Raw genomic sequence first — 55937 nt, forward strand, 5'->3', positions numbered from 1 at the left:
GGACGTCGAAGTCCTTGACCGTGTAGAGCGCGATGACGAGGAGCGCGACCCCGGCGATGCCGGAGGCGAGCAGCCGCCAGAGCTGGGCGCCTGCCGCGCCCCGGCGGACGAAGAAGGCGATGACGGCGAAGGAGGCGGCGGCCATCAGCACGATCACACCGAGCGCGCCCACGTTGCCCATCCAGGTGAACAGGTGCAGCACGGCGGCGGTCGGGTCGCCGGTGGGCCTGTCGTCGGCGACCGCGAAGGCGACGACGACCACCAGCGAGATCACGCTCTGGAGGAGGGAGCCGGAGCCGGGGGCTCCGCTGGTGTGGTTGGTCCGGCCGAACGCGGCGGGCAGCAGCCCCTCGCGGCCCATGGCGAAGACGTACCGGCCGACGACGTTGTGGAAGCTGAGCAGGGCGGCGAACATGCCGGTGACGAAGAGGACGTGCAGGACGTCGGTGAAGGTGGTGCCGAGCCGGTCCTCGGTGAGCCCGAACAGCAGCCCGGGCCCGTCCTCGCGGGCCGCGTCGACGATGCCGTCGGGGCCGGTGGCGACGGTGAGCGCCCAGGAGCTGAGCGCGAAGAACACGGCGGTGAAGCCGACGGCCAGGAACATCACGCGCGAGACGACCAGGTGCGGGCGGCTGGTCTCCTCCGCGTACACCGGCGCCTGCTCGAAGCCGGTGAAGGCGGCGATGCAGAAGCACAGGGCGGTGCCGATGCCCGCGCCGGAGAGGGTGGAGGGATTGAACGCGTGCAGCGACAGGCCCTCCTTGGCGGGGTCGGTCACGGCCGCGAAGTCGAAGACGACGACCAGCGCGACCTCGATGACGAGCAGCACGCCGAGCACCTTGGCGTTGAGGTCGATCTTCAGCCAGGCGAGCACACCGACCAGCACGACGGCCGCCAGCGCCGGGATCCACCAGGCGAGTTCGGTGTCGAGGTAGGTGGCGAAGAGGCTGGAGACCTCGAAGCCGAACATGCCGTAGATACCGACCTGGAGCGTGCTGTAGGCGACCAGCGCCACGAAGGCGGCGCCCGCCCCGGCGGTGGGGCCCAGGCCCCTGGCTATGTACGCGTAGAAGGCGCCGGCGTTGTGGACGTGGCGGCTCATCTCCGCGTACCCGAAGCTGAACAGGACCAGGACGGCGCCGAGGATGAGGAAGAGCAGGGGCTGGCCGACGATGCCCATCACGCCGTACGTGGTGGGCATGACACCGGCGACCACCATCAGCGGGGCACTGGCGGCGAGCACCGAAAGGAGCAGGCCCGGGGTGCCGAGCCGGTCGGCGCGCAGGGCTCTCTCCTGCCCCTTGTACGTACGGATCTCATCGGTGTCGGTCGACATGGCGGGGGGTGCCCTTTCGGTGGGACGCGGGGGGGGGTGCCGAGCGGGTGGTGCCGTGGAGCCGTGGTGCCGTGGAGCCGTGGTGCCGTGGAGCCGTGGTGCCGTGGAGCCGTGGTGCCGTGAGAGGTGCGGTGGAGCCGGGCCGTGCTAGGCCGTGCCGAGTGCGGCGCTGCGGGCGGCCTGGAAGGCGCGGTAGGGGTCCCGGTCCGGGTAGGACCAGGGGGCGGGGGTGAAGTGCCGGCCGATGCGGTGGAAGAGGGCGGCGGCCTCGGCGGGGCGGCCCTCGCAGTGCTTGGCGTGGGCGAGGAAGTTCAGGTCGACCCCGGCCCGGGGGTGGTCCTCGCGCTCCCACTCCAGCCACCAGTCGAAGGCGGACTTGATCACCTGGCGGGCGCGGCGGCCGGTCCAGTGCTCGGAGGCGACCGGGTCGGACGGAGCGGCGCCCTGGGCGGCCAGCACCCGGTACCGCTCGGCGTGGGCCACCAGCGGGAGCAGGGCGAGCGGGGAGTCGGCGGGGGCGCGGGCCGCGCCGGCGGCGGCGAAGGCGTACACCTCGTGCATCGGGTCGGGGCCGTCGCCCGGGCGGTGCTCGGCGAGCCGGGCGGCCATCAGGTGGTGGGCGTGGTGGTGGTCGGGGTGGCGGGAGCACACCTCGGCGAAGATCTGCTCGGTCTCGTTGTCCGAGCCGTGGCGGCGGGAGAGGGCGAGCAGGGCGAGCCACGGGGTGGGGTCGGCGGGGGCGAGCCGGGCCGCCTCCAGACAGGCGTCGCGGGCGCGGTCCCTGTCGCGGTCCTTGTCGCCCTTGCCGTTCAGGCAGCGCGAGACGAGGGCGCAGGCGTAGAGCGCGGCGGCGTCCGCGCTGTCCGGCTCCGCGAGCAGCCACTCCCGGGCCCAGGCGGCTGTGGTGGCGGGCTCGCCGAGGACGGTGAGGCGGTGGCCGCGGCGGTCCCAGTCGTCGCCGGTCGCACCCAGCAGCGAGCGGACCCTGGTCCACCGCCCCTGTGCCAACTGGGCGCGTACGTCGACGAGTTCGGCGTCGTCGAGCGCCGGGTCGAAGGCTCGTCCGCCGCGTTTGCGGGGGCGGCCGAGCGGGGGCGGGGGCGGCATCCGCGTACATCCCGGAGGTGGTTGGTGTGGTGCGGGTGTGAGGGGTGGGGCTGGTGTGGTCGGTGACAGGGTGATCGCGGACAGCAAAGCGGTACCCAAGGCTCCACGTCAAGGTCGGGTGGGGCTGCTTCGGGGTTCAACTTGCCGGGGGTCTTGGGGGGTTGCCAGGGCTCACGGGGGGTTGCCGGGGGGGGGCCGCCCCGCCCCGCCCCTCCCTCGACCCTCCGGGGTGGGTGAGGGTGCTTTCCCGGGCACAGCTGGGGTTGGCCGCGCCCCCGGACCCCGGAGCGGGGGCTCGCGCCCCCCGCGCCCCGCTTGCGGGGCCTGCGGCCCCCGCACCCCGCTTCGTGCTCGTCCGCGGGCCGGTGGGGGCTGGTCGCGCAGTTCCCCGCGCCCCTGAAGGCTGGGGCTGGGCCGGGTTCTGTGTCTGCGGCGGAATTTCCCGGGGGCACCCTGCCGGGCGCCTGGGCGCTCCGGTCGCGGGCGGAGCGCCCAGCAGTTCCCCGCACCCCTGAAACCTGTGGCTGAGCCGGGTTCCGCCTCTGCGGCGGAGTACCTCAGGGGCGCGGGGAACTGCGCGACCAGCCCCCACCGGATCGCAGACGACTCCGAAAACGGGTCCGGGGCGGCGCACCCGGGGGGTGCTCGGGAGGCGTACAGGGCCCCGGAGCGCTATCGTCGAGCAAGTTCACCCACCCCGGCCGCACTTGAAGGTGTCCCTCGTGTCGGTTCTCGTCCTCGCTCTCGCCGTGGGCGCGGCCTGCTGTCTGGGCTTCGGGTTCGTGCTCCAGCAGGACGCCGCCCAGCACGCCCCGCTGAGCGACTTCCTCTCGCCGCGACTGCTGCTGGACCTCGTCCGGGTGCCCCGCTGGCTCGCCGGGATGGGGCTGATGATCGCCGGGATGGTGCTGGGGGCGCTCGCGCTGGGCCAGGGCGAGGTCTCCCAGGTGGAGCCGCTCCTGGCCACCAACCTCTTCTTCGCCATGGCCCTGTCCCGCTGGCAGACCCGACAGAGCCTGGGCCGCCAGGGCTGGGCGGGTCTCACCCTGCTCGCGGGCGGGGTGACCGCCTTCATGGTGGCGGGCCAGCCGGTCGGCGGCGACGACGTGGCCGGACCCCTGCGGCACTGGCTGATCGTCGGGATCGTCGTGGGGCTCGCGCTCCTGCTCACCGTCTTCGCCCAGCGCTCCCGCCTCAGCGCCGGCCCCACCCTGCTGGCCGTCGCCGCCGGGTCGCTCTACGGCCTCCAGGACGCCCTCACCCGGGTCAGCGGTGAACGCTTCCGGGCCGACGGCTTCGCCCAGATGATGACGGGCTGGCACCCGTACGGGGTGCTGGTGCTCGGCGTGAGCGGCCTGATCCTCGTGCAGAGCGCCTTCGAGACCGCCCCGCTGCGGATGTCGCTGCCCGCCCTCACCGCAGCCCAGCCGCTCGCCGGAATCGCCTGCGGCGTCGGCTTCCTCGGCGACGAGCTGCGCACCGACGCGGCGGCCCTCGCCTGGGAGGTGTGCGGGCTCGCCGCCATCGTCGCCGGGATCATCCTGCTCGGTCTGCACCCGGCGATGCCGTCGGGCACCGGGGCCAAGGAGCCCGCCCGCGACCTCCAGCCGCGCTGAGCCCCGGCCCGGTGGTTGGATACGCCCTATGAGCGTCCCTCCCGCCTCCCCCTCCCCCGCTCCCTCTCCCTCCGATTCCCCGGATCCCTCCGACGAGATCATCGATGTCGTCGACGAGCACGACCGCGTCGTCGGCCGGGTCACGCGCGGCGAGGCGTACGCCCGGGGGCTGCGCCACCGCTGCGTCTTCGTCCTGGCCCGGGACGCCGAGGACCGGATCTTCGTACACCGGCGCACCGCGACCAAGCTGGTCTTCCCCTCCCTGTACGACGTGTTCGTGGGCGGGGTCGTCGGCGCGGGCGAGAGCTACGACGACGCCGCGCTGCGCGAGGCGGAGGAGGAGCTCGGGGTGTCCGGGCTGCCCCGGCCCGTACCGCTGTTCCGGTTTCTCTACGAGGGCGGGGCCGACGGGCGGCAGACATGGTGGTCGGCCGTCTACGAGGTGCGCTGCACCCTGCCGGTGCGGCCACAGGCGGAGGAGGTCGCCTGGCACGCCTTCCTGCCCGAGGCCGAGGTGGAGCGGCGCCTGGAGGAGTGGGAGTGGGTGCCGGACGGGCTCGACGCGTACCGCAGACTGCGCGCGCACCGGGCCGGATGATCCACCGCGGGTAGTGTGCCGATGTGATCAGCATCGCGCAGACCCTGCGGCTGTGGTTCGCACCCGAGCGGATCGGCGAGGAGGGCGAGACCCCGGACTACCGGTTCTCGCTCGCCAACGAGCGCACGTTCCTGGCCTGGATCCGGACGTCGCTCGCCCTGGTCGGCGGTGGTTTCGCGGTCGACCAGTTCCTTCCGGACCTGCGCCGGGGCGTACGGGCCGGGCTCGCCCTCGCCCTGCTGGCGGCCGGGGTGCTGTGCGCGCTGCGGGCCGTGAACCACTGGGTGCGGTGCGAGCGGGCGATGCGGCGCGGCGAGGACCTGCCCGTCTCCCGCTTCCCCACCCTGCTGAGCGTGGCGGTGGCGGCGGTCGCCCTGGTCATGGTGGTGGTCGTCGTCTTCGGCTGGGCCGGGTGACGGGCGCCGTCGGCCGGGACCCGGGCCTCCAGCCCGAGCGGACCCGGCTCGCCTGGCGCCGCACCACGCTGTCCTGCACGGTGGCGGCGGTCCTGGCGGCCAAGCAGGCCCTGCACGCCGGCGGGACGGCTCTCGGACCGGTCGCCGTGGCCCTGAGCGGCCTGGTGTGGCTCGGCTTCCTGGTGGTGGCCCACCGGCGCATCCAGTCCCTGACCCGCTCCAGCCGTCCTGGGGTGCTGCGGCGCCGCGAGGCGGTCGCGGCGGTGGCGTGCGTGGCGGCGCTGGCGGTGTTCGCGGTGGCCGTACTGCTCTGAGCGTGCCGCCCCGAACGGGCCACGGCCAAGGCGCCGTCACCGTCCGCGTCGCGCAGGCGCGGCCGGGTCCCACGCACTAGCGTGGATGGCAAGCGATCTCCAGAGGTGAACGTCATGACCGTCCGCCACGAGGAACACCCCGCCCTCCACCAGCACGCGCACGGCCCCGCCTGCGGGCACCGGGCCGTGCCGCACGGGGACCACACCGACTACGCACACGACGGCCACCTGCACCGCGAGCACTCGGGGCACTGGGACGAGTGCGAGCCCGCCGGGCACGTCGCCCACGACGGGCACGCGCATGAACACGGCGTCGGCTGCGGCCATCACTCGGTGGTGCACGGCGACCATCTGGACTATGTGCACGACGGCCACCGGCACGCCGAGCACGAGGGCCACTGGGACGACCACTGAGCGGTGACCCCCTCGGTAGGGGTACCGATCCGGCTTCGGCGTCTGGACGACATACCGACTGGTCGGTAGCGTGTCTGTGACACGATCGCCGTTCCCGGAGGTATCCCGCCATGAGCACCGTCCCGCCAGGCCTCGACCCGGAACGGCTGCGCGCCCATCTCGACAGCGCGCGGCCGGGGCTCGTGAACGGGCCGCTGAGCGCCCGCCTCGTCGAGGGCGGCCGGTCGAACCTGACGTACGTCGTGACCGACGGCACCGGTCGGTGGGTGGTCCGCAGGCCCCCGCTGGGCCATGTGCTGGCCACCGCGCACGACATGAAGCGCGAGCACCGGGTGATCAGCGCGCTGCACCCGACCTCCGTCCCGGTGCCGGAGCCGTTGCTGCTGTGCGAGGACGACTCGGTGCTCGGGGCGCCGTTCTACGTCATGGAGTACGTGGCCGGGACCCCGTACCGCACGGCGGAGCAGTTGGCTCCGCTGGGCCCGGAGCGCACCAGGGCCGCGCTCCTCGGTCTGGTCGACACACTGGTGGAGCTGCACGCGGTGGACCCCGAGGCGGTCGGCCTCGGGGACTTCGGGCGCCCCGAGGGCTTCCTCGACCGCCAGCTGCGCCGCTGGGGCAAGCAGCTCGACGCCTCCCGCAACCGGGAGCTGGCCGGGATCGACGAGCTGCACGCGGCGCTCGGCCGCAGCCTCCCCGTCTCCCCCGCGCCGACCGTCATCCACGGCGACTACCGGCTCGACAACGTCCTGGTCGGGGACGACGACGAGATCAAGGCGGTCCTCGACTGGGAGATGTCGACGCTCGGGGACCCGCTGACCGATCTCGGGCTGCTGGTGATGTACAGCGCCGAGATCAAGGTGAAGGACTCCCCCGTCTCCACCACCGCCGGGGCCGCCGGACACCCCGCCCCCGCCGAGCTGATCGAGCGGTACGCCGCCCGCTCGGGCCGGGACACCTCGGCCATCTCCTGGTACACGGCGTTCGCCTGGTTCAAGCTCGCCGTGATCCTGGAGGGCATCCACTACCGCTACACCCTGGGCCAGACCGTCGGCGCGGGCTTCGACCGCATCGGGGACCTGGTCCCGGTCTTCATCGACCACGGCCTCACCACCCTCCAGTCACCGCAGGAAGGCTGAACTCCCGCCATGGACTTCGCATTCGACGCACCCACGCAGGAGCTGCGCGCCAAGCTCCTCACCTTCATGGAGCAGTACGTCTACCCCGCCGAGACCACCGCGCACGAGCAGCGTCTGCTCCTGAAGTCGCCGTGGGAGACGCCCGCCGTGGTGGAGGAGCTGAAGGCCGAGGCCCGCAGCCGGGGGCTGTGGAACCTGTTCCTGCCCGACGCCGAGCACGGCGCGGGGCTCACCAACCTCCAGTACGCGCCGCTCGCCGAGATCACCGGCCGCTCCCCGCACCTGGCGCCGACCGCCCTGAACTGCGCGGCGCCGGACACCGGGAACATGGAGGTGCTCGCCCAGTTCGGCACGGACGAGCAGAAGAAGCGGTGGCTGGAGCCGCTGCTCGCCGGGGAGATCCGCTCCGCGTTCGCGATGACCGAGCCGGAGGTGGCCTCCTCGGACGCCACCAACATCGAGACCCGGATCGCGCGCGAGGGCGGCCACTACGTCGTCACGGGCCGCAAGTGGTACATCTCCGGGGCGATGAACCCCGACTGCAAGATCTTCATCGTCATGGGCAAGACCGACCCGGACAACGAGGACGTCCGCCGCCAGCAGTCGATGGTGCTGGTGCCGCGCGACACCCCGGGTGTCGAGGTCCGCCGCGCGATGCAGGTGTACGGCTACGAGGACCACTCCCACGGCGGCCACGCCGAGGTCGTCTTCCACGGCGCGCGGGTGCCGGTGGAGAACCTGGTGGGCGAGGAGGGCGGCGGCTTCGCCATCGCCCAGGCGCGGCTCGGCCCCGGCCGGATCCACCACTGCATGCGGCTGATCGGGATGGCCGAGCGGGCCATCGAGTTGATGTGCCGGCGCGCGGCGGCCCGTACCGCGTTCGGCCGGCCGATCGCCCAGCAGGGCGTGGTGCAGGAGTGGATCGCGGACGCGCGCGTGGCGGTGGAGCAGTTGCGGCTGCTGGTCCTGAAGACCGCCTGGCTGATGGACACCGTGGGCAACAAGGGCGCCCACACCGAGATCCAGGCCATCAAGATCGCCACGCCCCGGACGGTCCTCGACATCATCGACAAGGCCGTCCAGGTGCACGGCGCGGGCGGCGTCGGCCAGGACTTCCCGCTGGCCGAGCTGTGGGCCTCCGCGCGCACCCTGCGCATCGCGGACGGCCCCGACGAGGTCCACCAGCGCTCGCTGGCCCGCCGGGAGCTGAAGAAGTACCTGTGAGACCCGCCCCGGTCAGGGGCGCAGGGCTCGCAGCAGCAGGTCGGCGAGGTGGTCGGCGACCTGCTGCGGGGTGAGCGGGCCGTCCGGCCGGTACCAGGTGGACAGGTGGTGGACCGACCCGAAGTGGTAGTCCACCACCAGGTCGGCCGGGGTGGCCGTGGAGAAGACCCCGGCCGCCTGGCCCTCCTCGATCAGCGCCCGGAACCGCTCGTGGTAGCGGCGCCGCTCGACCCGTACCTGCTTGTTCTTCTCGGGGCTGAGGTGGTGCATCGAGCGGAAGAAGATGGAGGCGTCGTCGAGGTTGTCGATGGTGGTGACCACCACGTCGGCGGCCGCGTCGCGCAGCCTCCGCTCGACGGGCGCGTCCGCGTCCGCGAAGGCGTCGAGCCGCTCCTGCTGGAGGCGCAGCACGCGCGCGTACACCTCCTGGAGCAGGTCCTCCTTGGAGCCGAAGTAGTGGTAAAGCGCCCCCTTGGTGACGCCCGCCGCCTCGACGATCTCCTGGACCGAGGTCCTGTCGTACCCGTTCTCGGCGAAGAGGCGGGTGGCGGCGGCGAGCAGCCTCTGGGGGACGGGGGTGCCGCTTCCGTCCGTCGTCCTGGCCATGCCGTCGCCGCCTCTCACGTGGTTCAACCGTCCTACCGGCGCTTTCGCGCCGTTCTAGTGGCGGGAACGCAGTTCCCGCCTCAGGATCTTCCCACTCGCCGTCTTGGGAAGCTCCGCGAGGACCTCGACCTGCCGTGGATATTTGTACGCCGCCAGCCGCTCCTCGCAGTACGCGGAGAGCTCGGCGGGCGTCGCCCCGGCGCCGGGGCGCAGGCTCACGTACGCCTTGACGTTCTCGCCCCGGTAGGGGTCGGGGACCCCGACGACGGCCGCCTCGCGGACCGCTGGGTGGCCGTAGAGCACGTCCTCGACCTCGCGCGGCCACACCTTGAAGCCGGACGCGTTGATCATGTCCTTCTTGCGGTCGACGACGTAGAGCCAGCCGTCGCGGTCCATGAACCCGATGTCGCCGGTGCGCAGTTCGCCGTCGGGGAAGGTCTCGGCGGTGGCCTCGGGGCGGCGCCAGTAGCCGGGCACCACCTGCGGGCCGCGCACCACGATCTCGCCCTGCTCGCCGAGCTCCACCTCCTCGCCGTCCTCACCGACGATCCGTACGACCGTGTCCGGGCCGGGCAGTCCTACCGAGAGCGTGCCCGAGACCGGGTCCACCGGCGCCTCCCGCTCGGGCGGCACCGAGGCGCAGGGCGCGGTGCACTCGGTCAGCCCGTAGCCGTTGCGCAGATACGGGCCGAAGGCGTCCCGGAACTTCTCCACCAGCGCGGGCGGCACCGGCGCGCCGCCGGAGGAGATCACCCGGAAGGAGTCGAAGTGCTCGCGGGTGACGCCGGGGGCCGCCGCGAGCGCCATGAAGGCGGTGGAGGGGCCGACCGTGTAGGCGGGCCGGTGCTCGGCGAAGGCGTCGAGGACCACGCCGGGGTGGAAGCGGTAGGCCAGGACCAGCGTGCCCGCGTTGGCGACGCACGCGGCGAGCTGGCAGACCATGCCGGTGATGTGGAAGAGCGGGGCCAGCGCGAAGTAGGCGGCGCCCTCGGGTATCGGATGGCCGGTGCGCTGGCGCTCGGCGTTGTAGGTGATGCCCCGGTGGGTGTTCATGGCGCCCTTGGGGGTGCCGCTGGTCCCGGAGGTGTAGCTGATCAGCGCCGTGGCGTCGGGGGCGGGTCCGCGGCCGTCCGGGGCGGGCAGCCCCTGCCGCGCGACGGCCAGCAGGTCGTCGGTGTCGGCGGGGCAGGGCAGCCGCTCGAAGGCGAGCACGCGCTCGTCGTCGCGGCTCTGGAGGTCCAGCTCGCAGGCGGTCAGCGCGATCCGGACGGAGGAGGCCGCCGCGGTGTCCCGCAGATACGCCTCCCACGCCCGGTCCGAGCAGATCAGCGCGGTGGCCTCGGAGTCGTCCAGGACGTGCCCGACCTCGGCCGACTTGTACATCGGGTTGAGCGGGACCACGGTCGCGCCCGCCTTCCACGCCCCGAGCAGCGCGATCACGAAGTGCGGGGTGTTCTGGAGCATGATCGCGACCCGGTCGCCGCTCCCCAGGCCCCGGGCGGCGAGGTGGCCGGCCACGGAGTCGGAGAGGGCGTCGGTCTCGCGGTAGGTGAGCCGCCCGTCGAAGTAGGCGAGGGCGGTGCGGTCGGGGGCGCGCAGGGCGGCGGCCCGGAAGGCGTGCACCACGCTCGCGGGCGGGCTCACCGGTGCCCGCTGGGCCTCGGTGAGCTGCCCGAGCCAGGGCCTGGCCGCGTACGGAGAGCTCATGCGCCGTTCGCCTCCCACTTCTGCTGGAGATGGTTCATGGAGGTGAGCCAGCGATCCGGGTCGCCCGCCCGGGCGCCGTAGAAGCCGGCCACCTCCGGGTGCGGCAGTACCAGGAACCGCTCCTCGGCCATCGCCGTGAAGAGCGCGTCGGCCACGGCCGCGGGCTCGATGGCGGTCGGCGCGAGGACCAGGTCCCCGGCCGAGCCGGTGGCGGCCAGCATGTCGGTGCGTACGCCCTGCGGGCAGATCGCGTGGACCTTGACCCCCCGGTGGCGGTAGGTGAGCGAGAGCCACTCGGCGAAGGCGAGGGCGCCGTGCTTGGTGACGCTGTACGGGGCCGCGCCGATCATGGTGAGCAGCCCGGCGGCCGACACCGTGGAGACGAACCGGCCACCGCCGCGCTCCAGCCACTCGGGCAGCAGCTCGCGGGCGGCGCGCACGTGCGCCATCACGTTCACGTCCCAGGCGGCCGCCCAGACGTCCTCGGGGGCGGCCTCGGAACCGCCGGAGCCCAGGCCCGCGTTGGCGCAGTAGACGTCGATCCGCCCGCCCAGCGCCTCGCGGGCGAGCGGGACGACGTCCGAGGCGTCGCCGGGGACGGCGATCGCGCCGATCTCCTCGGCCGTCCCGCGGGCCTTCTCCCCGTCGAGGTCGTTGACGACGACGCGGGCGCCCTCCGCCGCGAATCTGCGCGCGAGCGCGGCGCCTATGCCGCCGCCCGCCCCGGTGACCACTACTGCCGCGCCCTGGACGTCGCTCTCCGAACCCATCGGGAATCCGCCTCTCCACCTGTCGACCGATGAGCAGACTAACCAGTCGGTATGTACGGACGGAAGGGGCTGTCGCCAACCGTTGCGTGCGGCTCGTTCCCCGCCGCCCGCCCGCGCGCTACCGTGCCTGGCCATGACACCGCGCGCGACCGGGGCCGGGGAGGCACGCCAATGAGCCTGTCGAGACGGGGAGTGCTGGCGGGGACGGGAGCCGCGGCGGCGGGCGCGGCGGTCCTGGGCGCGGCCCCCGCCCGCCACGACCACCCCGCCCCCGTGCGGACCGGCTTCGACCGGCTGGCCGCCGACGGGTACCGGGCGCTGGAGGGCCGCGGGGTCGGCGTGGTCACCAACCCGACCGGTGTGACGGCCGGCGTCCGGCACATCGTGGACGTGATGCACGCGGACCCGCGCGTCCGCCTGACCGCGGTCTTCGGACCCGAGCACGGCTTCCGGGGCACGGCCCAGGCGGGCGGCTCCGAGGGGCGTCACGACGACCCGGCGACGGGGCTGCCGGTGTACGACACGTACGGCGTCAGCGGCCAGGCGCTCGCCGCCGTCTTCACGGCCTCCGGCGTGGACACGGTCGTCTTCGACATCCAGGACGTGGGGGCGCGCTTCTACACGTACATCTGGACGCTCTACGACTGCATGGCGGCCGCCGCCCTCGCCGGGAAGCGGTTCGTGGTCCTGGACCGGCCGAACCCGGTGACCGGGCGGGCGGCGAGCGGGCCCGTGCTGGACAAGGCGTTCGCGACGTTCGTCGGGCGCGAACCAATCGCGCAGGCGCACGGGATGACGGTGGGCGAGCTGGCGCGGCTCTTCGACGCCGAGTTCCTGGGCGGGCGCGTGGGGGTGCGGACGGTGACCATGACGGGCTGGCGGCGGGAGGACTTCTACGACTCCACCGGGCTGCCGTGGGTACCGCCGAGCCCCAACATGCCGACCCCCGACACGGCCCTCGTCTACGCGGGCACCTGCCTGTTCGAGGGCACCAACCTCTCCGAGGGGCGCGGCACCACCCGCCCGTTCGAACTGCTCGGCGCCGAGGGGATCGACGCCCGCTGGGCCGCCGCCGCGAACGCGGCGGACCTTCCCGGGGTCCGCTTCCGCGAGGCGTACTTCACGCCCGCCTTCTCCAAGTTCCAGGGGAAGACGGTCGGCGGCGTCCAGCTCCACGTCCACGACCGCCGCTCGTTCGACCCGGTGCGCACCGGGGTGGCGCTCCTGGTGACGGCGAAGAGGGCGTGGAGCGGCTTCGCCTGGCGGCCGGACCACTGGATCGACAAGCTCACCGGATCGGCGACGGTACGCACCCTCATCGATGCCGGCGCGGACACCGACGACGTGGTGGAGGCGTGGCAGAGCGGGCTCGCGGCCTTCCGCGCGACCCGGGCGCGGTATCTGCTCTACCGGTGAGGTCCCGGGGGAAAACCCCCGGCGGGAGACGGTGGCTGGCCAGATGGGCCCGCCCCCGCCCGGCCGGAAGGCTGGGACCATGCATCTGTTCCACGACACCCACCACCGGCCCCGCCAGGCCTTACTCCTGCTGCTCGGCCTGACGCTCGGATTCCTCACCGCCGCCGTCCCCACGGCCCGGGCCGCCCAGTCCCCCACCCCCGAACGGCAGTTGGCGCGGTCGGCGAAGCCGCTGGACGACCTGCGGCCGCTCGGCCGTATGGTCGGCCCGGCGGACATCGTGGGCCTGGGCGAGGCGACGCACAACTCGCACGAGTTCTTCGCGGCCAAGCGGCGCGTGTTCCAGTACCTCGTCGAGGAGAAGGGCTTCACCACCTTCGCGCTGGAGACCGCCTGGTCCTCGGGGATGCGGATCAACGCCTATGTGCTGCGCGGCGAGGGCGACCCCGAGCGGATCGCCCGCGAGGAGTTCCAGGGCTCGTACGCGATGTGGGAGACCCGCGAGTACCTGGACCTGATGCGCTGGATGCGCGGCTACAACCTGCGCCACGCCCGCAAGGTCCAGTTCATGGGCGACGACATGGGGTACGCGGGCCCGGAGCTCTTCGACCGGGTGAGCGCCTACACCGCGCGGCACTTTCCCGACCTGCTGCCCGAGCTCACCGCCCTCTACAAGGACTCCCGGCCCACCGAGGGCGTCGGCGCCACCATGGACGCCATGATCGAGCGCCCGCTCGCCGACCGCAGGCGGCAGGCCGACGAGGTGCGCCGGGCCTACGACCTGCTGAGCCGGCGCCCGGGGACGGACCGGGCCGAACACGCCTGGGTCCTCCAGTACGCGCGCACCATCGCCCAGACCGGCGCCCTGTGGTCCTTCGACTTCTTCGACCCGGACCAGCTCAAGGAGTCCCGGCTCTTCCGCGACCGGGTGATGGCCGAGAACACCGTGTGGTGGCAGCGCCGGACCGGCCACAAGATGCTGCTGTCGGCGCACAACGGGCATGTGGCGTACGCCCCGACGCTCTCGGGCGAGTACCCGAAGGCCCAGGGGGCCTACATCCGGGAGCTGGCCGGGGCCGCGTACATGAACATCGGCTTCACCTTCGGCCAGGGGTCGTTCAACGCGCTCGACCTGAACGACCCCGCCGAGCCGATCCGCGAGTTCACCGTCGGGCCGCCCGCGCCGGGCAGCAACGAGGAGGTCCTGGAGCGGGTCTCGCCGCGCGACTACTACCTCGATCTGCGCCGGGTCGCGGACCCCGCGAAGGCGTGGCTGGCCGCCTTCCGGCCGACGCGCTCCATCGGCAACTCCTGGCCCCAGGACGCGGAACAGATCCGGCTCGGCCCCTCCTTCGACGTCCTGGTGCACCTGCACCGGGTGACGGCGGCGCACCGGCTCTGACCTCCCCGGTCACCCCCCGCTCGCTCCCGCGTTCGCGTCCCTTCTGCGATGTCCTGCGTATGGTCAGCCCTCCGGTCCCGGCGGGACGATGTGAGGCCCACCCCCGCCCCATCGTCAGCGAACGGACCGGAGGGCCACGCCATGGCGGACATCGGAGTCGAGCCGTACAGAGAGATCACCTTCGACGCGGACGGCGACGCCGCCCCGGCCGGGCGGACCGCCCTCGCGGAGCTGGACGTCACCGATCTGGTGGTGTTCTCGCACGGCTGGAACAACACCCCGTCCGTCGCGACCGACCTGTACCGCCGCTTCTTCGCCCCCTTCCCCGCCCTGCTGGCCGGGGCGGGCGGGGCGGCCGCCGGGGTGCGCCTGGGATACGCGGGCGTGGTCTGGCCCTCCATCCGCTTCGCCGACGAGGACATCCCCGACTTCCCCCACACCGCGCTCGCCGCCGAGCCGTGCGCCGGTCTGGACCCGGCGACCACGGACGCCCTCAAACGGGCCTTCCCCGGGCACGACGCCACGGTGGACGCGCTGGCCGGACTGCTCGACGAACGCCCCGACGACGAGGAGGCGCTACGCCGCTTCGGGACGCTGACCCGCCGCCTGGTGGCCCAGGAGGCGCAGTCGCCCGGCTTCGCGGCCGACACCGTGGACCATCCCGGCGGCGGCGCGGTGCTCCTCACCGACGACCCGCTCGGGCTGTACCGGCAGTTCACGCTCGCCCTGCGCACCACCGGTATGCGGGTCGAACCGGGCCCGGCCGGACCCTCGTTCTCGCTGGGCCGCTCCCTCAAGCACCTGTGGGACGGCGCCAAGGAGGTGCTGCGCCAGACCACGTACTACGAGATGAAGCGCCGCTCGGGAAAGGTGGGGCAGCTCGGGCTCGGGCCGCTGCTCGGGGAGCTCGCCCGGGCCAGACCGGCGGTGCGGGTGCACCTGGTCGGGCACAGCCAGGGCGGGCGGCTGGTGGCGTTCGCGCTGAAGGGGCTGCCGGAGGGGGTGCGCAACGTCAGGTCGGTGACCCTGCTCGAAGGGGCCTTCTCGCACTACGCGTTCGCGGAGCGGCTGCCCTCCGGGCTGCGCGGGGCGGGCGCGCTCGCGGCCCTCCAGCGGCGGGTCGACGGCCCGGTGGTCTCCTGCTACTCGCGTTTCGACACCGCCCTCGCGGTGATCTACCCGCTGGCGTCCAGGCTGGCCGACGACTACCAGGGCGTGCTGGAGCTCGACCGCCGCTGGTGGGCGATCGGCCACGACGGCATCCAGTCGGTGGCCCCGTGCACCGAACTCACCCTGGCGGAGGTCCTGCGCGACGGGGTGCCCGCCTCGGGCTGCGTGAGCGTGAACGTGGAGTCGGTGGTCCGGGCGGGCGGCCCTCCGGCGGGCGCCCACTCGGACATCTGCCACCCGGAACTGGCGCGGGTGGTGCTGGCGGCGGGAAGAATCGGCTGCTCGTAGGCGCATGGGATCGCGTCCAGGGCCCCGCGCCCCTTCACCGCTCGGGGGCGCGGGGCTGTGTCGTTGTCGTGCGGCTCCGCCGCGTGGCCGCGTCCAGGTGTCCACGGCCCGCGGCCGGACGGCGGCTCACCGATGCGAGGCGAACTCCACCACCTGCTGATAGGTGGGCCGGTTCTGCCAGTTGACCGACTGATGGCTGATCCCGCCCAGCGGCCGCTGAACGATGGAGTCGGCACACCACTGATCCCCGGCAGAACACCCCGCGTCCCCGGGATACACCTGCGCGGGCGTCTTGGCGGCGGCCTGCTTCAGCGTGGCGAGCAGCGTGTCACGGCAGTCGGAGAGCTTCCCGTCGCCGCAGTACGTACGGGCCAGCGGCCCCCGCACGGACTCCCCCAGCACCGTACGCAGGTCCTTGTCCGCATAGCTCCACCAGCCGCTCTGGAACGCGGATCCCGCGTGCGCTCCGGTCGGACCGTGCCCGGCCGAGGGCGCCTCGTCCACGGACAGGACCGAGGTGAGCGCCGCGTACAGCCCGTCCCCGAGCCCCGGCCGGAACACTCCCTCGATCATCAGCGGCCACCAGGCGTCCATCAGCCGCACCGCGTCGGGGTGGGTGTAGGTGCGCGAGCCCTGGGAGGTCTCCCTGCGCTGGGACCCGTCCGCCCTCCACGACTCCAGCTGCTGTACGGCGGTTGTCAGTTGGGGATCGGTGACGGGGGCACTGCGGAGCACCTTCAGGAGCTCGGGCAGCACGTCCTCGCCCCGCAGATCGGTGACGGCGGCCTGCGCCATGGCCCGGGTGAGCGCGGCACGGGTCACCCCGCCCTGGGCGACCAGCGCCCCGACCCGGTCGTCGAGGAGGTCGCCCCGGTGCACCGAGCCGTGGCCGAACCCGGCGGAGGTGTACCCCTGGGCCTGCTTGTTGTTCCAGGAGATGTAGTAGTCCTGCCCCACCGACTGCGGGTGCTGGGCGGGCGGGGTGTAGTCGGCGGTGTTGTACGTCGGGTCGTAGCCCTGCCACTCGTAGGCGCGGTCGGCGGCTATCGGCAGCGAGGGGTCGACGGCCGGATTGCGCACCGGGTTCTTGCCGCTGTTGTAGTAGGCGGCCGTGCGGGAGTCCGCGTAGAACCAGTTGAAGGCGTAGTCGACGTGCTGGGCGGCCTGCTGGAAGGTGGCCGCGTCCTTGACGAAGCCCGGGTCGTTGAACATCTGGAAGCCGATGATCGAGTCGGCGTCGTGGCGGTAGGTCGAGCGCAGCGAGGTGTACGCGACCTGTTTGCCGCCGACCTTGGCGCGGGCGGTGACGATGCCGTAGTTGGTGCGCCACACCCGCATCCGGTAGGAGCCGGCGGCCGTGTTGTCGGCGGTGGTGGGCTTCCAGGCGTTGGCCTTCTCCAGCTTCTCCATCGGGGTGCACACGCCCCGCCAGAGGTAGTGGGCGTCGTCCTGGCAGAGTTCGACGGTGTAGGTGTCGGTGATGTCCTGTCCGGCGGAGGTGGCCGACCAGGCGTAGTCCTGGCCCCGGCCGAGCTGGACGTACATCCCGACGCCCGCGAAGGAGGCGCCCCGGGCGCTGATGCCGGGCCCCTGGATCTCCTGGAGCATCAGCAGCTGGGGCGCGAAGTAGCCGGTCTGCGGGCCGAAGACGGCGACCGGGTTGCCGCTCGCGGTGCGGCTGCCGGAGACGAGCAGCGCGTTGGACATCCCGCGCGGCCCGCCGATGTCGAAGCCGGGCACGGCGCCGTTGTCGAAGATCCCCTTGAGCGGCTTCAGCCGCTCCGGGACGCGCACTTCGGCCCTGGCCCCGGTGACGGCCGAGCCGGTGCGGTCGTAGACGAGCTGTTCGGGGACGACCGTGCCGGGGTCGGGCATCGCGGTGCCCTGCGGGTTCGCGGGCTTCGTCGCGTACGGGAAGCTCGTGCCGTCGTGGACGGTGAGGACGGCCTCGGGGTCGTTGCGCTCGCGGAAGGACTCCCACACCTTGGTGCCCTCGACGACGCCGTACCTGGCCTGGGCTGCCTGGAGGGAGAGCGCGGCCTGCACCTCGCCGCCACCGCCCCCGCCGAAGAGCCCGCCGACGACGGAGGCGAGCGCGATCAGGTCGGTGAGCTTGAACGGCTGGATCTCGCCGATGTTGGTGATGGCGTCGATCTTGCCGGTGAGGACGTACTCGCCGGGGAAGTAGCGGCCGTCCTTGGCCTGCTCGGCGTAGGCGTTGATGCCGTCCACGTACGCCTGCGCGTCGGCCATCGCCTGTTCGCCGCGCGGCCCGTTGGTGGTGCGGATCCGGTCGACCTGCGCCTGGAGGTCGGCCTCGGTGTACGGGGCCTGTGGCCAGAACTCCTGCTCCAGGCCCTGGTTGGCGAGCGCGCCGCCCGCGAACGAGGTGAGCTCGCCACGCCCGATGTGCCGGAACAGGTCCATCAGCCAGAGCCGGTCCTGGCCGGCGGCGTACCCGGCGCCGTACTCGGTTCCGTAGCGGGTGGTGCCCTTGATGTGCGGGACGCCGGTGGCCCTGTCGCGGGTGATGGTGACGTCGGGGCGCGGTGAGCTGGTGGAGGCCGCCTGACCGCTGGGCACCCCGAAGGAGGCGTCGTTGAAGAAGGCGTTGAGCTTGTCGTCGGTGAGCGAGGACTGGCCGGCCACCAGCGCGTCGTACTTGCCGAGCTGGTCGTCGCTGTGCGCGGGATGGGTGCCGAAGGCCTTGTTGCCGAGGATCTCGACGAGGGTGGCGTTGCCGTTCTCGCCGGGCGGCAGGATGTCGGCGCACCGCCCGAGGCAGTAGTCGCCGTTGGGGGGTTCGGCCGCGCCCGCCTGGCTGAGGGGGGCGAGGAGGGCCGCCGAGAGGGCCATCACGGTGGCGGCGGTGGCGGTTCTGAGCCGTGCGGTGGGTCGTCGCATGCGTGCTCCTAGGGAGGACCGATGCGGCGGAGGTTACTGAGGGGTACCGCAGGAGGGAAGATGAACACACGTCACCTTTCCCGAACGTGCGTGACCTCCCCGGAATCCCCACAGGGCGACGGGGTGGGGCGCTCGCGGCACTTCGGGGGCGTGCGACGGATTTTGGTCAGCGCCGTCTGATGGGGCCCATCCGATTTTCGATGGAGCCGGATCGGGTAGCCGTACGTCCATTCCTCGACGCCGAGCATTCGCCGAAGTACGAGCGACGGAGGTGGCAGGGCCATGGCTGGATTCCGAAGCCTTGCGAGACAGGTACGCGATCCACAGAACGATCTCGCACTGCGCCGGTACTCCCTGCGCAAGTGCCTTGAACGGTTCGCCCCTTATGGACACCGGGCGACCTGGGACCACTTGTGCGCCAGGCATCGCATCGGGCCCGAGGACCGGGCCCCCGATCCGGCGCGGCTGGTGGCCGCGCTCGACGAGCTGGAGGCGGCGCGGGCCGTCTGGCTCCGGTACGAAGCGGAGTTCGCCGCCCGCAGGAAGCGGGAGAAACACGCCGGTCTGCGGATCCCGGGCTCCTTCGACGACTGGCACCGGCGCACCTGGGGCGGTTTCGGGGTGGCGTGGTGCGAGGATCCGTCGGTGCACCCGGCGCAGCCGCTGGCCGAGGTGCTCCGGCGGATCATCGCGGCCCTGCGGACGGTGCCGGGCTCCGCCTGCCCGGTGTGCGAGGGGCAGCGGCTGGTGTGGCAGCGCGATCTGGCCCACGACCCGTGGTGCGGCCCGGTCTGCACCGGCTGCGGCATCCTGGTGCCCCAGCCGGTGCTGACCGCCGAGGCGCTGGTGCGGGCCAAGGCGGTCCGGCACCGGGAGCTGGCGTCGGTGGCCTGAGACTCGCGGGGGCGGACGCGGCCGGGGCCGTGCCGTGCCGCCCCCGCGTGGTCGGGGCGAGCACGGCCGCTCGGGGCCGCGGGGTCCGTACGGCTAGCAGGCCGTGCACGAAGCGGGGTCGGGCGCGGGCGCGGCCCGCTGCTGCTTCCTGCGCTCGGGCAGCAGCCGCGAGCCGGTGAGGCGCTCGCCGGAGATGTCGTCCGGGTTGGACAGGACACAGGTCTCCAGCGACAGGCAGCCGCAGCCGATGCAGTCGGTGAGGTGGTTGCGCAGCCGGTTGAGCTGCTTGATGCGCTCGTCGAGCTCGGAGCGCCAGGCCTCGGAGAGCCGCGCCCAGTCCTCGCGGGTGGGGGTGCGCTCCTCGGGGAGTTCGGCGAGGGCGTCGCGGATGGTGGCCAGCGGGATGCCGACGCGCTGGGCGGCCCGGACGAAGGCGACCCGGCGCAGCACGTCACGGCTGTAGCGGCGCTGGTTGCCCGAGGTGCGGCGGCTGCTGATCAGGCCCTTGGACTCGTAGAAGTGCAGGGCGGACACGGCCGCCCCGCTACGGGCGGAGAGCTGACCGACCGTGAGTTCATGGACCTTCTCCGGAATCTGCGGCACTCCTCGAACCCTACTGCGCGGGCGGATCACCGTTGACAGCGGGCACTGGCCCCAGCATGCTGAGCAAGCGCTTGGACAGTGGAGGCGCAAAGACAGCCGAAGCATGCGAGAGAGGCAGGAACCGGGCATGGCAGAGCCGAGGATCTTCACCTCCGCCGACGAGTTGAAGGCCGGAGTGGGCGAGCCCCTCGGGTACAGCGACTGGCTGGAGATCGACCAGCGCCGCATCGACCTGTTCGCCGATGCCACCGGGGACCACCAGTGGATCCACGTCGACCCGGAGCGTGCGGCGGCCGGGCCGTTCGGGACGACCATCGCGCACGGCTATCTGACGCTCTCGCTGCTGCCCGCGCTGGTACCGCAGGTGCTGCGCGTGGAGGGCATGAAGATGGGCATCAACTACGGCACCGAGAAGGTCCGTTTCCCCGCCCCGGTGCCGGTCGGCTCCCGGCTGCGGGCCACGGCGGTCCTCACCGACGTGGCGGAGGCGGGCGGCGGTGTGCAGGTGACCGCGAAGGTCACGGTCGAGCGCGAGGGCGGCGAGAAGCCGGTGTGCGTGGCGGAGTCGGTGTCGCGGTACTTCTTCTGAGGGCGTGGGCTCACCTGCGGGCGGCAGCGCCCCTAGGCGCCCGCCCCCACCATCCGCAGCACCAGGTCCGCGTAGAGCGCCCCCACCTCGTCCGGTGTGCGCCGGCCCTCCGTGTTGAACCAGCGGGCCACGTCGATGCAGAGCGAGAGGACCGCGAGCGTGGTGCCGGGGACGTCCGGCACGTCGAACTCGCCCGCCGCCACGCCCTCGTTGAGAATGCGCCGCACGGCCGCGTCGCTGCGCCGACGCAGCCCCACGATCTCGGTGCGGTGCTCCTCGCCGAGCGCGTCGAGCTCGTACTGGACCACGCGAGCCGTCATGTGGTGCCCGGCGTGCCACCGCACGAAGGAGCGCACGGCGTCCGCGAGGCGCTCGGCGGCGGTGCCCGGGGCGTCCGCCGCCGTCTCCAGGATCTCCAGGGCCTTGTCGTGGCCGATCCGGCTGATCCGGTGGAGCAGCTCTTCCTTGGTCTTGTAGTGGATGTAGAGCGCGGCCGGGCTCATCCCGGCGCGGCCCGCGATGTCCCGGGTCGTCGTGGCGTGGTAGCCGCGCTCCGCGAAGGCCTCCACGGCGGCGACGAGCAGCCTCCGGGCGGCCTCGGGCGTGACCTCGCCCCACGGCCTGTCCTCGCCCACCGCCATCTCCTCAGCCGCACCCATCGCCTGCCCCTTCCTTCGGACGAACACCATACCCCGAAGGTGAGCAAGCGCTTAGAGCCGGTGCCGCGGCACCGGCGTCACAGCTTCTGGAACGGGTCGTGCTCGGCGAGCAGCTTCTCCAGGCGGGCCTGGTCGACCCGGCTGACGATCTGCCCGGCCTCCTGGCGGTCGCGGACCACCTTGGCGAGCGTGAAGGCGGAGGTGACCAGGTACAGCACGGCTATGCCGAGGAAGCCGCGCACCCAGGCGTCGGCGTGGAGCCGGGTGATGCCGATGGCCGTGGCCCCGAGGGCGAGGGCGAAGGACGCGACGGCCTGTCCGTAGTACGCGGCCGTGTTCTGCTGCTTGACCGGTGTCTCACTCATGGGCCCAGCATGCGGCGCGGGTGTCCGGCGCCACATCCGCTCCCGTACTCAGGACGTACTCAGAAGGCCGAGACGCCCGTCTCCGCGCGGCCGATGATCAGCTTCTGGATCTGGCTGGTGCCCTCGTACAGCGTCATCACGCGCGCGTCGCGCAGCAGCTTGCCGACCGGGTACTCGTCGATGTAGCCGTAACCGCCGTACACCTGGAGGGCGTTGTTGGCCGCGCGCACGGCGGCCTCGGAGGCGAAGAGCTTGGCCTTGGAGGCGGCGGTGGCGAACTCCTCGCCCCGGTCGATGAGATCGGCGACCCGCCAGGTGAGCAGCCGGGCAGCGTCCACGTCCACGGAGATGTCGCTGATCAGCTCCTGGACCAGCTGGTAGTGCGCGATGGACCGGCCGAACTGCTCGCGCTGCCCGGCGTACGCCACCGCCGCGTCCAGCGCCGCGCGGGCGATGCCGACGCAGCCGGCCGCCACCGACATGCGCCCCTTGGCCAGCTCGGACATGGCGATCGAGAACCCCTTGCCCTCCGGTCCGAGCAGCGCGTCCGCGGGCAGCCGGACGTCCTGGAGGACCACCTCGGCGGTCGCCTGGCCGCGCAGGCCGAGCTTGCCGTGGATGGCGCGCCTGCTCAGACCGGGGGTGTCGGCCGGCACCAGGAAGGCGGAGACGCCGCGGTGCCCCGGGGTGTCGTTGGTGCGGGCGAAGAGCAGCACCACATCGGCCCAGGTGCCGTTGGTGATGAACATCTTGGAGCCGTTGATCACGTAGTCGCCGCCGTCGCGGACCGCGCGGGTCGCCAGGTTCCCGGCGTCCGAGCCGGTCCCGGGCTCGGTGAGCCCGAAGCAGCCCAGCGCCTCGCCGGAGGCCAGCCGGGGCAGCCAGGCGCGCTTCTGCTCCTCGCTGCCCCAGTGCGCGAGGGTCTTGGCGACCAGGCCGAGGGAGACGGAGACGATGCCGCGCACCGAGGAGTCGCCGCGCCCGAGCTCCTCGGTGACCAGGCAGTACGCGAGGTGATCGCCGCCGGAGCCACCGTACTCCTCGGGGAGGGTGAGGCCGAGGAACCCGAGCGCGCCCAGCTTCTTCACGATCGACTTGTCGACGTTCTCGGCCCGGTCCCAGGCGGCGGCGTACGGGGTGACCTCGCGGGCGACGAAGTCCTCGGCGAGCCGCCGCACCGCGGCCTGCTCCTCGCTCAGCTCCAGGTTCATCCCGCTCGCACCCCAGGTAGTCCGGGCGGCCGGTCGGCCACCATTTAATTACCACTGCTAGTTTTCCATGCGCACGCCTACTATGTGCCGCATGGCCCGACCGCGCAAGCCCCTCCTCAGCCACGACCGCATCGTCGCGGCGGCGAGCGCGCTCGTGGACGCCGAAGGGCTCGCGGCCGTCTCCACCCGCCGCCTCGCCGCCGAGCTGGGGGTGAGCGGGCCCTCCCTCTACAACCACTTCCGCACCAAGGACGAGATCCTGGAGGCGGTGGCGGACGCGACTTCGGCCCAGGTGGACCTGGCGATGTTCGAGGAGGGCGACGGCCGGGACTGGCGCACCGCGCTGCACGACTGGGCCCTCTCCTACCGGGCCGTTCTCAGCCGCCACCCCCACATCGTCCCGGTGCTCGCCCAGGGCCCCGGCCGCCGCCCGGCGGGGCTGCGGCTCGCGGACGCGGTCTTCGGCGGGATGGTCGCGGCGGGCTGGCCGCCCGCCCAGGCCACCCGCATCGGCGCCCTGATGCGCTACTTCGTCATGGGCTCGGCCCTGGGCTCGTTCGCCCGCGGCTTCGTGGCCGACGAGAGCGCGTACGACCCGGCCGACTACCCCCATCTCGGCCAGGCCCATCTGCTGGCCGAGCGCCAGGAGGAGATCGACGAGGGCGCGTTCGAGACCGGGCTGCGGGCCCTGCTCGACGGGCTCCAGGCGCAGTACGACGCGCTGCCCGGCCGCCCCCGCCCCCTCGCCCGCGGTTCGGCCCCGGCCGAACGGTGACAGCGGCATCCTTGGGGTATGACCACCACCACGGGATCCGGACTGGCGGCGTTCGCCGCGCTGCTCGCCGACGAGACCCGCGCGGCCTTCTGCCTGGCGCTCCTGGACGGGCGCGCCTGGACGGCCGGCGAGCTGGCGCGGCACGCGAAGGTCGCCCCCTCCACGGCCAGTGAGCACCTGGGCAAGCTGGTCGCGGGCGGCCTGCTCCGCGAGGAGCGGCAGGGGCGGCACCGGTATGTGTGCCTGGCCGACGCCGGGACCGCCCATCTCGTCGAGGAGCTGGCGGCCCGGACCTCGGCGCCGGACAGGCCCCGCACCCTGCGGGCCGCCTCGGCGGGCAGCGCGATGGCCCGCGGGCGCACCTGCTACGACCACCTCGCCGGCCGCCTGGGCATCGCCGTCACGGACGCGATGACGGTACGGGGGCTGCTCACCCAGGACGCCGGGTTCGCCCTGACGCGTGAAGGGGTGCGCTGGTACGGGGAGTTGGGGCTCGACCTCTCCCCCGGCGGCAAGCGCCCGCTGGTGCGCTCGTGCCTGGACTGGACCGAGCGCCGCCCGCATCTGGCCGGAGTGGCCGGGGCCGTGCTGTGCGCGCACGCGCTGGAGGCCGAGTGGTGTGTACGGATCGGGTCCGAGCGGGCGGTGCGGGTGACGCCCGCGGGCGAGGAGGCGCTCTCGGAGCTGCTCGGCGTGGAGAAGGCGAGCCTGCGGTGACCCGGCGGGCGCGGACGACGGTTCGGCGAGCGCCGAACCGTCGCGGCCGTACCGTCGGCACATGACGAACTCCTCGCACCCCGGGCGCCGTTGCGAAGGCCTCGCCCTCGCCGCCGCCGGAGTCTCCGTGGTGCTGTGGGCCTCGGCCTTCGTGTCGATCCGCAGCGCCGGTGACGCCTACTCGCCCGGGGCGCTCGCCCTGGGCCGGCTGCTCTCGGGCACCGTCGTGCTCGGCGTGCTCATGGCCGTCCGGCGCGAGGGGCTGCCGCCGCGGGCCGCCCGGCGCGGCACAGCGCTCTCGGGCCTGCTGTGGTTCGGGCTCTACATGGTGGTGCTGAACTGGGGCGAGCAGCGGATCGACGCGGGGACGGCCGCGATGGTCGTCAACATCGGCCCCGTCCTGATAGCCCTGCTCGGCGCCCGCTTCCTCGGCGAGCGGCTGCCGCCCCGGCTGGTCGCGGGCATGGGCATCTCGTTCGCGGGCGCGGTGGCGGTCGGTCTGTCGATGTCCGGCGAGGGCGGCGCCAACGCCCTCGGGGTGGCGCTGTGCCTGCTGGCGGCGGTGGCGTACGCGGCCGGGGTGGTGGCGCAGAAGCCCGCGCTCGCCCATGGCAGCGCGCTCCAGGTGACCTTCTTCGGCTGCCTGGTGGGGACCGCGGTCTGCCTGCCGTTCGGCGGGCAGCTCGTGAGTGAGGCCGCCCGCGCCCCGGCCTCGGCGACCCTCACCATGGTCTGTCTGGGCGTCTTCCCGACCGCGCTCGCCTTCACCACCTGGGCGTACGCCCTGGCCCGTACGACGGCGGGCCGGATGGGCGCGACCACCTATGCGGTGCCGACGCTGGTGGTGCTGATGTCCTGGCTGGTGCTGGACGAGGTCCCCGCCGGGCTCACTCTTCTCGGCGGCGCCCTCTGCCTCGCGGGTGTGGCGGTCTCCCGCTCCCGCCCCCGGCGCCGTACGGACCGTACGGAAGCCGTGGGTGCGGGCGTCCCCGTGGCGCCGGAGCCGGAGACCGCGGCCGGCTGGAAGACCCCCCTCTAGAAGAGCACCAGGGCCCGGCCGCCCTTGCCCGCCAGCATGTTCTCGAAGGCGGCGGGGATCCCGTCGAGCCCGATCCGCTCCGAGACCATCGCCCCCAGGTCGAGCCGCCCGGCCCGCACGTGCTCGGCGAGCACCGGCAGATCGCGGGCCGGGTCGCTGTTGCCGTAGACGCAGCCCGAGAGCGTACGGCCCCAGTGGAAGATCTCCAGGGCGTTGAAGGAGACCTGCTGGTCCTTGCCGCCGATGCCGACGACCGTGGTGCGCCCGCCGCGCCGGGTGGACTCCCAGGCGGTACGGATGGTCACCGCGCGCCCGACGCACTCCACGGCCACGTCCACGCCGTGGCCGCCGGTCAGCTTGCGGATGTCCTTGGCGGTCGTCTCCGAGGCCACGACGAAGTCGGTTGCGCCCGCCCGCCGGGCCAGCTCCTCCTTGGCCGGGGAGACGTCGACCGCCACGATCCGCGCGGCGCCCGCGATGCGGGCCGACTGGAGGGTGGCCAGGCCCACGCCGCCGACGCCGAACACCGCGACCGTCTCGCCCTCGCGCACCCGGGCGGAGTGGTGGATCGCGCCGTAGCCGGTGAGGACCGCGCAGCCGAGGAGGGCGGCCTCGGTGAGCGGGATGCCCTCGGGCAGCGGCAGCAGGCAGTTCTCCGCCACCACCGTCTCCTGCGCGAACGCGGCGACGTTGAGACCGGGGTGGAGGTCGGTCCCGGCCGCGGTGCGCGCGTACACCGCGCCGGCGCCGTTGAGCGCGTTCACGCAGAGCCACACCTCGCCCAGCGAGCAGGGGTGGCACGTGCCGCACGAGGGCGCCCAGTTGAGGACGACGCCGTCGCCCGGCGCCACCGAGGCGACCCCCTCGCCGACGGAGACGACCGTGCCCGCACCCTCGTGGCCGAGGACGGCGGGGACCGGCACGCGCATGGTGCCGTTGGAGAGCGACAGGTCGGAGTGGCAGACCCCGGCGGCGGCGAGGCGGACCCGCACCTGGCCCGGGCCGGGCTCGGGGAGTTCTATCTCGGTGACCTCCAGCGGGGAGCCGATGGAGGGAAGGACGGCGGCGCGGACCACGATGCTGCTCCCGGGTTCGGAAAAAGGCGATCGGAAAGGCGACAGGGGCGGGGCGTCGGAACTGCGGGGCCTCAGGCTGAGGGGCTTCAGGGCTGCGGAGTCGCAGAACCGCTCAGAACTGAAGGGACTTGGTCTGGAGGTACTCGGTCAGGCCGTGCGGGCCGAGCTCGCGGCCGACGCCGGACTGCTTGTAGCCGCCGAACGGGGCCAGCGGGTTGAACCTGCCGCCGTTGATGTCCACCTGGCCGGTCTCCATCCGCCGGGCGAAGGCCACGGCCTCGGCCTCGTCCCCGGCCCAGACCGCGCCCGCGAGCCCGTACACCGTGCCGTTGGCGATCCGCAGGGCGTCCTCCTCGTCCTGGTAGCGCAGCAGCGTCAGGACCGGACCGAAGATCTCCTCCTGGGCGATGGTCATCTCGGGGGTGACGTCGGCGAAGACGGTGGGCGCCACGTAGTAGCCCCGCTCCAGCGGTGCCTCGGCGCCGCCCGCGACGAGGCGGGCGCCCTCGGCCACCCCCTTGGCGATGTAGCCGCGCACCCGCTCCCGCTGCCTGGCGCTGACCAGCGGGCCGACGCGGTCACCCGCCGGGTACTTGGCGACGGCGGCCCCGGCGAGCTCCACCGCCTCCTCGTACCGGTCGGTGTGGACCAGCATCCGGGTCCAGGCGCTGCACGTCTGCCCGGCGTTGCTCATGACGTTGGCGACGCCGACGGCGACCGCCTTGGCGAGGTCGGCGGAGGGCAGGACGACGTTGGCGGACTTGCCGCCCAGCTCCAGGGCGACGCGCTTGACGGCCCCGCCCGCCGTGGCGCCGATCCGGCGGCCCACGGCCGTGGAGCCGGTGAAGGAGACGAGGTCGATGTCCTCGTGCGCGGCGAGCGCCTGGCCCGCGACCGGGCCGAGCCCGGTGACCAGGTTGAACACCCCGGCGGGCAGCCCCGCTTCGTGGACCGCCTCGGCGAAGAGCCGCGCGGTGAGCGGAGTGTCCTCGGCGGGCTTGAGCACGACCGTGCAGCCCGCGGCGAGCGCCGGGGCGACCTTGGCGACGATCTGGTGCAGGGGGTAGTTCCAGGGCGTGATCGCGCCGACCACGCCGACCGGCTCGTGGAAGACCGTCGAGTTCCCGATCCGCTCCTCGAAGGCGTACGAGGCGGCGAGTTCGGCGTACGAACCGGCGACCGCGATCGGCAGGCCGACGTGCACCTGCTGGGCGAACTGCGCGGGCGCCCCGAGCTCGGCGGTGACGGTCTCGGCGATCTCGTCCTTGCGCGCGGCGAGCCGGTCGCGCAGGGCGGCGATCAGCGCGGCGCGCCCGGCGGGCGGAGTCGCGGCCCAGCCCGGCAGCGCCGCGCGGGCCGCGCGCACCGCCGCGTCGACGTCCTCGGCGGTGCCCGCCGGGACGTGGGCGATGACCCGTTCGTCCGCCGGGTTCACCACGGCGATCGTGTCGCCGCCCGCGGCGGGCGTCCACCGGCCGTCTATGTACATCCCGTCGTGGGCGTTCATCGCACTCCTCCTGGGTCTGGGACAGTGCACCCAAACTAGCGCCGGTAGTTTTCCGGCACCAGGGCCACCTGCGGTCGGGGGCGCCGGAAGGAGGTTATGCGGTCCGGCCCGGGCCCCGGACGGCGGTCAGGTGGGCGAAGACCACGACATTGCTCTCGTAGCCCTTCTTGCGGTCGAACTTGCCGCCGCAGGTGATCAGCCGCAGCTCGGGCCGGTTCCGCGCGCCGTACACCTCCTCGTCGGGAAAGCCCGCCTTGTCGTACTTGCGGACCGCGTCCACCGTGTACACGGCCGTCCTGCGGTCGGCCCGGCGGACCTCGACGAGCCGGCCGGGCCGCAGCATCGCGAGGTTGGCGAAGACGGCCGCCCCGGTGCGGGTGTCGCGGTGGCCCACGGCGACGGCCGTGCCCGTCTCGCCCGGGGTGGGCCCGCCCTGGTACCAGCCGACCAGCTTGGGGTCGTCGACCGGCGGCGTGGCCAGGCGGTGCGCCCGGTCGAGGCCGAGGCCGACGACCGGCGCCCGCAGGCTGAAGTACGGGATGGCGAGGCCGGTCGCCCGGGACGGCGGCAGCGGCCGGGGCGGGCGGGGCGCGGCCCGGGGCCCGGCGGACCGGCCGCGCCCGCCCGGGACGGGGCGGCCCGCCCCCGGCTTGGCCCCCGCCACGCCCGGGGGCGCGGACGCCCCCGGGTGCTGCTCGTCCCCGTCGCCCCCCGTGGGGGCCGAGGGCGCCGTCGCGCCCCCGGCCCCCGGCGTGCCCATGACGACCGGTGCGACCGACCCGTCGTCCTGGGCCCACCAGACGCCGCCGACGACCAGGGTCACGGCCAGCGCCGCCGTCCGCGTCAGCCGGTAGGCGCGGGAGTGGTGGAGGGGCCTGGGGGGACCGTTACGCGGCGCCATGCGGGCGCCGGCGCAGCCGTCGCACGAAGAGCGCCCCGGAGAGACCGATCAGGCCGAGGGCCGCGGCGCCCGCCGCCGGGGAGACGCCGTCGCCGGAGCCGCCGTCGTTCCCGGCCAGACCGCCGCCGCCGGCGTTGGGGCCGCCGTTGGGCAGGATGCTCCTGGGGACGCCCGAGGGGCCGGTGACCGGGCTGCAGTCGACCTTGAAGACCTTCGTCTTGCCGGGGCCGGTGGCCCCGACGACGTTCCAGGTGAGCTTGTACTGGCCGTCCGGGAGGGTCAGCGGCAGGGTGTGGCCGACGCCGGTGGGCAGCGGGATGGCGCCGTTGAGGGTCGCGCCGCCCGCCCGCAGCGGCTGCGTCTGGATCGACCAGCTGATGTTCTGCTTCGGGTCGAAGTTGAACCCGTCGAGGTAGAACCCGCAGACCTTGGGCTCGTCGCGCTGGTCGGTGAACGGGGTGCCCAGGTTGTGGATCTTCACGTCGCCGTTGGCGCCGGGGGCGGCGTGGGCGGCGGGCGCCCCGGCCAGGACGGCTCCGGCCAGCCCGAGGGCGAGGGCCGCGGCGGCGGTGGCGGCGGGGCGGCGGACGGTGGGGCGCGGAGGTGAGGAGGCAGGCATGCGCTTTCCTTCGAGTCAGATTGTCATATAAATCGACCTTTCGTCTGACTCTCTTTCACATCCGCCCGGCGAAACGGCGGAGCAGCGCCGGACGAACCGCCCGATGTCGCCCGTCCGGCGCAGCGCCCCCTCCCCGCGCCCCGCTCCCGCGCCCCCGTCAGACGATCCCGAAGAGGATCCCGGCACCGAGGACCACCAGCGAGGTGAGCGCCGCCCACTTCACCGTGAACCGGGTGTGGTCGCCGAACTCGACCTTGGCCATGCCCACCAGGACGTACACGGCCGGAACCAGCGGGCTCGACATGTGCAGCGCCTGTCCGACCAGCGAGGCGCGGGCGATCTCCACGGAGGAGACGCCGTGCGCGGCCCCGGCCTCCGCGAGGACCGGCAGGACGCCGAAGTAGAAGCCGTCGTTGGACATGAAGTACGTGAGCGGCAGGCTCAGCACGCCGGTGACCAGCGCCATGTGCGGGCCCATGGCGTCGGGTACGGCGCCGACCAGCCAGTCGGCCATGTGCTTGACCATGCCGGTGCCGTTGAGGACCCCGGTGAAGACGGCCGCCGCGAAGACCATGCCCGCCACGTTGACGACGTTCTCGGAGTGGGCGGCGATCCGGGCCTTCTGGTCCGGCATGTGCGGGAAGTTGACGGTGAGCGCGAGCGCCGCGCCGAGCAGGAACAGCACCGGGATCGGCAGCAACTCCATGATCATGGCGGTGAGCAGCACCACGGTGAGGGCCGCGTTGAACCAGTACAGCCTCGGGCGCAGCGTCGCGCGCCCGGCGTCGAGTCCCTGGAAGCCGTCGGTCCCGGACGCCTGCCCGCCCCCGCCGGATACGGCCGGGCGCGGCGGCTCGGAGCCGCCCGCCGCCACCAGGACGCTCTCGCTCTCCGGCTCCAGGACCTCGTCGAGCGTGAGGTGGCCGAGCCGTGCGCGCTCGCGGCGGCCCAGCGCGTACGCCAGGACGAAGACCGCCACCAGGCCGACCGCGAGGGCCGGGATCATCGGGACGAAGATGTCGGACGCGTCGAGCTTGAGGGCGGTGGCGGCGCGGGCGGTCGGGCCGCCCCAGGGCAGGGTGTTCATCACGCCGTTGGCGGTGGCGGCGACTCCCGTCATCACCACCAGGCTCATGCCCAGCCGCTTGTAGAGCGGGTACATCGCGGAGACCGTGATCATGAAGGTGGTCGAGCCGTCGCCGTCGAGGGAGACGATGGCGGCGAGCACCGCCGTACCGACGACCACCCGCACCGGGTCGGCCTTGCAGAACCGCAGGATGCCGCGGACGACCGGGTCGAAGAGGCCGACGTCGATCATCACCCCGAAGTAGATGATCGCGAACATCAGCATCGCGGCGGTGGGGGCGAGTTTGCCCACGCCGTCGACCACGTAGTCGCCGAGGTGGGCACCCTTGCCCACGAAGACGCAGAAGAGGGCGGGGATCAGAACCAGCGCCGCGATGGGCGACAGCTTCTTCAGCATGATCAGCACCAGGAAGGTCGCGATCATGGTGAAGCCGAGGACGGTCAGCATGGAGGACACCTAACGTTCACCCTTGAACTCCCACCAGGGGGCTGGCGGTGCGGATGACGTTAGGGCGGCCCTTCCGGCGTCAGCAAGACGTTGACGTGTGAGCAATACGAGCAAAACCCCAGGTCAACGAAGTGCGACGGCCTACGGAGTGCGACGGTCGGCGGGTGCGGCGGTCAGCCGAGTGCCACCAGCCCGACCGGGAAGCCGTTGAGCACCGCCGTCCCCGACAGCGGGTCGAGCCGCGAGCCGTCGAGCAGTTGGTTGACGTTGACCCCGGGCCGTCCGGCGGCGACCCCCAGCCGGGTCTGCGGGCGGTCGTGGCCCCAGCCGTGCGGCAGGCTGACGACCCCGGCGCGGACCGAGTCGGTGATCTCCACGGGGGCCGTCACCTCGCCGCCGTCCGCCGTGACGCGGACGAGGCCGCCCTCGCGCAGGCCGAGGCGCGCCGCGTCCTCGGGGTGGACGTGCAGGGTGCAGCGGTTGGAACCGCCGTTCAGGGAAGGGATGTTGTGCAGCCAGCTGTTGTTGGAGCGCAGATGCCGCCGGCCGACCAGGACGAGCCCGTCGGGGCGCGCGTCCAGCGCCGCGCGCAGCCGGGGCAGGTCCTGGGCGATCGGGGCGGGCAGCAGCTCGATCCGCCCGCTGCGGGTCCGCAGCACCTGCGGCAGCCGCGGCCGCAGCGGCCCGAGGTCGATGCCGTGCGGGTGGGCGAGCACCCGCTCCAGGCTGAGGCCCTCGGGGTCGGCGCCGAAGCCGTCGCCGTACGGGCCGAGCCGCAGCATCATGTCCAGACGCCGCTCGGGGCCGCTCTCACCGGTCAGTTGCGCGGCGAGCTCCTTGGCGTCGCGTCCGTGCACGGCCGCGTGCGGGTCGGCCACGGCCTTGGCCAGGGTGCGCTCCACGACCATCGCGTCCACGGAGTCCGGCGGGGCGCCGTGCATCCCGGTCGCCGCCAGGACGAGCCGGGCATGGATCTCGCACTCGTCGAGCGCGCCCTCGGCGAGCGGCACGGCGGGGCGGGTGTAGCGGACCTGGTTGCGTACGGCCAGGGCGTTGAAGGCGAAGTCGAAGTGGGCGCTCTGCGAGGGCGGCGGCGGGGGCAGCACGACGTCGGCGTGGCGCGAGGTCTCGTTGAGGTACGGGTCCACGCTGACCATGAAGTCGAGGCCGTCCAGCGCGCGGTCGAGCCGGTCGCCGTCGGGGGCGGAGAGCACCGGGTTCGCCGCGCACACGATCAGCGCCCGGATCTGCCCCTCCCCCAGGGTCTCGATCTCCTCGGCGAGGGCCGCGGCGGGCAGCTCCGACTTGGCCTCGGGGTGACCGCCGACCCGGCTGCGCCAGCGGCCGATCTCGAAGCCCCGGCCGGGCCCGGCCGGGCGCGGGGCGCGGTCGGTGGCGGAGAGCGGGAAGAGCGCGCCGCCGGGCCGGTCCAGGTTGCCGGTGAGGATGTTGAGGACGTCGACGAGCCAGCTGGCCAGGGTGCCGTGCTCCACCGTGCAGCTGCCGATGCGGCCGTAGACGGCGGCGGCGGGCGCCGCGGCGAGTTCGCGGGCGAGGGCTCGGATCTCGTCCGGGTCGAGGTCGCAGGCCGCCCCGACCGCGTCGGGGGTGAACTCCCTTACGGCCTCCTCGACTTCGGCCAGCCCCTCCACCACGTCCGCGAGTCCGCCGGGCGAGGTCAGCTTCTCCTCGAACAGGACGTGGGCGAGCGCGGCGAGCAGCAGCGCGTCGGTGCCGGGACGCGGGGCGAGGTGGCGGTCGGCCAGCTTCGCGGTCCGGGTGCGGCGCGGATCGACGACCGTGAGGGTGCCGCCGCGCGCCCGCAGCGCCTTGAGTCTGCCGGGGAAGTCCGGCGCGGTGCACAGACTCCCGTTGGACTCCAGGGGGTTGGCGCCGAGCAGCAGCAGATGGTCGGTGCGGTCGAGGTCGGGCACCGGAATGGCGAACGGGTCGCCGAAGAGCAGCCCGCTGGAGACGTGCTTGGGCATCTGGTCGAGGGTGCTGGCGGTGAAGAGGCTGCGGGTGTGCAGGGCGCCGAGCAGTACGGGCGGATAGAGGGCGCCGGCCATGGTGTGGACGTTGGGGTTGCCGAGCACCACCCCGACGGCGTCTGCGCCGTACGTCTCGACGACCGGCCGGATCCGCTCCGCGACCAGGTCGAACGCCTCGTCCCAGGTCGCCTCCACCAGCCGCCCGTCGCGGCGGACCAGGGGCGCGGTGAGCCGGTCGGGGTCGGCGTCGACCTCCCCGAAGGAGGCGCCCTTGGGGCAGATGAACCCCCGGCTGAAGACATCGTCCCGGTCGCCGCGGGCACCGGTGACCCGGGTTCCCTCGATGGTCAGGGTCAGCCCGCAGGTGGCTTCGCAGAGGGGACAGATGCGCAGTGCGGACATGGGGGTCCTCCCGGGGGCGGCGGCGGGTGACGCTCGGGCGGTCCGAGCATACCGACCGGTAGGCATGGTGGCGAGGGCCGCGGGAGGCCGTCCCCGCGCCCGGGGGTCGCCGGCTCAGCCCAGGGTCCGGGCCAGATACGCGTGCAGCAGCTCCCGGGTCTCGGAGACGATGCCCGCATCCCCCGCCGGGTCGGTGCGGAAGGCGAGCCGCAGCAGGGCGTCCGCCGCCTCGACCGCGACCAGGATCGTCAGGCGCAGCTCCGCGTCGGGGGCGCGGCCGAACTGGGCGGGGAGCAGTTCGGCGAGCCGCTCGGCCAGCAGGTGGTTGGCGTCGGCGGCGGGGTCGGCGACCGGCTGCGGGCCGCCGAAGTCCACCAGGTTGAAGCCGGGCACGGTCTTCTTCAGGACCAGGTACTCGTCCAGCACCGCGTCGACCGCCCCGCGCCAGTCCTCGGGCTCGATGGTGGCGAGCCGGGCGCCGACGATGTCCGCGAACCGGTCGAGGTTGCGGGCGGCGAGCGCCTCCGCGAGCGCCCGCTTGTTGCTGAAGAAGCGGTACACCGAGCCGATGGGCACGCCCGCCCGCTGGGCCACGGCCCGGGTGGAGAGGTCGTCGTAACCGGTCTCGTCCAGGAGCTCGGCGCAGGCGTCCAGGATCCGGGTGAGGCGCTCGGCACTGCGCTGCTGCACGGGGGCGCGGCGGAGATTCGCATGGGGCACGGCCCCATCATGCCGCGCTCGGCCGGTTCTGCCGTTGACGCGGTCCGATCCGAATCCTACGGTGACCCATAGGATTGCAGGATTCTTCAGCGGCGGGAGCGGCGGATGACCACCAGCAGCGAGCAGGCAAGGAAGACGGCGCAGACGCTGTCGTACTCCCCCGGGTTCGGTAACGAGCACAGCTCCGAGGCGGTTCCCGGCGCCCTGCCGCATGGCCGGAACTCGCCGCAGCGCGCCCCCCTCGGGCTCTACGCGGAGCAGCTGAGCGGTTCCGCGTTCACCGAGCCGAGGGCGCACAACCGCCGCTCCTGGCTGTACCGGATCACGCCGTCCGCCGCCCACCCCGCCTTCGTCCGCGCCGACAACGGCCGTCTGCGCAGCGCGCCCTTCACCGAGACCGTGCCCGACCCCAACCGGCTGCGCTGGAACCCGCTGCCGGAGCCGGCGGCCGGCACGGACTGGCTGGCGGGCCTGTGGACGCTGGGCGGCAACGGCGACGCCACCCAGCGCACCGGCATGGCCGTGCACCTCTACCACGCCAACGCCTCCATGGACCGGGTCTTCAGCGACGCGGACGGCGAGCTGTTGATCGTCCCCGAGCGCGGCGGGCTGCTGCTGCGCACCGAGTTCGGCCTGCTCGCGGCCCGCCCCGGCGAGATCGCGCTGATCCCCCGCGGGGTGCGCTTCCGCGTCGAGCTCCTCGACGAGACGGCCCGCGGCTATGTGTGCGAGAACTACGGACAGCCCTTCCAGCTCCCCGACCTCGGCCCGATCGGCGCCAACGGCCTCGCCAACGCCCGGGACTTCCTCGCCCCGACAGCGGCGTACGAGGAGGCGGAGGGCCCGGTGGAGGTGGTCAACAAGTTCTGCGGCAACCTGTGGACCGCGACGTACGACCACTCCCCGCTCGACGTCGTCGCCTGGCACGGCAACCACGTCCCGTACGTGTACGACCTGCGCCGCTTCAACGTCATCGGCACCATCTCCTACGACCACCCGGACCCCTCGATCTTCACGGTCCTCACCTCCCCCTCCGACACCCCCGGCCTCGCGGGCGTCGACTTCGTGGTCTTCGCGCCGCGCTGGCTGGTCGGCGAGGACACGTTCCGGCCGCCGTACTTCCACCGCAACGTGATGAGCGAGTACATGGGCCTGATCGAGGGCGCCTACGACGCGAAGGCGGAGGGCTTCGTGCCGGGCGGGGGCTCGCTGCACAACATGATGTCGGCGCACGGGCCCGACCGGGAGACGTTCGACCGGGCGAGCGCGGCCGAGCTGAAGCCGCAGAAGATCGACGACGGTCTCGCGTTCATGTTCGAGACGCGGTGGCCGGTGACCGCGACGGAGCAGGCGGCGTCGGCCGAGCACCTCCAGCGGGGGTACGACGACGTGTGGCGGGGGCTGGAGCGCCACTTCCGCGCGTGACCCGCGCGGCCGTCCCGGCGCGGCCGGTGCGCCCGGTGCGGCGCCCGGTGCGCCCGGCGCTCCGCCGCCGGATCCTGCCGGTGCCCCGCCGCCGGATCCTGAGCCGCACCTTCCGCCGCGCCCCGGAGCCTGATACGGAATGCCCGTGACCTCCTCGACCCCCGCAACGCCCCCGGCCTCCTCCTTCGCCCCGGACTCGCTGGTCCTGAACCGCAAGCTGCCGCTGTGGTACCAGGTCTCGCAGTCCCTGCGCGCCTCCATACTGGGCCGCACTCCCGACGCTTCGCTGCGGCTGCCCACCGAGGAGCGGCTGGCCGCGCACTACGGCGTGAGCGTGCTGACCATGCGGCAGGCGCTGAAGGAGCTGGAGGAGGAGGGGCTGATCACCCGGCACCGGCGGCGCGGCACGTTCATCGAGCCGGCCGCGCGGCGCGGGGCGCCGGTGCGGCTGCTCGGCTCGATCGACGCGATCGTGGCGCAGCAGTCGGGCGAGCCGACGACGGTGCTGGGGCACGGCACGGAGCCGGTGCCGGGGGAGCTCGCGGAGTACTTCCCCGACTGCGACTCGGTCGTCACCTACCGCCGGCTGCGCCGCGACGGGGAGAGTGGCGAGCCCACGAACTGGGCGGAGAACGCCGTCCGGCCCGAACTCGCGGCCGGAATCGACGTCCGCGACCTCGAACGGTGGCCGATGACGAAGGTGCTGCGGGATTCGGTGGGGGTGCGGATCAGCCGGATCACGGACACGGTGGAGGCCAGGCTGGCGGACCCCCGCACGGCAGAACTCCTGGAGGTCCCGCTGCTGTCCCCGATCCTGCACTACACGGGGGTGTCGTACGACGCGTCGGGCCGGGTGGTGGACGTGGCCCGCATCCGGTACCGGGGGGACCGCTTCTCGTTCTCGGTGACGGTGGAGGCTTCGCGGTAGCGGGGCGATGTCATGACGGCGGTTTGCTCTGTGGCTGAGCCCGCCCGGGCTCTCGTCTGCGGACCGGTGGTGGGTTGCCCGCGCAGTTCCCCGCGCCCCTCTTGGCCCGGCTCTCGTCTGCGGACCGTGCGTGGCCGAGCGCGCGGTTCCCCGCGCCCCTAGGTACTCAGGGGCGCGGGGAACTGCGCGAGCAAGCCACCACCCGCCCGCAGACGAACAACACCCCGGAGGCACCCCGAGCGGCGCGAGCACCCCCACCCCGCGGGTGGACCCGACCGGGGCGCAGGGGCGGAGCCCCGCCAGGGGGCCGGGGGCGGGGCCCCCGGAGAACGGCATTACCCCGCGCCCACCCCCGGAGGGTTCAGGGAAGGGGCGGGGAGGGGCCAAAACCCCCCGCCACCCCCCTAGCATGGGCCCCCGTGAGTGACGACCCGCAGCCGCTCGACGACCTGATGCCCTGGTCCGTGGCCCCCCTGCGCCCAGGCCGCCCCTGGCCCACCGCCCCGGACGCCCGCACACTCAGAACCCGCTGGACCACCCTCGTCCAAGCAGACGCCCCGACCCGCGAACTCCTCTTCCGCCCCACCCGCACCCGCACCCTGCACACCCGCGTCCCCGCCCTCCCCCTCCCCTTGCCCGTCCCGGACCCCGCGGGCACCGCCCCCCTCGCCCTGGAGTCCGGCCCCTGCCCCGCCCCCGTCCGCTTCACCCACGGCCCCTTCGACCAGCAGTGGCTGATACCCGATCACCGCCTCCTGGACGCCGCCCGCCCGGAGCTGTGGCGGGTCGCCGACGCGCGGCAGCTGTTCGCCGTGGAGCAGGGGCACCTGCCGAAGGCCCCCGGCCCCGCCCTCACCGTCTCCGCCCTGCTCCCCGACGGCCGCCCGCTGGCCGGGCGCCCGGGCCGCATCCGCCCCCTCTACCGCCGCCCGGGCGCCGCCGAGCCCAACATCACGCCGGGCCTGCTCGCCCTGCTGGGCAAGGAGTACGGGCAGGAGGTCGCCGCCGAGGACCTGTTCGCCTGGATCGTGGCCGCCGCCCAGCCCTCCCCCACCGGGTGCGCGGTCCCGCTCACCCCGGACCCCGCCCTCTGGGCGCACGGCGTGGAGCTGGGGCACCGGATCACCGAGCTGACCGTGCGCGGGGCGCGCGGCGGCGAGAAGCCCCGGCTGCCCGGCGGCCGGCGGCCGTACGTGCGGGCCGCGATCCCGCCCCGCCCCGACGCCCTGCGCTACGACCCCCAGGACGAGAGCCTGTACCTCGGCGAGGGCCGCGTCTCCCCGGTACCGCGGGGCGCCTGGGAGTTCGAGGTCAGCGGGGTGCGCGTCCTGGAGGCGTGGTTCGAGCGGCGCGCCCGGAACGGTGAGCCGGGCACCCTGGAGGCCCTGCGGCCCGCGGTCTGGCCGCAGGAGTGGACGTCCGACCTCCTTGAGCTCATCACCGTCCTGGCCCTGCTCGACGAACTGCGCCCGCGGACACGGGAGCTGGCCGACGGCCCCCGTCTGGCCCGCGCGAGGCTCGTCGAGGCGGGCGTCCTGCCCGTACCGCCGTCGGCCCGCCGCCCCGCCTCCGTACTCGACCACCCGGAGGAGGGTCCGGACGGCCAGCTGACCCTCCTCTGAGAAGAGCCGCCGAAGCCGTCGGACAACCGCCGCCGGGCCGTCCGTGACAAAAGTGCCCTCGCCACGATAAGCACGGCTCCATGAGCACTCCGCAGCCCCAGCCCCTCCCCCTGGACGGCATCACCGTCGTCGCCGTGGAGCAGGCCGTCGCCGCCCCCTTCGCCACCCGCCAGCTCGCCGACCTCGGCGCCCGGGTCATCAAGGTCGAGCGGCCCGACGGCGGCGACTTCGCCCGGCACTACGACACCGCCGCCCGCGGCCTCGCCTCGCACTTCGTCTGGTGCAACCGGGGCAAGGAGTCGATCGCCCTGGATCTGAAGGACCCGCGCGGACTGGACGTCCTGCGGCGGCTGATCGCCGGGGCCGATGTGTTCGTGCAGAACCTGGCGCACGGGGCCGCCGCCAGGATGGGCCTGGACGCGGCCACGCTGTGCGCCGCGCACCCGCGCCTGGTCGCGGTCGACATATCGGGGTACGGCGCCGACGGCCCGTACGCGCACAAGCGGGCGTACGACATGCTGGTCCAGTGCGAGGCCGGGCTGGTCTCGGTGACGGGGACGCCGGAGCAGCCCGTGAAGGCGGGCATCCCGGCCGCCGACATCGCGGCCGCCATGTACGCGTACTCGGGCGTCCTCGCGGCACTGCTGCGCCGGGGCACGACCGGGCGGGGCGGCCCGGTGGAGGTCTCGATGCTGGAGGCGCTGGCGGAGTGGCTGGGCCATCCGCTGCACCATGTGATGCACGGAGGGACGGAACCGGCGCGCACCGGGGTCGCGCACGCCGTCATCGCCCCGTACAACGCCTACGCGACGGCCGACGGGCAGGTGCTGCTCTCCGTACAGAACGACCGCGAATGGCGCAGACTGGCCGTACAGGTCTTGGAACGACCGGAGTTGGCCGATGACCCGGTGTACGCGACCAATACCGCGCGGACCGCGCACCGGGAGCGGACCGACCGGGCGGTCGGGGACGCGCTGGCCCCGATGACGGCCGCCGAGGCGGTGGCGCGGCTGGAGGCGGCGGGCATCGCCTGCGCCCGGCTCAACACGGTCGCCGAGGTCGCCGCGCATCCGCAGCTCGCGGCGCGGATGCGCTGGCGGGAGGTGGACTCGCCGGTGGGGCCGCTGCGCGCGCTGCTGCCGCCGGTCCGCCTGCCGGGCGGCCCCGAGCCGAGGATGGGCCCGGTACCGGCGCTGGGCGAGCACACCGAAGCGCTGCTGCGAGCCCTGGGGATGACAGAGGAGCTGACAGCAGCGCTGCGCCGGGACGGCGTGATCGCCTGAACATGGATCAGAAAGTTAAGGGGTTCTCGGGAATCCGGTTTCCCGGGAGCCGGATTCTCGGGAAGTCACTGATCGTGGGCTGTCGTGGACTTCAGCCGCGGCTGCCGAAGAGCGAGCGGCGAAGGCGCCGCAGCGGGGCGAAGAGCGAGACGCGAGCGCTCTTGCTCCTCCGGCTGTGCGCGACGTCCCGCGAGGTCAGCTCACGCATCAGCAAGGTCGCCTCGGCCGACTCCCGCAGCGGGACGGCGGGACCGCCCAGCACCGAGAGATGGCGGTCGAGCCGCGAGCTGGTCGCACTGCTCCCGCAGGTGATGGCAGGTACTCGCGCCCTGCTGCGCACTGTTATCTGTTCCATGTCACTCCCCACCCATACGAGGGCACCCGGCCCCGGGCAGGGTAACCCTATCGCCCCCGCGTCACACTCGTGTATCCCGGTGGTGGGATTCACCTCTCCCGGGGAGGGGTTGACAGATGGGTCCGGTTACTCTCTGAATATGCCTGATTCCAGGGCGAGTTGGACAACGCGTCCGAGGGGGCCGCTACCGCGCTGACCTGAGCTAACGTGGAGAGGATCCTCGGTAGCCGGCCGTGTTCGCGGTCGTCCCGTCGCCAAGGAGGCCCCGCCAGTGAGCGAAGTGCCGGGCAACGAACAGCGCGTGATCCAGGGACGCTACCGCCTGCTCTCCCCACTCGGCCGCGGCGGCATGGGCGAGGTGTGGCGGGCGCGCGACGAGGTGCTGGGGCGCGAGGTCGCGGTCAAGGAGGTACGGGCGCCGGCCGGGCTCGACTCCCCCGACGAGCAGCGCATGTACGCGCGCCTGGAACGCGAGGCGTGGGCGGCGGCCCGGATATCGCACCGCAACGTGGTGACGGTCTACGACGTGGCGGCCCACGAGGGACGCCCCTGGATCGTGATGGAGCTCGTCCGCGGGCTCTCGCTCTCCGAGGCGCTGGAGGCGGACGGCCCGCTCACCCCGCAGCGCGCCGCGCACATCGGCGCCGAGGTCGTCGCGGCCCTGCGCGCCGCGCACGAGGCCGGGGTGCTGCACCGCGATGTGAAGCCCGCCAACGTACTGCTCGCCAACGACGGCCGGGTGGTCCTCACCGACTTCGGCATCGCCATGGTGGCGGGCACCTCCACGCTCACGATGACCGGCGAGGTGATCGGGTCGCCCGAGTTCCTCTCCCCCGAGCAGGCGCTGGGGCGCACCCCCGGGCCCGCCTCGGACCTGTGGTCGCTGGGAGTGCTGCTGTACGCGGCGGTCGAGGGCAGCTCGCCCTTCCGCCAGGCCACCCCGCTCTCCACGCTGCGGGCCGTGGTGGACGAGGAGCTGCCGCCGCCGCGCCGGGCGGGTGCGCTCGCCCCGGTGATCTCGGGGCTGCTGCGCAAGGACCCGGCCGAGCGTCTGTCGCCGCAGGAGGCCGAGCGCCGGTTGCGGGTGGTGGGCGCGGGGGGCGAGGTGCGGGACATCCCGCCGCCGTACCCCGGTCCGTACGGCGTGCCGGCCGCTGCCCCGGGGACGCCCGGCGCGGACCGGACGCCGCCGCTGCCGTCCCGGGTGGCGCCGGGGGCGTACGGCCCCGCGGCCGACGAGGAGCGGCCCCGCCGGAACGGGGCGGGGGCCCTGCTGGTGGCCGGCGCGCTCCTCCTGCTGCTCGCGCTCGGCGCTCTGGTGTGGGCCCTGGCGCACAGCGGGGGCGACACGGACGCCGGGAGGAGCACGGCCACGACGTCCGTGCCAGGGCCGGCCTCGCACTCCGCAGCGCACAGCGGCGGCGGCGCCGCCACGAGCCACAGTGCCACCACCGGTGCCCCGAGCAGCACGGCTCCCACTCCGAGCCCGAGCGGTTCACGGACGCCCGCGCAGTCCGTGAAGGTCTTCCTGCGGGCCGTGCGCGGGAGTTACGAGGGGCGGTGCCCGCCGCCGGACGACGCCGCCCCGGCCGTGGTCGCCACGGTCACCGTGGGCCGTACGCCGGCGGAGGTCCAGTACCGCTGGGTGACGGCGGACGGGGAGTCCTCCGACCCTGGCTGGAAGACGCTGGACTTCGCGTCCGGCGAGGCCGGGAGCAGGCAGGTGCGGCACGTCGAGGCGGGGTACGAGGCGGGCGGGACCACGCGCAACGCGGTGCGGCTGGAGGTGCGCTCACCGGTCGCGGCGGCGTCCAACGCCGTGGCGTACACGGTGACGTGCGAGGAGGAGGAGACCCCGACGGGCGGGCCCCCCTCCTCGGCGTCCGCTTCCTCTCCTTCCTCTGCCTCGTCCTCCACGCGGCCGGCGGACGACGGCTCACTCCGTCCGCCGGCCGAGGTGACGAGGGGCGGGGATCAGGCCGCGTTGGCGAAGGTGGGCAGGTAGCCACCGGACTGGCCGGCGGCGGTCGGGTGGTAGGACTCGCCGATGTTGGTCCAGACGAGGCTGTTCAGCCAGGAGCTGCTGGAGCAGATCTCGTGGTTGGTGAAGGCGGGGACGACCGAGGCGAAGGTGTAGCCGTGGTCGGCCGCGCGCTTGGCGGTGACCGTGTTCAGCTCGTCCGCCGCGCTGTTGATGGCCGCGCGCGAGGTGTCGCTGAGCCCGAGGAAGCAGCTGCCGCCGATCTTGTAGAAGTGCGGATAGCCGATGACGACGACGTGGGCGTTGGGCGCCTTGGCCCGGATCGCGTCGTAGACGGAGTCGAGCTTCGCGGGCAGGACGGTGTCGGCGTAGGCGCGCGCCTGGTTGATGCGGTTGAGGCAGGTGGACTGCGAGTTGAGCACACAGGTGGTCATGACGTCGGAGAAGCCCGCGTCATTGCCGCCGATGGTGATCGAGACGAGGTCGGTGGCGGAGGTGAGCGGACCGAGCTGACCGGCCTTCACATCGTCGGTGGTCGCGCCGGAACAGGCGGTGAAGGCGAACGAGGCGGGGGCGTGGGACGCCGCCCACAGGGACGGGTAGGCCTTGGGCGAGCGCTTGCAGGAGCCACTGGAGCTGTCGTACGTACCGGTTCCCACTCCCGAGGAGTAGGAGTCGCCGAGCGCCACGTAGTCGGTGCCCGCGGCTGGGGCGTTGGCCGCGGCACTGGCCACGCCCGCCCCGGTGAGGGCGAAGGCTGCGGTCAGGAAGATCGACGACACATGGGCCGTCATACGGGAGAGCGTCATGTGGGGGCCTCCTAGTGCGGGATATCCGCCACAGATGTGGTACCAGCGAGTAGGGATCACCGGAAGTGGACATGCCAAGAACTTTCAGAAATCCGCTCCTCCGGGGGAAACCCTGACCATGCGTTCCCTTCAATTGACCTTGTCCGCACGGAACTTCCCTGCACGGCCCTTGCGTTGACGGCCCTTTTCGGGAGTGCCAAAAGACCGTGCGCCGCGGGGCGGGTTGCCGGATCATGGAAGCCATGTCCGCGAACCCTGAAGCAACGCTGCCGATCCGGCTGAACGTGGACGACAGCGACTCCCCCTCCGATGTCGTCGACGCGCTGTTCCTCGGCCGGTTCGCCACGGGCGAGCAGCCGTTCTCGCACAGCTCCTCCATCGACCGCGTCAAGAAGGGCGCAGGCCTGCTGCCGCCGGGGGCGACCGTGCTGCGCTCGGCGCGCGACGACGACCGCAGCGCCACGCTCGCCCAGGGCGAGGGCTGGACGCTGCTCGTCTCCCGCTGGAACCGGGGCGCGGACGTCACGGTGACCGCGACCAGCGAAGAGCTCGCCGAGAGGGTGCTCAAACAGGCCACCGAGGGCGCGGAGGACGAGCCGGAGCCGGTCCCGGAGAACGTGACCATGGGGTTCTGGTACGTCTCACCGCGCCGCGGCCCGCACCGCACCACCCGTCAGATCGCGGCCGGCACCTGGGAGGAGGTCCGCCCCAATTACACGGCGCCGGTGGCCGAGGCGATGGACCGCCTGATGAAGGTGACCCCCGACGACATCGCGGGCCGGCTGCTGCTGCTCCACGGCCCGCCGGGCACCGGCAAGACCTCGGCGCTGCGCACGCTCGCCCGCTCCTGGCGCGACTGGTGCCAGGTGGACTGCGTCCTGGACCCCGAGCGCCTCTTCAACGACGTCGGCTACCTCATGGACATCGCGATCGGCGAGGACGAGGGCTCGGCGAAGGGCCGCTGGCGGCTGCTGCTCCTGGAGGACTGCGACGAGCTGATCCGGGGCGAGGCCAAGCACACGGCGGGGCAGGCTCTGTCCCGTCTGCTGAACCTGACGGACGGTCTGCTGGGCCAGGGCCGCAACGTCCTGGTCGGTGTCACCACCAACGAGGACCTGGAGCGTCTGCACCCCGCGGTCGTCCGCCCCGGCCGGTGTCTGGCCCGTATCGAAGTGGGGCCGATGACCCGGCGCGAGGCGGTCTCCTGGCTGGGCACGGAGGAGGGCGTCGGCCGTGAGGGCGCGACCCTCGCCGAGCTGTTCGCCCTGCGCCGGGGCACGACACCGCCGAACGTCCCGGACCCGAGGGAGAACGCGGACGCGGGGCTGTATTTGTAGGGCGGGGCTGTATTTGTTGCGGCCGGGCTGGACTTGTGGGGGCCGGGCTGTATGTGTGGGGAGCGTCTCGGCCCCCGGCCGCTGCTCAGTCCCCGTACACCGCCCGCACCGCGTCCGCCACCGCCGCCTGCGCGGCCTCGCGGCCGAGGCCCAGGCGCCGGACCTCCTGCGCGTAGGTCCGGGCCGCCGCCGCGGCCCGGCGCTCCGCCGCGCCGCCCGCCGCCGCGACGAACGTGCCGTTGCGGCCGCGCGTCTCGATCACCCCGTCCGCCTCCAGCGCGCGGTAGGCCTTGGCCACGGTGTTGGCGGCGAGCCCGAGCTCCTCGGCGAGGCCGCGCACGGTGGGCAGCTTGTACCCCACGGGCAGCACCCCCGCCCGGGCCCGCTCGGCGATCTGGGCCCGCAGCTGCTCGTACGGAGCGTCGGCGGCTTCCTGGTCAATGACGATCTTCAGGGTCACAGGCCGATTCTGCCCCTCCCCCGCGCGGGACGAAAAGGGGAGGCGCCCGCCGTGCCCCACGCGTAGCGTCCGACGCGTCGACCACCCGCTGCGCCATGGAGACACGCCTTGTCCGCGAACCCGGCCGAACCCGGCTCCCTCCTCACCGTCACCCTGCTCAAGGGCGGCCGTACGAAGATCGGCTATCCGGCGACGGTGGTGGCCGACGACGGCGTCCGGCTCACCGTCCGCGCCCCCTGGGCCGCCGACGGCGTCCGCGACTTCGGGTTCGTCCGCTTCGAGCCGGGCGACGTCTTCACCGAGCACTACTGGCGGGACCGCTGGTACGCGGTGAAGGAGGTCCGGGCCGCCGACACCTCGCTCAAGGGCTGGTACTGCGACATCACCCGGCCCGCCGTGGTGCGCGAGGGGACGGTGGCCGTCGAGGACCTGGACCTCGACCTGTGGATCTCCGCCGACGGCGCGACCGTGCTGCGTCTGGACGAGGACGAGTTCGCCGGGAGCGGGCTGGCCGAGCGCGACCGGCAGGCGGCGGACCGGGCCGTACAGGCCCTGGACGAGCTGGAACTCCGCGCCAGGCTGGGCAGGTTCACGGAACTGATCGACTAGCGGTCGGGGCGGTGGGCAGTTCTTCGCGACAGGGCAAGTGGCCGTACGGCCCGGGCGGCCCTTCCCCCGGCCGGAACCCAGCCCTTCTTAACCGGCTCTCAGTCGTCCCTTAAGGCGGCCCTAAAGATCGCCGTCTCCCGCTCCCGGCAGCCGTTTTCGCAGGTTCCGGCGGCTAGCGTGCTGCACGCCCACCCCCCTGCCGCACCGAAGGAGAACGTCACGATGACCGCTCGCCGCCACGCCACCGCCGCCGCCCTCGCCCTGGCGCCGCTCGCGCTGACCGGGCTCGCGGCCGGTCCGGCCGCCGCCCACGGCTCGATGACGGACCCGGTCAGCCGAGTCTCCGCCTGCTACGCCGAGGGGCCCGAGAGCCCCCGCTCGGCCGCCTGCAAGGCCGCCGTCGCCGCCAGTGGCGCCCAGGCGTTCTACGACTGGAACGCCGTCAACATCGCCGCCGCCGCGGGCCGGTCGAAACAGATCGTCCCGGACGGCAGGCTGTGCAGCGCGGGCAACGACAAGTACCGGGGGCTCGACCTGGCGCGCGCCGACTGGCCGTCCACCCGGCTGACCGCCGGGCGCCACACCTTCCGCTACAAGGGCACGGCCCCGCACAGGGGCACCTTCGAGCTGTACCTCACCAAGAAGGGCTACGACCCCACGAAGCCGCTGAAGTGGTCGGACCTGGAGGCCGTGCCGTTCGCCAAGGCGGCGAACCCGCCGATGCGCGACGGGGACTACGTCTTCGACGCCACCCTGCCCGCCCGTTCGGGGCGCCACCTCGTCTACTCGATCTGGCAGCGCTCCGACAGCCCCGAGGCCTTCTACACCTGTTCCGACGTGGTGTTCGGCAAGGACAGCGGCGGCTCCTCCCCCGCCCCGGCGGCCTCGGCGCCGACGCGGCAGCAGGTCGAGGCCGGCGCCGCGAAGTCGACGGTGGAGCACCACGGCCACGGGGACGACGACGCGAAGACCGGCGCGGGCGCACCGGCACACCCGGCCGCCCACCGGCTCGGACAGGGCGGGCAGGCCGGACAGGGCGGGCAGGGCGGCGCCGAGGAGCGGTCGGACAACCGGCCGCACACCGACGGCCCGGCCGCGGCCCCCGCCCCCGCCGCAGTACCCCGCACCGAGAACCTCGCCGAGACGGGCGGCGGGTCCACCCCGTATCTCGCGTTCGGCGGTGCGGGGGCCCTGGCCGCGGGCGCCGCCCTCCTCTTCCTCGCCGTGCGCCGGCGCGGGCTCAGCCGATGACGGACGCGCAGGTGGTGGGGGTGGCGTGCGCGGGGTCGAGGGCGTTCACGACCTCGTGGTAGGTGACGCGGTCGGTGAGACCCATCGCCACGTGCTCGGAGAGGTCGAGGGCGCACTTGTCCTGGATGAGGACGTTGTGGACGTCCGGGCCGTTGAGGAACTGCGAGCGGTACGGGGTGACGACCTCGTCGTATTTGCTGGCGATGACGGTGTAGTGCACTCCGGGAACGGTGTCGCCGCCCGCGTTGAGCCTGGTCAGGAACGGTGATCCGGCCACCTGGTCGGCGAGGCCGGGGGTGCCCAGTCTGAGCAGCTCCTCGGCGCCGGGGAAGTAGGGCAGCAGCGCCGTCAGGCCGAGCAGGGTGGTGCCGTGGTTGTCGGGGGCGATACCGACCAGGGTGTTCACCTTGGAGGCGCCGCCCAGGAACTTCAGGTACCAGCGCGGCATCATCCCGCCCTGCGAGTGGCCCACGAGGTCGGCCTTGGGGGTGCCGGTCGCCGCGAGCACCCGGTCCACGAAGGCGGCGAGCTGCCCGGCCGACTTGTCGATGGGGCCGAGGCCGTTGAAGAGCGGTACGCCCGGGAGCTGGCCGTAGTCGAGGGAGAAGACGCAGTACCCCCGGTTGACCAGGTACGGGGCGAGGGCCAGCCAGTTGTCGACGGAGTTCCCGAAGGTGCCGTGGACCAGGACGACGGGGCGCGGGTGGGCGGCGGAGGGTTTGCAGGAGTAGTTGTTCCAGCCGCTGGTGGGGGCGGCGGACTGGGCGTGCGCGGCGGTCGTCGGTACCGCGAAGGCGGCGGCGGCGAGCAGCAGGGCCGCCAGCGGCCGGGCGAACGCGTGCTTGCGGGGGCGGCGGAGCTTGGGGGGCAGCATCGAGTGAACTCCTTGCGGCTCAAAGGGAGTTGCGGGGACATGCACCCTGTGATCCGGACCACAAGAACGGTTCGCCCGCCAAATTACGCACCAGTAGCCCGCGAAGTGAAGTTACGGGTCAGTAAAAACTGCCGTGACCTCCGTGCCCTCCGCGGCGCGCCGACAGGCCGACCGGCGGTCAGGCCGCGTCGGCCAGGGGTCCCCCGGAGCCGGCGCCCCGCGCCAGCGCCCCCGGCATGATCGCGGCCGGGCCGAAGCGGGCGCGGGCCCGGTCGGCGACGGCTTCGATGCGGCGGGCCCGTTCGTCCACGGGGTCGAACGTCAGCTGCCGGGAGGCATGCCGGACGGGGACGAGCCCCTCGGCGCGCAGGGAAACGCTCCGCACGCGGGCCCGCTGGAGGCCGAGCGACTCGTGGATCGCGTAGGCCGCCGCGACGAGCGCCGGGGAGTGGGCCGTGGGCTCGCGCAGGGTGCGGCCGCGGGTGGTGGTGGACCGGTCGGCGTACCGGACGGTGAGCGTCAGGGAGCGGCACACCTGTTCGGTGCCGCGCAGCCGGAGGCCCAGCTCCTCCGCGAGGGAGAGCAGAGCACGGCGCTGGCGGTCGCGGTCCACCTCGTCGTGGGGGAAGGAGCGTTCGGCGCCGAGGGAGCGGGCCGCCGCGTTCGGGACGACGGGGGTGCGGTCGATGCCCAGGGCCCGCTCGTGGAGCTCGCGCCCGGCCCGCGCGCCGACGATCCGCTGGAGGGTGGCGAGCGGGGCGGCGGCGACCCGGCCGATCGAGTCCAGCCCGTACGAGCAGAGGGTACGGGCGGTCGCGGGGCCGACCCCGTCCAGCGCGGCGACGGGCTTGTCCGTCAGGAACCGGGGCACCTCCGCCGGGGGCAGCACCAGGGTCGCGCCCGGCCGGGCGCCCCGGGCCGCCATCCGGGCCAGCATGGGGTTGGGCCCGGCCCCGATCGTGCAGTCCACTCCGCGGTGGGCGAGCGCCCTGACCCGGATGACGGAGGCGAGCTGGGCCGCGTTCCACCCGAAGTACCGCTCGGCGCCCCGGACGTCGACGAGCGCGGCGTCCGGCGGGAGCGCCTGGACGACCGGGGTGAGACCGCCGAGCATCGTGAGCAGCCCGGGCAGGGCGGCCTCGCACCCGCCGCCCGCGCCCGTGTCCCCGGGCGGCACATGGAACCGGACGCAGAGGATCATCCCGCGCTCCCCCGGCTCTGGTGCCACAGCTTGCGGCCGGTGGCGGCGACTCCCTCACCGGCGGGCCGGAGGTCGGCCCAGGGGTTCAGCCGATAGCCCGTGGGCAACTCGATGCGGCGGCCGCCGTCGGGCTCCTCCCCGGGCGTCCCCGTGCCGCCCTCACCGGCGCCTTCACCCTCGGGCGTCGGCGCCGACAGCCGGGCGGCGACCGCGTCCAGGCCGCCCTCGCGGCGCAGTTCGGCCAGCTCGGCCAGGTTCCAGGCAGCGGCGCCCACCACGCTGAGGCTGCGCGGACCGCGCCGCTGCACCACTCCGCGCACCAGCAGGAGCCAGGAGTGGAAGACGGTGTGGGCGCAGGCGGCGTGGCTGTCGTCGAAGAACGCGAGGTCGACCAGGCCCGTCCCGTCGTCCAGCGTGGTGAAGACGACCCGTCGGCCGGACCGGATGGGCGGGGTCTGGGTGGCCGCCTTGGCGCCCGCGACCAGGACGGTCTCCCCGTGCGCGGCCTCCCGCAGCCGCTTGGCCGAGACCACGCCCAGCTCCTTCAGGAACGTCTCGTGGTCCACCATCAGATGGCGGGAGGCGTCCATGCCGAGGACGCCCAGCTCGGCGCTGAGCCGCTCCGCCTCGTCGAGGTCGGGCAGTCCCGCGCGGGCCGTCCGCCGCCCGTCGCCGAGCGGGAGCTGACCCCCGCCGGACCCGGCGGCCCGCTGGGCGCGGTGGAGTTCGGCGAGGTGCAGCAGCAGGTCGCGCCGGTTGCCGCCGAACGCGTCGAGCGCGCCGACCTGGGCGAGCCGTTCGGCGACGGGGCGGCTGGGCCTCGCCCGCCGCCAGAAGTCGAGCAGTGAGGAGTAGGGCTGCTCCTGTTCGATCCGGGCGGTCTCGGCCTCGCTGATGCCCTGGACGTCCGCGAGGGCGAGCCGGAGTCCCCAGGTCCGGGAACCGGACACAAGTTCGACACGATGGGCGGCCGCCGACCGGTTCACGTCCACCGGCAGGATCGGCACCCCGCGCCGCCGGGCGTCCGCCAGGAGCAGCCGCTTGGGGTACATCCCGGGGTCGTGGGTGAGCAGCCCGGCGTAGAAGGCGGCCGGGTGGTGGGCCTTCAGCCAGGCCGACTGGTAGGTCGGCACGGCGAAGGCGACGGCGTGCGCCTTGCAGAAGCCGTACGAGCCGAAGGACTTGATGATCTCCCAGGTGCGGTCGATGACCTCGGGCGTGTACGAGCGCTCGGCCGCGCACGCGGTGAACCACAGGCGGATCTCCTCCTGCGACTCGGGGTGGGAGAGGGCGCGCCGGGCCTGGTCGGCCATGGCCCGGTCGCAGCCGGTCATGACGGCCAGCATGTTGATGATCTGCTCGTGGAAGACGACCACGCCGTAGGTCTCCCCCAGGACGCCCGCCAGGTCCTGGTGCGGGTGGCGCACCGGGGCCCGGCCGTGGCGCGCCTCGATGAACGGCCGGACCATGTCGGCGGCGACCGGGCCGGGCCGGAAGAGCGAGATGTCCACGACCAGGTCGTGGAAGGTCGAGGGCTGGAGCCGCCCGATCAGATCGCGCTGGCCCGGCGACTCGATCTGGAAGCAGCCGAGCGTCTCGGTGGAGCGGATGAGCCGGTAGGTCGGCAGGTCCCCCTCCGGGACCTGGCGCGGGTCGTCGAGGTCGAGTTCGCGGCCGGTGGTGCGGCCGATCTCGGCGACCGCGTGCGCCATCGCCGACTGCATCCGCACCCCCAGGACGTCCAGCTTGAGCAGCCCGAGGTCCTCCACGTCCTCCTTGTCGAACTGGGACATGGGAAACCCCTCCCCACTGCTCGCCACCACCGGGGTGCGGCGCAGCAGGGTGATGTTGGAGAGCAGCACGCCGCACGGGTGCATGGCGATCCCGCGCGGCAGCCCGTCCAGCGCCTCGACCAGCTCCCACAGCCTGCCGTGCCGCCCCTGCTCCGCCGCGATCTCGCGCAGCTCCGGCAGTTCGGCCATGGCGGTGCGGGCGTCGCGGGCCCGGATGTGCGGGAAGGACTTGGCGATCCGGTCGATCTCGGCCGGGTCCATCGACAGCGCGGCGCCCACGTCGCGTACGGCGTGGCGGACCCGGTAGGTCTCGGGCATGGCGACGGTGGCGACCCGCTCGGTGCCGAAGCGGTCCATGATCGCGCGGTAGACGTCGAGGCGGCGGGCGGACTCCACGTCGATGTCGATGTCGGGCAGCACATAGCGCCGGTGGGACAGGAACCGCTCCATCAGCAGGCCGTGCTCGACGGGGTCGGCGTGGGCGATACCGAGGAGGTGGTTGACGAGCGACCCGGCGCTGGAGCCGCGCGCGGCCACCCGGATGCCCATCTTCCGGATGTCGTCGACGACTTGGGCGACGGTGAGGAAGTACGCGGCGAAGCCGTGGAAGGCGATGACGTCCAGCTCCCGGTGCATCCGTTCCCAGTACGCGCGGTCGCGGTCGTAGCCGCGCAGCACCATGCCGGCGGCGGCGCGGGAGGCGAGGACCCTCTGCGGGGTGCGGTCGGCGGCGCCGACGAGATGGGGCTCGGGGAAGTAGCTGTAGGTCTTGATGCCCAGCTCCTGGGCGGGATCGACCCGGCACGCGGCGGCGCTCTCCTCGGTCGTGGCGAGCAGCCGGTGCGCGGCGTCCCGGCGCAGCCCGGCGGCCTCCGCGACCCGCTCGGCGGCGCGGGCCATGGCGGCCGGGCCCTTGAGCCAGCGCTCGCCGCTGTCCAGCCCCCGGCGCGGGTCGACGGGGACGAGCCGGCGGGCCGCGTCCAGGACGTCGGCGACCGGCCCGAGCCCGGCGTCCGCGTACCGCACGGCGTTGGTCAGCACGGCGGGCACGCCCTGGTCGGCGGCGAAACCGAGGGTGCGGGCGGCGAGCCGCAGCGAGCCGGGTCCGGTGCCCGGGCGCCCGTGGTGCACGACCTCAAGCCGCAGGGCGTCGCCGTACAGCTCGCGCCAGGGCGCGAGGAGGCGTACGGCGAGGTCGGGGCGGCCGGCGACGAGCGCCCTGCCCACCTCCGAGGCGGGTCCGAGCAGCACGGTGAGCCCTTCGGCGGGCAGCGCGGACCAGGACAGGACGGGCGGCCCCTCGGCGGTGTGGGCGGCGGTGATCAGCCGGCAGAGCTCGGCCCAGCCGGTGGCGCCGTCCCGGGCGAGGAAGACGGCGCGCGGCGCCGACTCGTCGACGAAGGCGCCGCCCCGCACCGGGGTGCGCGGACGCCGGACGGGAGCGCTCCCCCGCGTCTGTTCGAGGGGGTGTTCCGGGACGGCGAGGTCGGTGCCGAAGAGCGGGCGCACCCCCTGGGCCGCGCACGCCTTGGCGAAGCGCACCGCCCCGGCGAGGGTGTCCCGGTCGGTGAGGGCGAGCGCGTCCATTCCCTGCTCGGCGGCGCACTCGGCCAGCCGTTCCGGGTGGGAGGCCCCGTACCGCAGGGAGTAACCCGAAACCGTGCGCAGATGCGTGAAACCGGGCATCCGCACCTCCTGGACCGATCGTTCTCACTTCCCCCTCCTTTCACCATAGACCAATTTCGAACGCACGTACGACACAGGTGTTCGATACGGTCGGGCGCACCGGGCGGCGGGGTCAGCCATTCGGCCCACCCCCGACTGCGCCGCCCCGCCGCGCCCCGGAGCGTGAGGGACATGACGTTCGTCGACGAGGTGAAGAGCGCCGTCACCGTACGGGCCGCGCTGCTGGTCATCGGGGTACTCGGACTGATGGTCGCGTTCATCGCGTCCTACGCCGGGGCCTTCCACAACCCCAAGCCGAAGGACGTCCCGTTCGGCGTGGTCGCCCCCGCCGAGGTCAGCGCCCGGACCGTGGGGCGGCTGAACGCGCTCCCGGGCGGCGCGCTCGACGCCCGGGCGGTCGCGGACACGGCCGCGGCCACCCGGAAGCTGCGCGACCGCGACCTCGACGGCGTGCTGATCGTCGACCCGAGGTCCACCACCGACACCCTGCTCGTCGCGGGCGGCGGCGGGGCCTCCCTCGCCCAGGCGGTCGAGCTGGTCGTCACCTCGGCGGAGAAGGCCGAGCACCGGACCGTGAAGGTGGTCGACGTCGCCCCGGCCGACTCGCAGGACGCCCGGGGCCTGTCCTCGTTCTACCTGGTCGTCGGCTGGTGCGTGGGCGGCTATCTGTGCGCCGCGATCCTGGCGATCAGCCACGGCGCCCGGCCCGCCAACCTCCAGCGGGCGGTGATCCGCCTCGCCGTCCTCGCGGTGTACTCGATCGCCGCCGGGCTGCTCGGCTCGCTGATCATCGGGCCGGTGCTCGGCGCGCTGCCGGGCAGCTACCTCGGCCTCGCGGGTCTGGGCGCACTGGTCGTGTTCGCGGTCGGCGCCACCACCCTGGCCTTCCAGGGCCTCGCCGGGATCATCGGCATCGGTCTGGCGATCCTGGTCGTGGTGGTCCTGGGCAACCCGAGCGCGGGCGGTGCCTACCCGTACCCGCTGCTGCCGCCGTTCTGGAAGGCGATCGGCCCCGCCCTGCCGCCGGGCGCCGGCACCTGGGCGGCGCGCTCCATCGCGTACTTCCGGGGCAACGCGGTCACCGGCCCGCTCCTGGTCCTCTCCGCCTGGGCGGTGGCCGGGGCCGCGGTCGCCCTGGTGATGGCGTGGCTGCGCGGACGGGACGAGAGGACGGCGGGCGACCCGCTGGAAGCGGGCACCGGTCCGGCGTCCGGGCCCCGCACCGGGTCGACGACGGCCGGACCTCGCACCGGGTCGACGGCCGAACCCCGCACCGGGCCTACGTCCGAACCCCGGCGCGGCCCGGCGGCCGAACCCCCGCGCGGTCCGGCGGCCCCGTGAGCGCGGCCACGGCCCGGTGAGCGCGACCGCCGCTCACAGCGCGATCGGCGGCGGGTCCGCCGGGAGCCCCTCCCTGCCGGGCTCGGAGTGGGAGTGGACCGGCGCCTCCGGTCCGGGCGCCTCCGGCCCGGGCGCCTCCGGGGCCGCCACGCCCGCCCCGGGAACCCCCGGCGCCGTCTGCGGGGCCGCCCGCTCCAGGAACCGCAGCAGCTCCACCGGAAACGGCAGGACCAGCGTCGAGTTCTTCTCGGCCGCCACCGCCACCACCGTCTGGAGCAGCCGCAGTTGGAGGGCAGCGGGCTCCTTCGACATCACCCCGGCCGCCTCGGCCAGCTTCTTCGACGCCTGGAGCTCCGCGTCCGCGTTGATCACCCGGGCCCGGCGCTCCCGGTCGGCCTCGGCCTGACGGGCCATCGAGCGCTTCATCGTCTCCGGCAGCGAGACGTCCTTGATCTCCACCCGGTCGATCTGCACGCCCCACCCCATCGCCGGGCTGTCGATCATCAGCTCCAGCCCCTGGTTGAGCTTCTCGCGGTTGGAGAGCAGATCGTCGAGGTCGCTCTTGCCGATGATCGAACGCAGCGAGGTCTGGGCCATCTGGGAGACCGCGAAGCGGTAGTCCTCGACCTGGACGACCGCGTCCGCCGGGTCGACCACCTTGAAGTAGATCACCGCGTCCACCCGGACCGTGACGTTGTCCCGGGTGATCCCGTCCTGGGCCGGGACCGGCATCGTCACAATCTGCATGTTCACCTTGTGGAGGCGGTCGGCGAACGGAAGGATCAGGGTGAATCCCGGGCCCCGCACCGATCCCCTGAGCCGGCCCAGCCGGAAGACCACACCGCGTTCGTACTGCTTGACGACCCGGGCCGCCGCCATCACGAACACGATGCCGGCGGATCCGACGGCCACCGCCGTCGCCACCAATGCCTCGACCATCACGGCCCCCACGGGTCCGAATCGGACGTGTACTTCGACGGTAACTCCGCTTCCGTCCCGGGGGGAGTCCCGGTCACACTCCACTGAATGGGTAAAACGCGGGCGGGAGGGGAATGCCGCAACAGTCGATGCCTGTATACGACAAACGATATGGGCGGTACGAGGACGGGCCCGGCGATCGGTATCGCGATTCACTACCTCAGGGGGCACGCGTGCGCGGTCGGGTGCGAGCGGCCGACGGCCGGCATCTGATGGTGGAGCGCTTCGGGGACCCGCGGGGCAGACCGGTCTTCCTGCTGCACGGCACCCCGGGCAGCCGTCTCGGCCCCGCGCCGCGCGGCATGGTGCTCTACCAGCGGCGGATGCAGCTGATCGCCTACGACCGGCCCGGCTACGGCGGCTCCGACCGGCTGGAGGGCCGCAGCGTCGCCGACGTCGTCCAGGACGTGAAGACGATCGCCGACAGCTACGGCCTGGAGCGCTTCGCCGTCGTCGGCCGCTCCGGCGGCGCCCCGCACGCACTGGCCTGCGCCGCCCTGCTGCCCGAGCGGGTCACCCGCACCGCGGCGCTGGTCACGCTGGCGCCCCGGGACGCGGCCGGGCTCGACTGGTTCGACGGGATGACCGCCTACAACGTGGAGGAGTACACGGCCGCCACCCTCGACCCCGAGGAGTTCGCCGCCCGGCTCATCCCGCGCTCCGACGAGATCCGCCGCAACCCCATCCGGCTCCTGGACGAACTGCGCCACGACCTCACCCACGCCGACCGGATGGTGGTCAAGGACGCGGGGGTGCGCTCCATGCTGCTGCGCAACTACCAGGAGGCGCTGCGCACTTCGGCGTACGGCTGGATCGACGACGCGCTCGCCCTGAGCAGCCCCTGGGGCTTCGACCCCGCCGACATCATCGGCGAGGTGCTGCTCTGGCACGGCGTCAAGGACGTGTTCTCCCCGGTCGGCCACTCCCGCTGGCTCGCCGAGCGCATCCCGGGCGCGACGGCCGTCCTGGAGCCGGCCGCCGCCCACTTCGACGCGCTGCACGCCCTGCCCTCCATCCTCACCTGGCTGATCGAGGAGGACTGAGGGCCCGCGGCACCCGGCGGGGGGAACCGGTGCGATCACTCCGGCCGCACCGGCCGTTCCCCCGGCTCACACCGCCAGCGGCTCCAGGTCCCGCTGCACCCTGCGCTCGTCCCGGGCGATCCGGACGAACGCGTGCTCGTCGCCGAGCAGGCGCTGGAGCTCCTCCACGGCCTCCGTCCGCACGTGCGTCGCCTCCTCCTTGCGGCCGAGCCCGTCGAGCGTCACCGACATGTTCGACGCGCAGGCCAGCGTCTCGGGGTGATGGACCCCCAGCACCTCCCGCAGCCGTGCGACCGTGTGGCGCTCGATCTCCAGGGCGCTCTCCAGATCACCCATGTCGGCCTTCACATTGGCGAGGTTGATGGTGGCGAACAGCGTGTGCGGGTGGTTCTCGCCGAGTATGTCGCGCATCGTCCGTATGGTGTTCTCCAACAGGGTGTCGGCGGCCTCCAGCGCCCCGCAGCCCCACTGGTAGATGCCCAGGTTGTTGGTGGCCGCCAGGGTGTACGGATGCCGCTCCCCCGGCACCTTGACGTACTGGTCGACGACCTCCTGGGCGGCGTCCCGCGCCGCCGCCGGGTCCCCGGCCGCGAAGAGGTCGGCGGCCATGTTGAGGTCGCAGGCCAGCCAGTCGGGGTTGGCGGAGGTGTACTTGGCGCGGTAGCGGTTGCGGGTCGCGGTGGTCAGCCGCCGCGCGTCCTCCAGCCGGCCCGCCCGGCGCAGCGACACGGCGAGGCTCTTGGCCGCCGCGAGGGTGCCCGGGAAGGTCCGCCCCAGCTGCTCCTTGTAGAGGTCGTACGTCCGGCTGAGCAACGCCACCGAGTCCTCGTAGCGCCCGATCTCCCGCAGGTCGCGCGCGAGGTTCATCGCGGAGGAGAGGGTGTAGGGGTGCTCCGGGCCCAGCACCTCGGTACGCCGGTCGTAGACGTCCT

50 protein-coding genes (2 of these 50 cut by a window edge) are annotated in these 55937 nt (G+C 73.5%); 25 read left to right on the forward strand and 25 right to left on the reverse strand.

Annotated elements, in window-relative coordinates; translation table 11 throughout:
* Window positions 1–1336, reverse strand: the 5' portion of a protein-coding gene (locus ACZ4MU_RS15885) for an APC family permease (RefSeq protein ID WP_467876103.1). Its footprint begins 185 nt before the window's first position; only the first 1336 of its 1521 coding nucleotides appear in the window; its start codon is at window positions 1334–1336; the stop codon falls past the left edge of the window.
* 147 nt (window positions 1337–1483) lie between these two features.
* Window positions 1484–2443: a hypothetical protein gene (locus tag ACZ4MU_RS15890; protein ID WP_467876105.1), complete on the reverse strand. Its 960-nt coding sequence runs from the start codon at window positions 2441–2443 to the stop codon at window positions 1484–1486.
* 722 nt (window positions 2444–3165) lie between these two features.
* Here ACZ4MU_RS15890 and ACZ4MU_RS15895 point away from each other — a divergent pair.
* The 7 genes from ACZ4MU_RS15895 (at window position 3166) to ACZ4MU_RS15925 (ending at window position 8164) form a co-directional block, all read left to right on the forward strand.
* Window positions 3166–4059 carry a DMT family transporter gene (locus tag ACZ4MU_RS15895; RefSeq protein WP_467876107.1) on the forward strand — a complete coding sequence of 298 codons (894 nt, stop codon included), beginning with the start codon at window positions 3166–3168 and terminating at the stop codon, window positions 4057–4059.
* Between the two features lie 28 nt (window positions 4060–4087).
* Window positions 4088–4657 (forward strand): NUDIX hydrolase, encoded by a 570-nt coding sequence (locus ACZ4MU_RS15900; RefSeq protein WP_467876110.1) that lies wholly within the window; start codon window positions 4088–4090, stop codon window positions 4655–4657.
* 23 nt (window positions 4658–4680) lie between these two features.
* Window positions 4681–5073, forward strand: coding sequence for a YidH family protein (locus ACZ4MU_RS15905; protein WP_467876113.1), 393 nt, complete (start codon window positions 4681–4683; stop codon window positions 5071–5073).
* The gene (locus ACZ4MU_RS15910; protein ID WP_467876116.1) at window positions 5070–5387 is read left to right on the forward strand and encodes a DUF202 domain-containing protein; all 318 of its coding nucleotides are present in this window, start codon (window positions 5070–5072) and stop codon (window positions 5385–5387) included. Before ACZ4MU_RS15905 ends, ACZ4MU_RS15910 begins: the two co-directional genes overlap by 4 nt.
* Before the next feature lie 114 nt (window positions 5388–5501).
* Entirely contained in the window at window positions 5502–5801 is a 300-nt protein-coding gene (locus tag ACZ4MU_RS15915) for a hypothetical protein (protein ID WP_467876118.1), read from the forward strand.
* A 110-nt stretch (window positions 5802–5911) separates the two neighbouring features.
* Window positions 5912–6940, forward strand: a complete 1029-nt coding sequence (locus tag ACZ4MU_RS15920; protein WP_467876121.1) for a phosphotransferase family protein — start codon at window positions 5912–5914, stop codon at window positions 6938–6940.
* 9 nt (window positions 6941–6949) lie between these two features.
* Window positions 6950–8164, forward strand: a complete 1215-nt coding sequence (locus ACZ4MU_RS15925) for an acyl-CoA dehydrogenase family protein (protein ID WP_467876124.1) — start codon at window positions 6950–6952, stop codon at window positions 8162–8164.
* 12 nt (window positions 8165–8176) lie between these two features.
* Here the strand turns inward: ACZ4MU_RS15925 and ACZ4MU_RS15930 are convergent, their stop codons facing one another.
* Genes ACZ4MU_RS15930 through ACZ4MU_RS15940 form a run of 3 tightly spaced genes read right to left on the reverse strand, consistent with a single transcriptional unit; the run spans window position 8177 to window position 11247 of the window.
* The gene (locus tag ACZ4MU_RS15930) at window positions 8177–8770 is read right to left on the reverse strand and encodes a TetR/AcrR family transcriptional regulator (protein WP_358835900.1); all 594 of its coding nucleotides are present in this window, start codon (window positions 8768–8770) and stop codon (window positions 8177–8179) included.
* Between the two features lie 54 nt (window positions 8771–8824).
* The gene (locus tag ACZ4MU_RS15935; protein WP_467876127.1) at window positions 8825–10477 is read right to left on the reverse strand and encodes a class I adenylate-forming enzyme family protein; all 1653 of its coding nucleotides are present in this window, start codon (window positions 10475–10477) and stop codon (window positions 8825–8827) included.
* Window positions 10474–11247, reverse strand: coding sequence for an SDR family oxidoreductase (locus tag ACZ4MU_RS15940; protein WP_467876130.1), 774 nt, complete (start codon window positions 11245–11247; stop codon window positions 10474–10476). The genes ACZ4MU_RS15935 and ACZ4MU_RS15940 overlap by 4 nt, the downstream gene beginning before the upstream one ends.
* Before the next feature lie 171 nt (window positions 11248–11418).
* Here ACZ4MU_RS15940 and ACZ4MU_RS15945 point away from each other — a divergent pair, with 171 nt between their 5' ends.
* The 3 genes from ACZ4MU_RS15945 to ACZ4MU_RS15955 all read left to right on the forward strand — a co-directional run bounded on the left by ACZ4MU_RS15945 (window position 11419) and on the right by ACZ4MU_RS15955 (window position 15523).
* Window positions 11419–12663, forward strand: a complete 1245-nt coding sequence (locus ACZ4MU_RS15945) for an exo-beta-N-acetylmuramidase NamZ family protein (protein WP_467876132.1) — start codon at window positions 11419–11421, stop codon at window positions 12661–12663.
* A gap of 79 nt (window positions 12664–12742) precedes the next feature.
* Window positions 12743–14065, forward strand: coding sequence for an erythromycin esterase family protein (locus ACZ4MU_RS15950; RefSeq protein ID WP_467876135.1), 1323 nt, complete (start codon window positions 12743–12745; stop codon window positions 14063–14065).
* 141 nt (window positions 14066–14206) lie between these two features.
* Window positions 14207–15523, forward strand: a complete 1317-nt coding sequence (locus ACZ4MU_RS15955; RefSeq protein ID WP_467876137.1) for a lipase family protein — start codon at window positions 14207–14209, stop codon at window positions 15521–15523.
* Window positions 15524–15649: 126 nt separating this feature from the next.
* Here ACZ4MU_RS15955 and ACZ4MU_RS15960 read toward each other — a convergent pair whose 3' ends face one another.
* Complete coding sequence (locus ACZ4MU_RS15960; protein WP_467876140.1) at window positions 15650–18427, reverse strand: penicillin acylase family protein; 2778 nt, start codon at window positions 18425–18427, stop codon at window positions 15650–15652.
* A gap of 282 nt (window positions 18428–18709) precedes the next feature.
* Here ACZ4MU_RS15960 and ACZ4MU_RS15965 point away from each other — a divergent pair, with 282 nt between their 5' ends.
* The gene (locus tag ACZ4MU_RS15965; RefSeq protein ID WP_467876143.1) at window positions 18710–19321 is read left to right on the forward strand and encodes a hypothetical protein; all 612 of its coding nucleotides are present in this window, start codon (window positions 18710–18712) and stop codon (window positions 19319–19321) included.
* 93 nt (window positions 19322–19414) lie between these two features.
* Here the strand turns inward: ACZ4MU_RS15965 and soxR are convergent, their stop codons facing one another.
* On the reverse strand, window positions 19415–19924 hold the full coding sequence (soxR, locus tag ACZ4MU_RS15970) for a redox-sensitive transcriptional activator SoxR (RefSeq protein WP_467876146.1): 510 nt from the start codon (window positions 19922–19924) through the stop codon (window positions 19415–19417).
* A gap of 127 nt (window positions 19925–20051) precedes the next feature.
* On the opposite strand from soxR, the gene ACZ4MU_RS15975 reads away from it, so the two are divergent.
* Window positions 20052–20513: a MaoC family dehydratase gene (locus ACZ4MU_RS15975; RefSeq protein ID WP_467876148.1), complete on the forward strand. Its 462-nt coding sequence runs from the start codon at window positions 20052–20054 to the stop codon at window positions 20511–20513.
* Between the two features lie 32 nt (window positions 20514–20545).
* On the opposite strand, the gene ACZ4MU_RS15980 is transcribed toward ACZ4MU_RS15975, so the two are convergent.
* From ACZ4MU_RS15980 to ACZ4MU_RS15990, 3 genes are all read right to left on the reverse strand, one after another.
* Entirely contained in the window at window positions 20546–21172 is a 627-nt protein-coding gene (locus ACZ4MU_RS15980) for a TetR/AcrR family transcriptional regulator (RefSeq protein WP_467876151.1), read from the reverse strand.
* 77 nt (window positions 21173–21249) lie between these two features.
* A complete protein-coding gene (locus tag ACZ4MU_RS15985; protein ID WP_358836023.1) occupies window positions 21250–21537 on the reverse strand; it encodes a YiaA/YiaB family inner membrane protein in 288 nt (95 codons plus the stop codon).
* A gap of 59 nt (window positions 21538–21596) precedes the next feature.
* A complete protein-coding gene (locus tag ACZ4MU_RS15990; RefSeq protein WP_467876154.1) occupies window positions 21597–22748 on the reverse strand; it encodes an acyl-CoA dehydrogenase family protein in 1152 nt (383 codons plus the stop codon).
* Between the two features lie 91 nt (window positions 22749–22839).
* On the opposite strand from ACZ4MU_RS15990, the gene ACZ4MU_RS15995 reads away from it, so the two are divergent.
* The 3 genes from ACZ4MU_RS15995 (at window position 22840) to ACZ4MU_RS16005 (ending at window position 25279) form a co-directional block, all read left to right on the forward strand.
* Window positions 22840–23523 (forward strand): TetR/AcrR family transcriptional regulator, encoded by a 684-nt coding sequence (locus ACZ4MU_RS15995; protein WP_467876156.1) that lies wholly within the window; start codon window positions 22840–22842, stop codon window positions 23521–23523.
* Window positions 23524–23541: 18 nt separating this feature from the next.
* Complete coding sequence (locus tag ACZ4MU_RS16000; RefSeq protein WP_467876160.1) at window positions 23542–24240, forward strand: ArsR/SmtB family transcription factor; 699 nt, start codon at window positions 23542–23544, stop codon at window positions 24238–24240.
* Window positions 24241–24301: 61 nt separating this feature from the next.
* Complete coding sequence (locus ACZ4MU_RS16005; RefSeq protein WP_467876162.1) at window positions 24302–25279, forward strand: DMT family transporter; 978 nt, start codon at window positions 24302–24304, stop codon at window positions 25277–25279.
* On the opposite strand, the gene ACZ4MU_RS16010 is transcribed toward ACZ4MU_RS16005, so the two are convergent.
* From ACZ4MU_RS16010 to ACZ4MU_RS16040, 7 genes are all read right to left on the reverse strand, one after another.
* Window positions 25276–26358 (reverse strand): Zn-dependent alcohol dehydrogenase, encoded by a 1083-nt coding sequence (locus ACZ4MU_RS16010; RefSeq protein WP_467876366.1) that lies wholly within the window; start codon window positions 26356–26358, stop codon window positions 25276–25278. The genes ACZ4MU_RS16005 and ACZ4MU_RS16010 overlap by 4 nt on opposite strands.
* Before the next feature lie 109 nt (window positions 26359–26467).
* Window positions 26468–27862 (reverse strand): aldehyde dehydrogenase family protein, encoded by a 1395-nt coding sequence (locus ACZ4MU_RS16015; protein ID WP_467876165.1) that lies wholly within the window; start codon window positions 27860–27862, stop codon window positions 26468–26470.
* Window positions 27863–27956: 94 nt separating this feature from the next.
* Complete coding sequence (locus ACZ4MU_RS16020) at window positions 27957–28763, reverse strand: class F sortase (RefSeq protein WP_467876167.1); 807 nt, start codon at window positions 28761–28763, stop codon at window positions 27957–27959.
* A complete protein-coding gene (locus ACZ4MU_RS16025; protein WP_467876169.1) occupies window positions 28750–29382 on the reverse strand; it encodes a hypothetical protein in 633 nt (210 codons plus the stop codon). Before ACZ4MU_RS16025 ends, ACZ4MU_RS16020 begins: the two co-directional genes overlap by 14 nt.
* A gap of 157 nt (window positions 29383–29539) precedes the next feature.
* Complete coding sequence (locus tag ACZ4MU_RS16030) at window positions 29540–30916, reverse strand: CitMHS family transporter (RefSeq protein WP_467876369.1); 1377 nt, start codon at window positions 30914–30916, stop codon at window positions 29540–29542.
* 173 nt (window positions 30917–31089) lie between these two features.
* Window positions 31090–33309 carry a molybdopterin oxidoreductase family protein gene (locus ACZ4MU_RS16035; RefSeq protein WP_467876172.1) on the reverse strand — a complete coding sequence of 740 codons (2220 nt, stop codon included), beginning with the start codon at window positions 33307–33309 and terminating at the stop codon, window positions 31090–31092.
* Between the two features lie 114 nt (window positions 33310–33423).
* The gene (locus ACZ4MU_RS16040; RefSeq protein ID WP_467876173.1) at window positions 33424–34029 is read right to left on the reverse strand and encodes a TetR/AcrR family transcriptional regulator; all 606 of its coding nucleotides are present in this window, start codon (window positions 34027–34029) and stop codon (window positions 33424–33426) included.
* Window positions 34030–34134: 105 nt separating this feature from the next.
* On the opposite strand from ACZ4MU_RS16040, the gene hmgA reads away from it, so the two are divergent.
* From hmgA to ACZ4MU_RS16060, 4 genes are all read left to right on the forward strand, one after another.
* Entirely contained in the window at window positions 34135–35454 is a 1320-nt protein-coding gene (hmgA, locus tag ACZ4MU_RS16045; protein WP_467876176.1) for a homogentisate 1,2-dioxygenase, read from the forward strand.
* A gap of 145 nt (window positions 35455–35599) precedes the next feature.
* On the forward strand, window positions 35600–36382 hold the full coding sequence (locus tag ACZ4MU_RS16050; protein ID WP_467876178.1) for a GntR family transcriptional regulator: 783 nt from the start codon (window positions 35600–35602) through the stop codon (window positions 36380–36382).
* Window positions 36383–36801: 419 nt separating this feature from the next.
* Window positions 36802–38004: a type ISP restriction/modification enzyme gene (locus ACZ4MU_RS16055; protein ID WP_467876181.1), complete on the forward strand. Its 1203-nt coding sequence runs from the start codon at window positions 36802–36804 to the stop codon at window positions 38002–38004.
* An 80-nt stretch (window positions 38005–38084) separates the two neighbouring features.
* On the forward strand, window positions 38085–39287 hold the full coding sequence (locus ACZ4MU_RS16060) for a CaiB/BaiF CoA transferase family protein (protein ID WP_467876183.1): 1203 nt from the start codon (window positions 38085–38087) through the stop codon (window positions 39285–39287).
* Window positions 39288–39378: 91 nt separating this feature from the next.
* On the opposite strand, the gene ACZ4MU_RS16065 is transcribed toward ACZ4MU_RS16060, so the two are convergent.
* Window positions 39379–39642, reverse strand: a complete 264-nt coding sequence (locus tag ACZ4MU_RS16065) for a hypothetical protein (protein WP_358837533.1) — start codon at window positions 39640–39642, stop codon at window positions 39379–39381.
* A 271-nt stretch (window positions 39643–39913) separates the two neighbouring features.
* On the opposite strand from ACZ4MU_RS16065, the gene ACZ4MU_RS16070 reads away from it, so the two are divergent.
* The gene (locus ACZ4MU_RS16070) at window positions 39914–41647 is read left to right on the forward strand and encodes a serine/threonine-protein kinase (protein WP_467876186.1); all 1734 of its coding nucleotides are present in this window, start codon (window positions 39914–39916) and stop codon (window positions 41645–41647) included.
* Here ACZ4MU_RS16070 and ACZ4MU_RS16075 read toward each other — a convergent pair.
* On the reverse strand, window positions 41617–42432 hold the full coding sequence (locus tag ACZ4MU_RS16075) for an SGNH/GDSL hydrolase family protein (protein ID WP_467876188.1): 816 nt from the start codon (window positions 42430–42432) through the stop codon (window positions 41617–41619). The two genes, ACZ4MU_RS16070 and ACZ4MU_RS16075, sit on opposite strands and share 31 nt — an antisense overlap.
* A 242-nt stretch (window positions 42433–42674) precedes the next feature.
* On the opposite strand from ACZ4MU_RS16075, the gene ACZ4MU_RS16080 reads away from it, so the two are divergent.
* A complete protein-coding gene (locus ACZ4MU_RS16080) occupies window positions 42675–43769 on the forward strand; it encodes a DUF5925 domain-containing protein (protein WP_467876190.1) in 1095 nt (364 codons plus the stop codon).
* 85 nt (window positions 43770–43854) lie between these two features.
* Here the strand turns inward: ACZ4MU_RS16080 and ACZ4MU_RS16085 are convergent, their stop codons facing one another.
* Window positions 43855–44229 (reverse strand): GntR family transcriptional regulator, encoded by a 375-nt coding sequence (locus tag ACZ4MU_RS16085; protein ID WP_467876192.1) that lies wholly within the window; start codon window positions 44227–44229, stop codon window positions 43855–43857.
* Between the two features lie 108 nt (window positions 44230–44337).
* Between ACZ4MU_RS16085 and ACZ4MU_RS16090 the strand changes: the two genes are divergently transcribed.
* Together ACZ4MU_RS16090 and ACZ4MU_RS16095 are read left to right on the forward strand one after the other, a co-directional pair.
* Window positions 44338–44838 carry a ribonuclease FAU-1 family protein gene (locus tag ACZ4MU_RS16090; protein WP_467876194.1) on the forward strand — a complete coding sequence of 167 codons (501 nt, stop codon included), beginning with the start codon at window positions 44338–44340 and terminating at the stop codon, window positions 44836–44838.
* Window positions 44839–45060: 222 nt separating this feature from the next.
* On the forward strand, window positions 45061–46089 hold the full coding sequence (locus ACZ4MU_RS16095; protein WP_467876197.1) for a lytic polysaccharide monooxygenase auxiliary activity family 9 protein: 1029 nt from the start codon (window positions 45061–45063) through the stop codon (window positions 46087–46089).
* Here ACZ4MU_RS16095 and ACZ4MU_RS16100 read toward each other — a convergent pair.
* From ACZ4MU_RS16100 to ACZ4MU_RS16110, 3 genes are all read right to left on the reverse strand, one after another.
* Window positions 46079–46963 (reverse strand): esterase/lipase family protein, encoded by an 885-nt coding sequence (locus tag ACZ4MU_RS16100; protein WP_467876200.1) that lies wholly within the window; start codon window positions 46961–46963, stop codon window positions 46079–46081. The genes ACZ4MU_RS16095 and ACZ4MU_RS16100 overlap by 11 nt on opposite strands.
* 178 nt (window positions 46964–47141) lie before the next feature.
* On the reverse strand, window positions 47142–48164 hold the full coding sequence (locus ACZ4MU_RS16105; protein ID WP_467876203.1) for a DNA polymerase Y family protein: 1023 nt from the start codon (window positions 48162–48164) through the stop codon (window positions 47142–47144).
* A complete protein-coding gene (locus ACZ4MU_RS16110; RefSeq protein WP_467876206.1) occupies window positions 48161–51643 on the reverse strand; it encodes a DNA polymerase III subunit alpha in 3483 nt (1160 codons plus the stop codon). The genes ACZ4MU_RS16105 and ACZ4MU_RS16110 overlap by 4 nt, the downstream gene beginning before the upstream one ends.
* Window positions 51644–51814: 171 nt before the next feature.
* Between ACZ4MU_RS16110 and ACZ4MU_RS16115 the strand changes: the two genes are divergently transcribed.
* The gene (locus ACZ4MU_RS16115) at window positions 51815–52984 is read left to right on the forward strand and encodes a DUF3533 domain-containing protein (RefSeq protein ID WP_467876209.1); all 1170 of its coding nucleotides are present in this window, start codon (window positions 51815–51817) and stop codon (window positions 52982–52984) included.
* Window positions 52985–53017: 33 nt separating this feature from the next.
* Here the strand turns inward: ACZ4MU_RS16115 and ACZ4MU_RS16120 are convergent, their stop codons facing one another.
* Complete coding sequence (locus tag ACZ4MU_RS16120; protein ID WP_467876372.1) at window positions 53018–53923, reverse strand: slipin family protein; 906 nt, start codon at window positions 53921–53923, stop codon at window positions 53018–53020.
* A 212-nt stretch (window positions 53924–54135) separates the two neighbouring features.
* Here ACZ4MU_RS16120 and ACZ4MU_RS16125 point away from each other — a divergent pair, with 212 nt between their 5' ends.
* Window positions 54136–55005, forward strand: a complete 870-nt coding sequence (locus tag ACZ4MU_RS16125) for an alpha/beta fold hydrolase (protein WP_467876212.1) — start codon at window positions 54136–54138, stop codon at window positions 55003–55005.
* 66 nt (window positions 55006–55071) lie between these two features.
* On the opposite strand, the gene fxsT is transcribed toward ACZ4MU_RS16125, so the two are convergent.
* Window positions 55072–55937, reverse strand: the 3' portion of a protein-coding gene (gene fxsT, locus ACZ4MU_RS16130) for an FxSxx-COOH system tetratricopeptide repeat protein (RefSeq protein WP_467876215.1). It continues 3070 nt past the right edge of the window; 866 of the gene's 3936 nt are visible here — the last part of the coding sequence; its start codon lies beyond the right edge, outside the window; it ends in the stop codon at window positions 55072–55074.

The sequence above is a fragment of the Streptomyces sp. NPDC026377 genome, from assembly GCF_055567715.1.

Bases quoted from the DNA above. Each gene is read 5' to 3' on its own strand.
- ACZ4MU_RS15960 (WP_467876140.1), bottom strand. From the start codon at position 18,427: ATGCGACGACCCACCGCACGGCTCAGAACCGCCACCGCCGCCACCGTG.
- ACZ4MU_RS16000 (WP_467876160.1), top strand. From the start codon at position 23,542: ATGACCACCACCACGGGATCCGGACTGGCGGCGTTCGCCGCGCTGCTC.
- ACZ4MU_RS15975 (WP_467876148.1), top strand. From the start codon at position 20,052: ATGGCAGAGCCGAGGATCTTCACCTCCGCCGACGAGTTGAAGGCCGGA.
- ACZ4MU_RS16005 (WP_467876162.1), top strand. From the start codon at position 24,302: ATGACGAACTCCTCGCACCCCGGGCGCCGTTGCGAAGGCCTCGCCCTC.
- ACZ4MU_RS15990 (WP_467876154.1), bottom strand. From the start codon at position 22,748: ATGAACCTGGAGCTGAGCGAGGAGCAGGCCGCGGTGCGGCGGCTCGCC.
- ACZ4MU_RS16100 (WP_467876200.1), bottom strand. From the start codon at position 46,963: ATGCTGCCCCCCAAGCTCCGCCGCCCCCGCAAGCACGCGTTCGCCCGG.
- ACZ4MU_RS15915 (WP_467876118.1), top strand. From the start codon at position 5,502: ATGACCGTCCGCCACGAGGAACACCCCGCCCTCCACCAGCACGCGCAC.
- ACZ4MU_RS15945 (WP_467876132.1), top strand. From the start codon at position 11,419: ATGAGCCTGTCGAGACGGGGAGTGCTGGCGGGGACGGGAGCCGCGGCG.
- ACZ4MU_RS16115 (WP_467876209.1), top strand. From the start codon at position 51,815: ATGACGTTCGTCGACGAGGTGAAGAGCGCCGTCACCGTACGGGCCGCG.
- ACZ4MU_RS16080 (WP_467876190.1), top strand. From the start codon at position 42,675: ATGTCCGCGAACCCTGAAGCAACGCTGCCGATCCGGCTGAACGTGGAC.
- ACZ4MU_RS16030 (WP_467876369.1), bottom strand. From the start codon at position 30,916: ATGCTGACCGTCCTCGGCTTCACCATGATCGCGACCTTCCTGGTGCTG.
- ACZ4MU_RS16035 (WP_467876172.1), bottom strand. From the start codon at position 33,309: ATGTCCGCACTGCGCATCTGTCCCCTCTGCGAAGCCACCTGCGGGCTG.
- ACZ4MU_RS16015 (WP_467876165.1), bottom strand. From the start codon at position 27,862: ATGAACGCCCACGACGGGATGTACATAGACGGCCGGTGGACGCCCGCC.
- ACZ4MU_RS16020 (WP_467876167.1), bottom strand. From the start codon at position 28,763: ATGGCGCCGCGTAACGGTCCCCCCAGGCCCCTCCACCACTCCCGCGCC.
- ACZ4MU_RS15950 (WP_467876135.1), top strand. From the start codon at position 12,743: ATGCATCTGTTCCACGACACCCACCACCGGCCCCGCCAGGCCTTACTC.
- ACZ4MU_RS15935 (WP_467876127.1), bottom strand. From the start codon at position 10,477: ATGAGCTCTCCGTACGCGGCCAGGCCCTGGCTCGGGCAGCTCACCGAG.
- ACZ4MU_RS15900 (WP_467876110.1), top strand. From the start codon at position 4,088: ATGAGCGTCCCTCCCGCCTCCCCCTCCCCCGCTCCCTCTCCCTCCGAT.
- ACZ4MU_RS15890 (WP_467876105.1), bottom strand. From the start codon at position 2,443: ATGCCGCCCCCGCCCCCGCTCGGCCGCCCCCGCAAACGCGGCGGACGA.
- ACZ4MU_RS16060 (WP_467876183.1), top strand. From the start codon at position 38,085: ATGAGCACTCCGCAGCCCCAGCCCCTCCCCCTGGACGGCATCACCGTC.
- ACZ4MU_RS15930 (WP_358835900.1), bottom strand. From the start codon at position 8,770: ATGGCCAGGACGACGGACGGAAGCGGCACCCCCGTCCCCCAGAGGCTG.
- ACZ4MU_RS16065 (WP_358837533.1), bottom strand. From the start codon at position 39,642: ATGGAACAGATAACAGTGCGCAGCAGGGCGCGAGTACCTGCCATCACC.
- ACZ4MU_RS15925 (WP_467876124.1), top strand. From the start codon at position 6,950: ATGGACTTCGCATTCGACGCACCCACGCAGGAGCTGCGCGCCAAGCTC.
- ACZ4MU_RS15985 (WP_358836023.1), bottom strand. From the start codon at position 21,537: ATGAGTGAGACACCGGTCAAGCAGCAGAACACGGCCGCGTACTACGGA.
- ACZ4MU_RS16120 (WP_467876372.1), bottom strand. From the start codon at position 53,923: ATGGTCGAGGCATTGGTGGCGACGGCGGTGGCCGTCGGATCCGCCGGC.
- ACZ4MU_RS16095 (WP_467876197.1), top strand. From the start codon at position 45,061: ATGACCGCTCGCCGCCACGCCACCGCCGCCGCCCTCGCCCTGGCGCCG.
- ACZ4MU_RS15995 (WP_467876156.1), top strand. From the start codon at position 22,840: ATGGCCCGACCGCGCAAGCCCCTCCTCAGCCACGACCGCATCGTCGCG.
- hmgA (WP_467876176.1), top strand. From the start codon at position 34,135: ATGACCACCAGCAGCGAGCAGGCAAGGAAGACGGCGCAGACGCTGTCG.
- ACZ4MU_RS16075 (WP_467876188.1), bottom strand. From the start codon at position 42,432: ATGACGCTCTCCCGTATGACGGCCCATGTGTCGTCGATCTTCCTGACC.
- ACZ4MU_RS15940 (WP_467876130.1), bottom strand. From the start codon at position 11,247: ATGGGTTCGGAGAGCGACGTCCAGGGCGCGGCAGTAGTGGTCACCGGG.
- ACZ4MU_RS15965 (WP_467876143.1), top strand. From the start codon at position 18,710: ATGGCTGGATTCCGAAGCCTTGCGAGACAGGTACGCGATCCACAGAAC.
- ACZ4MU_RS15980 (WP_467876151.1), bottom strand. From the start codon at position 21,172: ATGGGTGCGGCTGAGGAGATGGCGGTGGGCGAGGACAGGCCGTGGGGC.
- ACZ4MU_RS15955 (WP_467876137.1), top strand. From the start codon at position 14,207: ATGGCGGACATCGGAGTCGAGCCGTACAGAGAGATCACCTTCGACGCG.
- ACZ4MU_RS15920 (WP_467876121.1), top strand. From the start codon at position 5,912: ATGAGCACCGTCCCGCCAGGCCTCGACCCGGAACGGCTGCGCGCCCAT.
- ACZ4MU_RS16025 (WP_467876169.1), bottom strand. From the start codon at position 29,382: ATGCCTGCCTCCTCACCTCCGCGCCCCACCGTCCGCCGCCCCGCCGCC.
- ACZ4MU_RS16105 (WP_467876203.1), bottom strand. From the start codon at position 48,164: ATGATCCTCTGCGTCCGGTTCCATGTGCCGCCCGGGGACACGGGCGCG.
- ACZ4MU_RS16110 (WP_467876206.1), bottom strand. From the start codon at position 51,643: ATGCCCGGTTTCACGCATCTGCGCACGGTTTCGGGTTACTCCCTGCGG.